This is a genomic window from Tritonibacter horizontis, from assembly GCF_001518015.1.
Taxonomy (GTDB): Bacteria; Pseudomonadota; Alphaproteobacteria; order Rhodobacterales; family Rhodobacteraceae; genus Epibacterium; species Epibacterium horizontis.
This window is the reverse complement of record NZ_LPUY01000091.1, coordinates 1-49,855: the sequence shown is the minus strand read 5'-3', so window position 1 is coordinate 49,855 and position 49,855 is coordinate 1. Positions and strand designations below refer to the sequence as shown.

Below are 49,855 nucleotides of genomic sequence, written 5' to 3'. Positions count from 1 at the left end.
GGCGGGGCGAGCCCCGCGGCAAACATCACAAAGCCGAAGACGCAACCGTCGGGGGCGACTGTATCGAGTGCATGGCCTGCGTGAACGTCTGCCCCATGGGGATCGACATTCGCAACGGCCAGCAGATGGAGTGCATCACCTGCGCGCTGTGTATTGATGCCTGTGATGACGTAATGGCCAAAATCGGAAAGCCGCGCGGGTTGATCGACTACCTGGCCCTTTCGGATGAAACCGCCGAACGGGCCGGGGCGTCGCCACGGCCGGTCTGGAAACATGTTCTGCGGCCCCGGACAGTGCTGTACGCGCTCATGTGGGGGGGCGTTGGGCTTGCTTTGGTCTTTGCCCTGTTCATCCGCGCGGACATCAGCATGACGGTCGCCCCGGTGCGCAATCCAACCTATGTCACGATGTCGGATGGCGCCATCCGCAACACCTATGATGTGCGGCTGCTCAACAAACATGGCCAAGCGCGGGCGTTCGAGCTGTCTATCGTCGGGGATCCCGCACTGACGATGTCGCGGGAGGGGGCCAGCGATGCCACGATCATCGTGCCGGCCGATACAACGGTTCGACAGCGGATCTATGTCGTCGCCCCGGCACCGAGCGACCCCGCCGCGCGTGCGCGCAGCTCGCTGCGGTTCTGGGTCGAGGACCGTGAGTCCGGCGAACGCGCCTATCGCGATAGCACTTTCAACGGACGGGGAGACTGATCCATGACCAGCAAGACAAACGCGACCTCCCGTCGCTTTACCGGGTGGCACATGCTGGCCATTTGCGTGGCATCCTTCGGGGTGATCATTGCGGTCAACGTGACCATGGCAGTGAAGGCGGTGCGCAGTTTTCCCGGGCTGGAGGTGCAAAATTCATATGTGGCCAGCCAGGAGTTCGACATGCGCCGTGCCGCACAAGAGGCGCTGGGCTGGTCGGTCTATGCCACCGCGCGCGGCGACAGCGTGCGGCTGGAGATATCCGACCGGCAAGGCAATCCGGTCGAGGTGGCATCGCTGACTGCGACCCTTGGACGCGCGACCCAGGTCAGGGACGACCAGACACCCGCCTTCGTCTATGATGGGGCGGCCTATGTGGCCAAGGCGGCGCTGGCACCGGGGAATTGGAACATCCGCATGATCGCGCGGGCGGCAGATGGGACCGAGTTTCAGCAGCGTGTCATCCTGCATGTGAAAGGGTAGGGCATGGTTTGCGACAGTAGAACGGCAATGCGGCCTCTGATCGGTGCGCAAGGGGCGCGACGGCAATGAGCGATGCGGCGCATCCTCGGCTCGCCGTGTGTCCCGGTTGCATTCCGGGGGTAGCGGACCCTGTCAACCCGGCCCCGACGGTGGCACGTCTGGCGCTGTCTTTGCCGACCATCCACTGCCAGGCGTGTATTTCGACGCTGGAGCGGGCGCTTGGTGCGATGCCGGGCGTGCGGTCCGCGCGGGTCAACCTCACGCTGAAACGCGCCTTGGTCGAGGCGGAGCCGGACCTGTGCGCGGCGGATCTGATCTCCATGTGCGAGGGGCTGGGTTTCGAGGCGCATGAACTGGATCTGACCGCCCTGACCTCGACCCAGTCTGACCGCGCCGGGCGCGCGCTTCTGGTTCGGTTGGCCGTGGCTGGTTTCGCCTCGATGAATGTGATGCTGCTGTCGATCTCGGTCTGGTCCGGTGCGTCCGATGCGACTCGGGACATGTTCCACTGGATCTCCGCTGCGATCACATTCCCGGCCATTGTATTTTCCGCACAGCCGTTTTTTCACAACGCCTGGAACGCCCTCAGGGCCCGGCGACTGAACATGGATGTGCCGATCGTGCTGGCGCTTGTCCTGGCTCTGGCGACCTCGTTCTGGGAAACCTCTCTGTCTGGCGAACATGCCTATTTCGATGCGGCCCTGACCCTGACGTTCTTCCTGCTGGCGGGGCGCTATCTGGACCACCGCACCCGCGCGGCCGCCCGTTCTGCCGCAGAGGAGCTTTCGGCCTTGGAAGTTCCCCGCGCCTGGCGGCTGGACGCCACCGGTCAGGCGACCGAGGTCGCCGTCGCCGATTTACAGGTGGGCGATCTGATCCGGGTCCGACCGGGGGGGCGCATGCCTGTGGATGGCGTTATTGTTGACGGGCGTTCCGAGTGCGACCGGTCCTTGCTGACGGGAGAGACCCTGCCCGTGTTGGCGGAGCCCGGCGCAGAGGTCTCAGCGGGCGAAGTCAACCTGACTGGGCCGCTGACCCTGCGCGCCACGGCGGTCGGTCAGGATACCTCGCTGCATCGGTTGGCGGATCTTGTGGCGATCGCGGAATCCGGCCGCTCGCGCTACAGTTCGCTGGCGGATAACGCGGCCAGGCTCTATGCGCCCGGCGTGCATATCCTGTCGGCCTTGGCTTTTGCAGGGTGGTATCTCTATTCTTTCGATTTGCGGATGGCGCTCAATATCGCGGCAGCGGTTCTGATCATCACCTGCCCATGTGCGCTCGGGCTTGCGGTTCCGGCGGTGACAACAGCGGCCTCTGGACGCCTGTTCCGCGCAGGGCTTCTGGTGAAACATGCCACTGCTCTGGAACGGCTGGCCGAGGTGGACACCGTTGTGTTCGACAAGACGGGGACCCTGACCGCAGGCACGCCAGAGGTGGTGAACCTGTCGGAACTTTCGCCGCGCCAGCGTGCGGTTGCTCTGGCGCTGGCCGCGGGCTCGGCCCATCCTCTGGCGCAATCCCTGACCAAGGCGATTTTAGCGGCGGGAGAGCGTCCAGCGCCGGTAGCGGACCTGACCGAAATCCCCGGCGATGGCATCGAAGCCAGTTCCGAGGGCCGCAGGGTCCGATTGGGCCGCGCGTCCTGGATCGGCCTCGACCTGAACACTGGTGCTGCTCAAACCGCGACCTGGCTCGACATCGGTGAGGGTGACCCGTTTGCGATCTTTTTTGCCGATGCACCGCGTCCCGGCGCCGCGCGGCTGGTCGGTCAGCTGCAGGAGGCCGGAAAGCGGGTCGTGCTGATCTCGGGCGATACCACCGCGCCGGTCGCCGATCTCGCGGCCCGACTTGGCATTTCAGAATGGCACGCCGAGGTCCTGCCCGCGCAAAAGGCGGCCCATGTCGCGGCGTTGACGCAATCCGGCCATCGGGTGTTGATGGTTGGCGACGGGTTGAATGATACGGCCGCGCTTGCGGGCGCGCATGTGTCGATCTCGCCCGCTTCGGCGCTGGATGCCGCGCGGGTCGCCTCCGACATTGTTCTGTTGGGACAGGATCTTGTGCCAATCGCCGAGGCCTGCCGACTTGCAACAACGGCCACCCGTCGCATTCGGCAGAACTTTCGCATCGCGACGGTCTACAACATCATTGCTGTGCCGCTGGCGATTGCAGGCCTGGCGACACCCTTGATCGCGGCCCTCGCGATGTCCACATCCTCGGTCAGCGTCTCCTTGAATGCGTTACGGTTGCGCTGACCAATGAAAAGGACCGACGGATGATTGTTCTCGCGTATCTCATCCCGATATCCCTGCTGCTCGGTGGGATTGGGCTCTTCGCCTTTATCTATACGGTGCGCACGGATCAATACGATGACCCCGAAGGCGACGCCCGCCGCATTCTGAGTGACGAGTGGGATGATCAGCCCAAGCCCTGACAGGTCCTGACCCACCCTGACGGATCACCGCCCGGCCCGCAGGCCTGGCGGTGCCCTTAGGACTCCGGGCCGAGCGTCTGGCAGGTCACATTGCGCGAGGTCAGTCGGCTACAGGCGCGTTCGGCGCCTTCGCGCGTCATGCCGAGGAAATGGGCATCAAAACCGCGCGGGCTTTGCACCACCTTGCGCAGGCTGCCATCCAGGGTTTCCATCTCTGACAGCGCGGTGCGCAGCAATACTTTTTCGGCCTGGAAGCGCGTGGTGTAGCGGCCTACGTTGACCCCCCAGTAGCGTCCACCAGAGGTCGAAAGACGTGTGACGACCACCGGTTCCTCTGCGGCAGAGGCGATCTGGCTGTTGAAGGCCGCCGGGCGCGCTTGCGGGCGCGGACCGGTGTAACGGCGCTGGGTCGGAGCCGACACGGCCTTGGCCACGGCGGTGCGGATTTCCGCCTTCAGCGTGTCATTGCCTGCGACAACTGCAAGGGGGGTGGAGGCGGCGGCACCCTGCGCTTCCGGCTGCACTTCGGCAGGCCGTGCGGAGACTTCGGTAATCTCCAGAATGGCACTGTTGATGCCCGATTGCAGCGCTTCGGTGTCGAGCGCGGCGATTTGCACCGTCTCTTCGGTTGGATCGCCAGTCGCGACGCTTGCCGGGCTGGCTCCTTCGGGAAGGGTCGCCGCGGCCACCAGAAGGGCGGGATCGGTTTCGGCAACCGGCCGGATGCGGGGACGCGGGGTGTCGGTCACGACGCCGCTGACCCGGATGGTCTTGCCGGCGATTCCATGAGTTTCATCGGCGGCCAGTTGCAACCCGCCATTGCCAAGATAGGGCGGCAGGCCGGGTTTTTGCAGCTTGGCGTAGGCCGGGGCCTTGCGGAACCCGAGATCCAGCAGCTCTGCGATCTTGGCGTTGCGGGCAGGCGTGGAGGTGCCCCCAAAAACGGTTGCAATGATCCGTTCGTCACCGCGCTTGGCCGAGGAGACAAGGTTGAAGCCCGCCGCGCGGGTATATCCCGTCTTGATGCCGTCCGCGCCCTTGTAGGCGGCCAGAAGACGACGGTTGGTGTTGTAGACGACCTTCAGACCCGCGTCGGTCGAGGTGCGTTTGAAAAGGTTATAATACTCTGGGTAGTCATACAGGATATGACGGCCCAACACCGTCATGTCGCGGGCGGTGGACAGATGCCCGTCCGCCGTCAGCCCATGGGCGTTCTTGAAGGTCGTGCGGGTCATCCCGAGGGCTTTGGCCGTGCGGGTCATCCGATTGGCAAAGGCGGCTTCGGACCCTGAAATCGCTTCGCCGATGGCCGTTGCCGCGTCATTGGCGGATTTTACAGCAGCGGCGCGAATCAGGTACCGCAGGGCGATGGTCTGGCCCGTTTGCAGGCCGAGTTCCGACGGCGGCTCAGCGGCGGCATTGCGGGACACCGTGATCTTGTCATCCAGGCTGATCTCGCCGTTTCGCACCGCCTCGAACGCGATGTAGAGCGTCATCATCTTGGTCAAGGAGGCCGGATGCAGTCTGGCGTCGGCATTGTCCTCGTGCAGCACTTGTCCGGTGCGCGCATCCATGACCAGCGCCGCGTAAGGCGCCGCCTTGACCTGCGCGGATTGCGTCGCCGCCAGCCCCGCCGTCAGCGTCAGAACCTGCCCGACGCGCAGACAGGATCGCACCATCCTGCGAAGAGAAACTTGTATTTTGCCACGACCAGACCCCGCCACAAAAAAGGAGGAGGGACGACCGTCATCGACCTGAGAAATCACTGCCATGTTTGCCTCGTGTCGCCGGTTTTCCGACTGACGTTTATCTGCTTCGGTCAGCGTACCACAGCCGGTTTGCCGAATAAACCAGTTGTGAGGGAACAACCGGCGGGCAAACCAGCACCAGCGCTGTGCAGTTTCGACATCTAGTGGGTCGCGCCATCCGGGCCGCTAAATAGAGCGAGGATGCTGCGTCAGGATCGGGAAAATTTCTGCAGGTGGCGCTGCGATGGATTTGTGCAGAGACGCTATTTTACGAGGCGGTTGCGGCCTCCGGGTCACAGCAGTGAAGAAATGGTTAACATAAGATCGCGTCTCGGCGAGTCTCAGCCGATCCGCGCCACCAGCTCCGCGAGCCCGCCAAGGTCGGCGATCTCGTGGTAGCGATCGCTGTGCACCGGTGGCTCTGCATGTTCGACTTCCCAGATCTGTCCCTGCGGCACATAGACCCCGTGGCCGCCCGCTTCGACGATGGGCACAACATCAGAACGCATGGAATTGCCGGCCATCAGGGCATGGGCGGGCCCGGTGCCGTGCCGTGCAAAGATCTCTGTATAGATTTGCGGTGTTTTCTCGGAAACGACCTCCACGGCATCAAACAATTCGCCAAGGCCGGATTGCGCCAGTTTGCGTTCCTGATCCAGCAAGTCCCCCTTGGTGATCAGCACCACCTTGTAGTCTTTTGCGACGGATTCGACCGCGGTCCTGGCATGCGGCAACAGTTCGATTGGAAAGGACAGCATCATCTGCCCCGCCTCCAGCAGGTCCTTGATGACGCGGGCGGGGACGCGCCCCTCGGTCACTTCGATCGCGGTTTCGATCATCGAAAGGGTAAACCCTTTGACCCCATACCCATAGGTGCCGAGGTTCCGCTTTTCCGCGTCCAGCAGCTTGCGCTCCAGCGCCTCCGGCCCCATGTCTGAGGGTGTATGATCCATCAGCAGCTCGGCGAACCGGTCCTGGGTCACGCGAAAGAAACGTTCATTGTGCCAAAGCGTATCGTCGGCATCAAAACCGATGGTATTCAAATTGCGCGACATATTCATGCTGTCAGTCTCTTTTCCTAAAGGCACATTCCCCTATATAAGCCGGTGACATACGCAGATGCACGACTGGATACCTGGACCGCCCATGCTAAAGCACCCCGTGATGATGACGGACAACCCGGAAGACGAGAGCGACCTTGGTCTGCTGACCAAAACCCGCCCGCGTACGCAACGGCCGCCGCGATACAAGGTGTTGTTGCTGAATGACGATTACACGCCGATGGAATTCGTGGTGATCGTGCTGGAGCGTTTCTTTGGCCTGAACCACGCGCAAGCCTTTGAAATCATGCTGACTGTGCACAAAAAAGGCCTCGCTGTCGTCGGGGTCTTCAGTCATGAGGTGGCCGAAACCAAGGTGGCTCAGGTCATGGATTATGCCCGCCGCCACCAGCATCCGTTGCAATGCACCATGGAAAAAGAAGAGTGACCGCACGGGCGGCTCTGTTCTGTTGAAAGGCCCTGAATAAATGTCACAACGCCTGAGCCTCGCGGTTCAATCGGGCGATTTCGCCGTACCTGAAGAGGGGCGAATCGCTGTATTTCATCCGCGCGACGGCCATGATCTATCCGCTTTGCCAACTGCGCAGGTCGTGGTTATCCAACCCCAGAAGCCGGAATATGACAGCTGGACGGCGCGCGGCTATCTGTGTCGCGCCGACACCCCAGCCGATGATCGGTTCGCGGCCGCCGTGGTCTTTGTGCCGCGGGCCAAGGCGCTGGCCCGTCATCTGCTGGCAGAGGCGGTGGTCATCACTGACGGGCCGGTGCTGATCGACGGCGCAAAGACGGACGGAATCGATTCGATCTTCAAGGAGCTGAAAAAACGCAGCGCACCGTCGCCCGCGATTTCAAAGGCCCATGGCAAGCTGTTCAGCATCGACGCGGATCTGGACCTGTCCGATTGGCGCGCCACGCCGCAAGAGATCGCGCCCGGTTGGGTGACAGGTCCCGGTGTGTTTTCGGCGGATGGGATCGACCCTGCTTCGCAGCTTCTGGCAGAGCGTCTGCCGCTGAAACTGGGCAAGACGGTCGCGGATCTCGGGGCCGGTTGGGGCTATCTGTCGCGCCAGATCCTCAGCCGTGAGGCGGTAACCACGCTGCATCTGGTCGAGGCAGACCAAGGCGCGCTGACCTGCGCCCGCCAGAATGTCACCGACCCCCGCGCCACCTTTCATTGGGACGATGCCCGCAGTTGGGGCGCAAAGGGCAGCCTGGATACGGTGGTGATGAACCCGCCGTTTCATACGGGCCGCACAGCGGAGCCTGCACTGGGGCAGGCGTTTATCGCCAATGCCGCGCGCCTGTTGAAACCGGCCGGGCAGCTCTGGTTGGTGGCCAACCGGCATCTGCCCTATGAGACTGCGCTGACCGACTCCTTCGCACAGGTCGAAGAAACCGCCCGAGACAACCGGTTCAAGGTGCTGCATGCGGCGCGCCCACGTCGCGGCCGCTAGGCGCGCGTTTGCAAAACACTGTTCAATTTCTGTCGGCTTCCCGCTATTGTCGCGCGGACCCGTGGCGCGATCCCTGCCGCGGTCCGACCTGGGGGACAGGCCGACCGTTCTGATGCATGCAAGGATCTTCATATGAGTTTTTCGATCTCCGGAAAGACCGCGATTGTGACCGGCGCGTCCAATGGCATCGGCCTCGCCATCGGCCGCCAATTCGCCAAGGAAGGCGCGAAGGTCATGTTCGTTGACCAGGACGAATCCGCCCTGTTACAGGAACTTGGAAATGTCGCCGAGGATAGCAATATCCGTCATTTTGCAGGTGACCTGCGCGAGCGGCTGACCATAGCGAACCTGCTTTCCGCGACCATTGATGCCTTTGACCGTGTTGACATTCTGGTCAACGGCGCCCGCAAGGTGGTGTCCAGCGATCCCATCGATCCTGATGACGAAAGCGTGGAATTTCTCCTGCGTCAGAACCTGATGTCCACCCTGCGCCTGTCGCAGCATGTGGCCAAACGGATGATCCGGCAGGGCGAAGAGCGGGGCGATCAGAGTGCGAATGGGGCGATCATCAACCTGTCGTCGATTGCCGCCCGCCGCACCCACCCGGATCTGATGGCCTATTCCGTCGCCTCTGCGGCGCTGGACCAGATGACCCGTTCGCTGGCAGTGTCGCTGGCCCCCCATCGCATCCGGGTCAATTCCATTGCCTTTGGCTCGGTCATGAGCGCCTCGATGCAGGCGACGCTCAAGGACAACCGTTCGCTGCGGCAAAACATCGAAGAACACACGCCGCTGAACCGGATCGCGCCACCGACAGAGCTGACTGAAACCGCGCAATACCTGGCATCGGATGCCTCTGGGTTCATGACCGGGCAGGTGCTGACGCTGGACGGTGGCCGCACCCTGCTTGATCCGGTCACCGCCCCGGTGCATTGAGCCGCAAACGCCAGACGACAGGAGATCTCGATGAGCGAGCAGAGCACTGACATGCGGGACGAAAAAGCGCGCGCGGCGGCATGGTTCCGGGAGCTGCGCGACCAGATTGTTGCGGCTTTCGAGGGGCTGGAAGACAGCCATGCCGAGGGCCCCTTTGCCGAACTGGAGCCAGGTCGTTTTGAGCTGAGCGAGACGTCGCGCCACGCCGAGGATGGCTCCGATGCCGGTGGTGGCTTGATGAGCGTGATGCGCGGCGGGCGCGTTTTCGAGAAGGTTGGCGTCAATATTTCCGAGGTCTATGGCACCCTGGGCGCGCGGGCCCAGACGGCTATGGCAGCGCGCAAGGGGCTGCCCGGGATGAAGGAGGATCCGCGTTTCTGGGCCTCCGGCATCTCGCTCGTGGCCCATATGCGCAACCCTCACGTGCCTGCGGTACATATGAACACACGGATGTTCTGGACCCCGCACGGCTGGTGGTTTGGCGGCGGATCGGACCTCAACCCCTGCATTGAATATGCCGAGGACACCGCGCATTTTCACACGATCCAGCAGGCCCATCTCGACCGGCACGACACGGCGCTGTACCCGCGGCTGAAGGCTTGGGCGGATGACTATTTCTTTATCCCGCACCGGGGGCGTGCACGGGGCGTTGGCGGCATCTTTCTCGACGATCACAACAGCGGCGACTGGGCGGCGGATTTTGCCCTGATTCAGGACATTGGCCGCGCTTTTTTGCCGGCCTTCGTGCCCTTGGTCGAGAAGCGTCGCGGGCAATCCTGTGATGCAGAGGACAAGGATGCGCAGCTGATCCATCGCGGTCTTTATGCAGAATACAACCTGGTCTACGACCGGGGCACCAAATTCGGTCTGGAAACCGGCCATGATGCCAATGCCGTGCTGATGAGCCTGCCGCCAATGGCGAAATGGGTCTGACATCCGGCTCGGTGTGAATCCGCGCAGCGGGGGGCCTCGATGCGGTTTCACGCCATTCTGCGTTGAAGGGCTGACCTGTCTTCTGCTTATTGGGGGCGGGCAGGTTTTCAAGGTAGATCAGTAATGACAAAACGATGGTTTTTTGGGTTCGGGATGCTGGCGCTGCTGGCCTCCTGTGGCAGTTCGACGCGCGCGCCGGTGCCCCCGCCACCGCTCGCAGCCCCGGTGCAGCGCCAGGTCGATCCCGCCTTTGCTGCCGCCTATGCGGTCCTGGCCACCTATCCGCGGTTCGGTGACAACGACCCACACGACTGGGCCGGGCGCGATCCCTGGAGCTATCCGATCCACGGCATTGATGTCGCGCGCTATCAAGGCAGGATCGACTGGAATACCGTCCGCGACTCGGGGGTGTCTTTCGCCTGGATCAAAGCGACAGAAGGCGGAGACTTCCTGGATCCGGAGTTCACCTCGAACTGGCGCGAGGCCGGCCGTGCAGGGTTGCGACGCGGGGCCTATCATTTCTACTATTTCTGCCGCTCGCCAGAGGAGCAGGCCCGGTGGTACATCCGCAATGTGCCCAAGCTGGCCACGTCCTTGCCGCCGGTGCTGGACATTGAATGGAACCACGCCTCGCCCAGTTGCAGGCGCCGTCCGTCCGGGGCGGAGGCCCGGCATGAGGCGGAGCGGTTCATTGAGAAAATCACCGCCCACTATGGTCGCCGCCCGGTGGTCTACACCACGGTGGATTTCTATCGCGACACCGGGATCGGCCAGATCAAGGGGGTGGATTTCTGGTTGCGCTCGGTCGCGGGCCATCCGGAGGCGGTCTATCCCGGGGCGCATTGGGCCTTTTGGCAGTATACCGGCACCGGATCGGTGCCGGGGATCACGGGCAATGTGGACCTCAATGTCTTTGGTGGCAGTGCAGAAAACTGGCTGCAGTGGCTGGGCTACCGGAAATACCTGCCGGAAGAGCCGCAGGTGGCAGCGGCGAGCCCCAACCCCGCGCCAGACTAACGCCGGGGGCGGGGAGCGCGGGCGCGGCTGTCACAGTGTGAAGAAGCCTTGCCCTGCCCGCGCGCGCAACGCCTGTCCCATGTGGTGACCAAGCGCCGCCCCGTCTTCGATGGCACAGCTCTGGGCGTCGGTCAGCGCCTCGGACCCATCGGGCCGCAACACTTCGCCGCGTAACTGCAAGGTGCCTCCGGAAAGCTCGGCCAGGGCGGCGATGGGGGTCTCGCAAGAGCCATCGAGCGCGGCAAGAAAGGCACGCTCAGCCGCCAGGCGCAGGCTGGTTTCGGCGTGATGGATGGCTTCCAGCATTGCGGCAGCGGCGGTGTCGTGGCGGCGGCGTTCGATGCCGATGGCACCCTGGGCGACGGCGGGCAGCATGTCTTCGGGCGCGATCGGGGTGGCGGGCACCGCCTCGGCCATGTTGAGGCGGCGCAGTCCGGCCATTGCAAGAAACGTGGCGCTGGCCACCCCGTCCTGGAGTTTTTGCAGTCGCGTCTGAACGTTGCCGCGAAACTCAACCACCTGCAGGTCTGGGCGTCGGTGCAGCAATTGCGCGCGGCGGCGCAGCGAGGAGGTGCCGACCACGGTGCCTTCGGGCAAGTCGGCAATGGCGCCAATGGCGGGCGAAACAAAGGCGTCCCGCACGTCCTCACGCGGCAGATAGCAGTCCAGGGTCAGCCCCTCTGGCTGTTCGGTCGGCATGTCCTTCATCGAATGGACCGCGATGTCGATGGCGCCAGAGGTCAGCGCTTCTTCGATTTCCTTGGTGAACAGCCCCTTGTTGCCGATCTCCTTAAGCGGGCGATCCGCGTCGATCATGGCGCGGTTGTCCCCGGTGGTCTTGATCACCACAATGTCAAAGGCCGTCGGCTCCAGCGCAAAGGCACGGGCCAGGCGGTCGCGGGTCTCATAGGCCTGGGCCAGTGCCAGCGGTGAGCCGCGGGTGCCGATTTTCAGGGGTGAAGCGGGAGTGGGCAGGGTCAGGGTCATGGCAGACAGAAGTAATCGCGACAAAATGCCATGGCAAGCGTCAGGGTGTCCCAAAGGGGCAAGCCTTGACAATTTGCCGCTGACGCTAGACCTCAGGGGCAGCAGAAGAAAGGGGCTGAGCATGGGCCAACAGAAGAAGATCCTGCGCGCACTCGCGGGGGAAACGCAGGATGTGCCGCCGATCTGGATGATGCGCCAGGCGGGACGCTATCTGCCGGAGTATCGCGCGACGCGGGCGCAGGCCGGAGATTTCCTCAGCCTGTGTTACAATCCGGAGCTGGCCGCCGAGGTGACCCTGCAGCCGATCCGCCGCTATGGGTTCGACGCTGCGATCCTGTTTGCCGATATCCTGTTGGTGCCCCAGGCGCTGGGGGCGGATCTGTGGTTCGTCACCGGCGAGGGGCCGCGCCTGTCCACCATCACCTCCGAGGCGGATTTTGCCAAGCTGGGACCTGCCAGCGACGTGCATGAGACGCTGAACCCGATTTATGAAACCGTGCGCATCCTGTCGCGGGAGTTGCCGCAGGAGACGACGCTGATCGGCTTTGCCGGGGCGCCCTGGACTGTGGCGACCTATATGATTGCGGGACGCGGCACGCCGGACCAGGGTCCGGCTCATGCGCTGATGCAGGAGAACACGGCCCTGTTCGAGGCGCTGCTGGCGCGCATCACCGAAGCGACGATCACCTATCTCTCTGCCCAGATCGAGGCGGGGGCCGAGGTGGTGAAGATTTTTGACAGCTGGGCGGGCTCGCTGAAGGGCGCCGCTTTTGAAGCCTATGCGCTGGAGCCCGCGCGCGCGATCACCGCCGCGCTCAAGGCGCGCCATCCCGGGGTGCCGATCATCGGTTTTCCGCGCGAGGCCGGCGAGAAATACATCGGGTTCCATAAGGCCACGGGCGTGGACTGTGTGGCGCTGGACAATTCGGTCGATCCGGACTGGGCGGCGGCCCATGTGCAGGTCGATGGCTGTGTGCAGGGCAATCTGGCCTCGCGGCATATGGTGACAGGCGGCGAGGATCTGGTGCGCGATACCCGCCGCATCGTCAATGCATTCTCCAAGGGCCCGCATATCTTCAACCTTGGCCACGGCATCACACCGGATGCGAACCCCGATAACGTGCAGCTGATGATCGACACGGTGCGCGAAGGCGCAGGACATTAGCGGCACGGGGAATTCAGCGGAGCCCGGGCCGCTGGCCCGGGCTCAGGTTCGTTTGCCTGAGGGGCAAGGCCCCTCAGGGGCGCACCGCTGTCAGCTCATCGCCTGAGGTTGGTCAGGTAACCGAGGCAGCGTGCCGCACCGCAAGATCCTGCAGGATTTCGTCACGGTGTTGGTCCCGCATCGGAATTGGGCCGGGGCGTTTGCCGATGGCGTCAAAACGCGGCGCGGGCGCCGGTTGCAGGTCTCCGTCGATGTCGACCCAGGTTTCGCGGCTGTTCATCGGGTGCAAGGCAGCCTCGGTGGGGGAGAGCACGGGCGCGACACAGGCATCGGAACCGTCAAACAACGCCGCCCAGTGATCGCGGGTCTGGGTGCAAAACTGACCTGCCAGGCGGGCCGTCAGCTCGGGCCAGAGTGTCTTGTCGAATTGCCGGGCGAAATCGGGATCCTCAGACAGACCCATCTTGTCCAGAAACTGCAGGTAGAACTTCGGCTCCAGACATTGAACGGAGACATGGCCGCCGCCCTTGCAGGCATAGCTGCGGCTCCAATGCGGGCCATCCAGCAGATTGCGGCCGCGCTGGTCGCCAAACCCTCCGGCCTGTCGTATGGCCATCAAAAGCGCCATCATATGCGCCGAGCCATCATAGATCGCTGCATCGACCACGGTGCCCACACCGGTCCGTGCGGCGCGCAGGAGCCCGGCCAGCATCCCGGCGACAAGGTAGAGCGCGCCGCCCCCGATATCGCCAACCAATGTCGGCGGCGTCAGGGGCACATCCTGTGGTGCAGAGGCCGACCAGAGGGCGCCTGAGAGCGAAATGTAATTCAGATCGTGCCCGGCCACCTGCGCCAATGGGCTTTTCTGTCCCCAGCCCGTCATCCGTCCATAGACCAGACCTGGGTTGAGCGCGCACATATCCTCCGGCCCGAGGGTCAGCCGCTCCATCACACCGGGGCGGAACCCCTCTATCAGCCCATCGGCTGAGGCAATCAACGCGCGGGCGGTGCGCTGGTCCTCCGGGGTCTTCAGGTCCAGCGCGATGGATTTCTTGCCCCGGTCAAGGAGCGAGCGATCCGGCATGCCGGGGGTCCCTGCGCCGCCCTTGCGATGGATGCAGATCACCTCGGCCCCGAGATCCGCCAGCATCATGGCAGCAAAGGGCGCAGGCCCAAGCGCCTCGACCTCGATGATGCGAATTCCTTCCAGCATGACGCGGGCCTCCTGTTGCGCGCAAGTCCTCCGGGCCCCACCATGCCCCGATCTTTGGGTCTTCGGCAATCGCAGCGATCTGTCCGTCGCAGCGGTCTGGCCCGTTGGCAGCGCCGATGGGAACCGCTAGACCTATGGGGCACTGCAACACTGGACAGGGAGAGACGCCATGCAGATGAGTGACCAAAAAGAGATCGCCGCCGATCCTGCAACTGTTTACGCAGCGCTGCTGAACCCGGATGTCCTGAAGACCTGTGTTCCAGGCGCGCAAGAGGTCTCCGGTTCGCCCAGCGAGGGGTTCGAGGCGAAGGTGACGCAGAAGGTCGGCCCGGTCAAAGCGACCTTTACCGGCAAGGTGACCCTTTCGGATCTGATCGAGAATGAAAAACTGACGATTTCCGGCGAGGGCAAGGGCGGGGCGGCAGGATTTGCCAAGGGCGGCGCGGTTGTGACCCTGGCACCGAGCGAGACCGGGACCTTGTTGTCCTATGATGTCGATGCCAAGGTCGGCGGCAAGCTGGCCCAGCTTGGCAGTCGTATCATCGATGGCTTCGCCAAAAAAATGGCGGATCAGTTCTTTACCAACCTGCAGACAACGCTGGCACCCGCCGCCGCCGCCGACCCCGAAGCGGAGACCGCCGGGCCTGCTGATGCAGGCGAGAAAAAGGGCTGGCTGAAAAAGATCACTGGCGGATCCTGAACCGAAGACAGTGATGCGGGGACGCCGGGGCGTGAATTCAAGGCTGCGCAGGTGCACATTCGCTTGCGCGGCCATGGGGGTGGTCCGGCTCTCACGGGATTGTTACCTCGTTTCAGGTTCGTGAACCGTCCGGTTCACTGATGCCAAGATCAACAAAGATCAGAACCGGAGGCCTCATGAGCACCATTCTGTCCATCACGGATCTGCGAAAATCCTACGCCGGCGGGTTCGAAGCGCTGAAAGGCGTGAGCCTCGATATCGAGGAAGGCGAAATCCTGGCGCTGCTCGGGCCCAACGGGGCCGGCAAAACGACCTTGATCTCGACGGTCTGTGGGATCACGACCGCCACCTCGGGATCCGTCAAAGTCGCAGGTCATTGCATCCAGCAGGAGTTTCGCGCGGCGCGCGAGATGATCGGTCTGGTGCCGCAAGAGATTAACCTGGAACCGTTTGAGACGGTCTGGAACACTGTACGGTTTTCCCGTGGCCTGTTCGGCAAACCCAGGAACGATGCGCTGTTGCAGGACATCCTGACGAAGCTTTCGCTCTGGGACAAGCGTAACAGCCAGGTCAAGGAACTCTCCGGCGGCATGAAGCGCCGGGTGCTGATTGCCAAGGCATTGAGCCATGAACCTCGGGTTCTGTTCCTCGATGAACCAAGCGCGGGTGTCGATGTCGAGCTGCGCAAGGACATGTGGGACGTGGTGCGCGAATTGCGTCAAAGCGGCGTCACCATCATTCTGACCACCCATTACATCGAAGAAGCCGAAGCGATGGCCGACCGGGTCGGGGTGATCGCCAAGGGGGAAATCCTGCTGGTGGAAGAGAAATCCGATCTGATGGCCCGGATGGGCAAGAAGGAGCTGGAGGTCATGTTGACGGAGCCGATCTCTGATGTGCCTGCATCCCTGGCGGCGCATGGGCTGCGCATTGGTCCGCAGGGGCGGTCGCTGATCTATACCTACGACGTCAAGGCGGAGCGCACCGGCATCACCACGCTGTTGAACGATGTGGCGGCGGCTGGGCTGGTCCTGTCGGATGTCTCGACGCGGCAATCGAGCCTTGAAGATATCTTTGTCGACCTGGTGAAGGGAGAACCATCATGAACTGGACAGCAGTTGCCGCGATCTATCGCTTCGAGATGGCCCGGTTTTTCCGCACTTTGGCGCAAAGCTTCATCTCGCCGGTGTTGTCGACCTCGCTTTATTTCGTGGTCTTTGGCGCTGCCATCGGCAGCCGGATCGAACAGGTCGAAGGGGTGTCCTATGGGGCGTTTATCGTGCCGGGCCTGATCATGCTGAGCGTCATCACGCAGGGCATTTCGAATGCGTCCTTCGGGATCTACTTTCCGAAATTCATCGGGACGATCTACGAGCTGTTGTCCGCGCCGGTCAACTTTCTTGAAATCGTGCTGGGCTATGTCGGCGCGGCGGCGACCAAGGCCCTGTTTATCGGGGTGGTGATCCTGATCACGGCGCATCTCTTTGTGGATCTGACGATCCAGCATCCCTTTGCGATGATCCTGTTCCTGGTGCTGACCTGTGTCAGCTTTGCTTTGCTGGGGTTCATCATCGGGATCTGGGCGAAGAATTTCGAACAATTGCAACTGGTGCCGCTGCTGATCGTGACGCCGCTGATCTTTCTTGGGGGATCGTTCTATTCGATCTCCATGCTGCCGCCTGTGTGGCAAACCATCACGCTGTTCAATCCTGTCGTCTACCTGATTTCGGGGTTCCGCTGGTCCTTTTTCGGGGTGGCGGATGTGCCGATCGGGCTGAGCCTGCTGGCGATTGCCGCCTTCACCGGCCTGTGTCTTGTGGCAATCGGCTGGATCTTCAAAACCGGCTGGCGGCTGCGGGCGTGACAGGAACCGGGTGGGGCTCCCGCCCAGCCTGAGACGGGCCTGACGGCCCGTCCCGGTCCGGTTGGGCATGGCGCCGCGCCCCCTGATGGGGACGCGGCGCGGTTGCGTCCAGCCTTGCTGTTTGCTGCTGGTCGCTGGCCAGGGGCAGGGCTGCCACCCCGGTCGCGCGCCGTGATCCCCGTCGGAATACGTTGCATATATACCCGCGCAGGGGACTGAAACGGGGCCGGGCGATAATTCCTCCGGAGCTGCATCTTGTTTCCAGAGGGTGGGCATTCTACATCGGCGCCATGAGTTTGCGCATCCCTTTCCTGAAACGTCCGCCCACTGTGGCGGTGGTTCGCCTCGCCGGTGCTATCGGCATGTCTGGCCGCGGCAGCCTGAACGACGCCTCGCTCGCTCCGGTGCTGGAGCGGGCCTTTAAGAAGGGAAAACCCTCTGCGGTTGCGCTGGAGATCAACTCTCCCGGTGGCAGCCCGGTGCAAAGCGCCCTGATCGGCGCCCGCATTCGTCGTCTGGCCGAGGAACACAACGTCCCGGTTCTGGCCTTTGTCGAGGATGTGGCAGCCTCGGGCGGCTATTGGCTGGCCTCTGCCGCGGATGAAATTTTTGCCGACGCCAGCTCGGTTGTCGGCTCGATCGGGGTGGTTTCGGCGGGCTTTGGCGCGCATGTGTTCCTCGCCCGTCAGGGGGTGGAACGTCGCGTCCATACCGCAGGCGAGAGCAAGAGCATGCTCGACCCTTTCCGCCCGGAAAAGGAAGAGGACGTGGCGCGGCTCAAGGTCCTGCTGAACGACATCCACGCCAATTTCATCGATCATGTCACCGACCGGCGCGGTGCGAAACTTGCCGATGATGCCAGCCTGTTCACCGGCGAAGTCTGGCTGGCCCGGCGGGCCGAAGCGCTGGGGCTGATCGACGGGATCGGCCACCTGAAACCGGTGCTGGAGGCGCGCTTTGGCAGGAAACTGCGCCTGCGCCGCTATGACGCCAAGAAACCGTTCCTCAGCCGGATCGGCCTGTCAGTAGCCGAGGACGCGCTGGCGGCGGTGGAGGAGCGTGCCCAGTTTGCACGTTTTGGCCTCTGACGTGATTTTCAAGATCGTTGCCCTGTTTCTGGCTGGCATGGCCGTCCTTGCGATGTTCGGACGCCTGCGGTTTCCGGGACAAAAGAAGTTGAATTCGGCGCGTTGCTCATCCTGTGGTCGGTTCAGGATCGGCAAGGGGCCTTGTACATGTGGACGAGGAGGTCCCAAATCATGATGCCCTGGCTGTTTTCGGCTCTAGGCCTGGTGATCCTGCTGCTCGCGGGTGATGCGCTGGTGCGCGGGGCGGTGAACCTGTCGCTTCGGGTCGGGATCCCGGCGCTGATCGTCAGCCTGACCATCGTCGCCTTCGGGACCTCTGCACCGGAACTTCTGATCGCGGTGCAAGCGGTGCATGAGAATGCCGACGGGATCGCCCTTGGCAATGTGGTGGGATCGAACACCGCCAATATCCTTCTGGTCCTGGGTATTCCCGCGATCCTGCGCACCCTGCACACCAGCGAATGCGACACGCGCAAGAACTATGTCTTTATGATCGGCGCGTCGGTGCTGTTCATCGCGCTGGCCTTCGTCGGCACCTTCACCTGGGTGTCCGGGGCGGTGATGCTGGCGGTCCTCTTCGCTATTCTCTTCGTCGCCTTTCGCGAAACACGCGCCCATCGCGCCGCCGGAGAAGCGAACGAGCTGGAAGAGATCGAAGAGGCGGACCCGGATATGCCCTGGTGGCGCATCGGGCTTTATCTGGTTCTGGGTCTGATCGGCCTGCCGCTGGGGGCCGAGCTGCTGGTGGACAACGCCACCATCATCGCCCGGTTGTATGGGTTGAGCGAAACCGTGATCGGCCTGACGCTGGTGGCGGTCGGAACCTCGCTGCCGGAACTGGCGACCACCCTGATGGCGGCGCTGCGTCGTCAGGCGGATGTGGCGCTGGGCAACGTGATCGGCTCCAACATGTTCAACCTGCTGGCCATCATCGGGCTTGCCACTTTCATCGGGCCGATTTCGGTCGATCCAGAGTTCCTGCGCTTTGACCTCTGGGTGATGCTGGCCTCGTCTCTGTTGATCATTCCGTTCGTGTTCTTTCGTCAGGACATCAATCGTGTCTGGGGGATCCTGCTGACGGCGGTTTATGTGGCTTACGTCTGGGTGCTGCTCTAAACCTGACAGACAGGGATCATCACCGGCAGGAGGCAGCAGATGCGGGCATTGGTAACCGGGGCAGGCAAACGCCTTGGACGCGCTATGGCGCTGGCTCTGGCCGAGGATGGCTATGATGTTGCCGTCCACTATGCCCATTCGCAAGACGCTGCCACCGATACGGCGCGGCTGATTACGGCGATGGGGCGGCAAGCGGTCGTTCTGCAGGCGGATCTGTTGCAGGATACGCAAACCAGCGCCCTGTTGCCCCGCGCGGCGCAGGCTCTGGGGGGGGCGATCACCTGTCTGGTCAACAATGCTTCCATCTTTGAACCGGACGAGCTGGCCACCGCAAGCCGTGACAGTTGGGACCGCCATATGCAAAGCAACCTGCGCGCGCCCTTCCTGTTGCTGCAAGCGCTCGCCGGGCAGGACTGGCCCCAACCGGGCGGTGAGGACAGCGATCCGCCGTGCCGCGCCGTTGCGATCAACATGATCGATCAGAGGGTGCGTAAACTGACGCCGCAATTCATGAGCTATACGCTGGCGAAATCGGCGCTGTGGACCCTGACGCAAACGGCGGCGCAGGCGCTGGCCCCTCAGATCCGGGTGAATGCCATTGGTCCCGGCCCGACGTTGCAAGGCCCGCGTCAGTCGGCCCAGGACTTTGCCAGCCAGCGGGCCGCAACGCTGCTGCAGGGCGGGGCGGAGGTGCAGGACATCACATCAGCCCTGCGCTATCTGGTCTCGGCGCCCTCGGTCACTGGCCAGTTGATCTGCGTCGATGGCGGGCAACACCTGTGCTGGCAGACGCCAGATACGCAAACACCGGAATAAGCGATCCGCGGACAGACAGATCTGTCGCCAATATGCAATTGCAGAAAACCAGCCAAGACTTATGCACCCGTCACAGGTCGTTTACCTAGACGTTACAAAAACACCAATGCTTTCAAGTGTTTGAACGGGGTGTGGATAAATAATAAATAAAATCAATGCCTTGCGTATTTGCTTAAAAATTAGTCAATTCAGCGAAGTCGCCACATTTAAAGGGAAAAACCCAACAAGCCCAAACTTATCATAAGGTTTATCCACAGGATCCGTGGATTCATCTCGGCTTGAATTCCGCTACTGAAGATTGCAGCACGGCGCGCAGAATCATATGTCAGTGCTTATGACCCAACCCAATGCAGAATCGCCCGACAGCGCGTCGCGCCCGGCAGCGCCGCCAACAGGCTACAGTGTCGTTCAGGCCTATCTGAAAACCCTGGAGACGGCCCCGGGCGTCTACCGGATGCTGGATGCCGAGAGCCGCGTTCTCTACGTCGGCAAGGCGCGCAATCTGCGGGCACGGGTGTCGAACTACGCGCGCCCCGGCCACAGCCCCCGCATTGAAAAAATGATCTCGCTCACGGCGTCGATGATGTTCCTGACCACCCGGACAGAAACAGAGGCCTTGCTGCTGGAACAGAACCTCATCAAGCAGCTGAAGCCCAAGTACAACGTGCTGCTGCGCGATGACAAAAGCTTTCCCAATATTCTGGTCGGCAAATCCCACGACTATCCCCAGATCAAAAAGCATCGCGGCGCCCGCAAGGAAAAGGGCAGCTATTTCGGCCCCTTTGCCAGTGCCGGGGCGGTCAACCGGACGCTCAACCAGCTTCAAAAGGCGTTTTTGCTGCGCAACTGCTCTGATGCGATGTTCGAGAGCCGCACCCGTCCCTGTCTGCAGTATCAGATCAAACGCTGCTCCGGTCCCTGCGTTGGCCTGGTCTCGCGCGAGGAGTACGCCGACAGCGTGCGCGACGCCGAACGGTTCCTGTCGGGCCGCTCGACCAGGATCCAGGAAGAGCTGGGCCAACAGATGATGGCCGCCTCGGAAGCGATGGAGTTTGAACGCGCCGCCGCCCTGCGCGACCGGATCAAGGCGCTGACACAGGTGCAGTCCGCCCAGGGCATCAACCCGCGCGGCGTCGCCGAGGCGGATGTCATCGGCCTGTTTCAGGACGCCGGTCAGGCCTGTGTGCAGGTCTTTTTCATCCGCGCCAACCAGAACTGGGGCAATCAGGATTTCTATCCTCGGGTCTCTGCGGATATGTCCCCGGCCGAGGTCATGGAGGCCTTCGTCGGCCAGTTCTACGACAACAAGGATGTGCCGCGTCAGCTGATCCTGTCGGATGACATGGAAAACGCCGATCTGATGGCCGCCGCGCTCAGCGACAAGGCCAATCGCAAGGTCGACTTGATCGTGCCCCAGCGCGGCGAAAAGGCTGAACTGGTCGCCAGTGCGGTCCGCAACGCCCGTGAAAGCCTCGCCCGCCGCATGGCCGAAAGCGCGACACAGGCCAAACTGCTGCGTGGGCTGGCGGAGGCCTTTGGTCTGGATGGTCCACCCGGCCGGATCGAGGTCTATGACAACTCGCATATCCAGGGCACCAATGCGGTGGGCGCGATGATCGTCGCCGGCCCCGAGGGTTTCATGAAAAACGCCTATCGCAAGTTCAACATCAAGGGCGAAGACCTGGTGCCGGGCGATGACTTCGGCATGATGAAAGAAGTGCTGAACCGCCGCTTCTCCCGTCTTTTGAAAGAGGACCCGGACCGCGACAAAGGCATGTGGCCGGATCTGCTGCTGATCGACGGCGGCGCCGGGCAGGTCTCCGCCGTGGCAGAGATCATGGCCGAACACGGCGTGCAGGATGTGCCCATGGTCGGGGTCGCCAAAGGCGTCGACCGCGATCACGGCAAAGAGGAATTCTACCGCCCGGGCGAAAACGCCTTTGCCCTGCAGCGCAATGATCCGGTGCTCTATTTCGTTCAGCGGATGCGCGACGAGGCACACCGCTTCGCCATCGGCACCCATCGGGCCAAGCGGGCAAAATCCATGGCGGCCAACCCGCTCGACGATATCCCCGGCGTCGGGGCCCGCCGCAAAAAGGCGCTCCTGACCCATTTTGGCAGCGCCAAGGCCGTGAGCCGCGCCAACCTGTCCGACCTGACCGCGGTCGAAGGCGTGTCCGATGCGCTGGCTGAAACGATCTACAACTTCTTTCAGGACCGCTGATCTGCGCGGCCCTTCGCCGGTGGCGCCCCGGGGACGCCGCACATTGCAGGGCGGAACTGGATTGGGACTTCCCGCCGCTTGCGACAGGTAGTAGGAATGCGGCTATGATCTGGAATTTACCGAATATCCTCACCGTATTGAGGCTGCTGGCCGCGCCCGCGCTGGCCGTCATGTTTCTCTTTTTCTCCCGCCCGCATGCGGATTGGTTTGCACTGGTCCTCTTTGTCAGCGCGGCGCTGACCGATTGGGTCGATGGCTATCTGGCCCGCAGCTGGAAGCAGGAGACCAAGATCGGCGCCATGCTAGACCCCATCGCGGACAAGGCGATGGTGGTGATCGCCCTGATGATTCTGGTGGGCTATGCCACCTCGCATTGGACGGCCTGGCTGGTTCTGCCCGCCACGGTCATCCTCTTCCGCGAGGTCTTTGTTTCCGGCCTGCGCGAATACCTCGGCGACACCGCCGGCACGCTCAAGGTCACCAAACTCGCAAAATGGAAAACCACGGCCCAGATGATCGCCATCGCGACACTTTTCTCGCAAGGCATCTTTGAACATCATCTGGGCATGGGGGGCTTCGGCATGGATCCGGCGATGGTGCAGGGGATCCTGTCTGGCACCGTCGAGGACACGCAGGGCTTGCGTTTCTACTTCGAGGGCATGGTCTGGTCGGGCCGCATCGGTCTGTGGCTCCTGTGGATCGCGGCCGCACTGACGCTGATCACCGGCGTCGACTATCTGAAAAAGGCCTTGCCGCACCTGAAGGAGACACGCTGATGGATGTTTTGTACTTCGCCTGGGTCCGCGAACGCATCGGTGTGCCAAAGGAACGGGTGGAAACGGACGCCGTAACGGTGGCCGAACTGGTCGCGGAACTGAGCGCCCGCGAAGACCGCTATGCTGCGGCCTTCGCCGATCTCTCCGCCTTGCGGGTGGCCCTGGATCAGGAGCTGGCAGAATTTGACGCGCCCCTTGCTGGCGTGCGCGAAGTGGCCTTTTTCCCACCGATGACCGGTGGCTGATCCGATGCGTATCGTGGTTCAGGACGCGCCTTTCGACTTGGCAGCAGAAACCGAACGCTTTGCGCAGGGCGCGGCGGGCGCAGGCGCCATCGTGACCTTCACCGGCGTGGTGCGCGAGGCCGACACCGGCACCATGACCGCCATGGATATAGAACATTACCCGGGCATGACCGAAAAGGCCCTGACCTCCATCGCCGCCGAGGCACTGTCGCGCTGGGACCTGACCGATGCGCTGGTGATCCACCGCTTTGGCCGTCTGCACACCGGCGAGCAGATCATGATGGTCGCCACCGCCGCCCGCCATCGCGTCGCCGCCTTCGAAGCGGCCGAATATCTGATGGACTACCTGAAGTCCCGCGCCCCTTTCTGGAAAAAGGAAATCCTCGCCGAGGGGGACGCGGCCTGGGTCGCAGCAAAAGACGATGACGAGGCCGCCCTCACACGCTGGTGATCGCCTTCATCTTTTCGAAAATACCTCGGGGGAGAGGCGCGACAGCGCCGAGGGGGCAGCGCCCCCATGCAGCCGAGGGAGGCAGCGCCCCGGTCTCTCCGGCCACCAGCCGCCAGTGAAATGGCTAGCCGGCGCCATGCAGTTGGATGCGCAGCTCTTCGGCTTCATGGCGTGCCTCGCGCAGCCCGTCCATGGCGGCGCGCAGCTCTGCTTCGGTCTGGTTCAGCTGATTGGTCAGCTCGGCCTCGCGCTGTTGCAGATAGGTGATCGCCTGATCGCGGGTTTCTTCTGCCTCATGCAACTCCTGGCTCATGCGGTCCAGATCGGCCACGTCGCTCTGGCGCACGCGGGTAAAGCGGTGCAGCAGCCAATTGGCAAACCACCCCAGCGCAAAGGCGACAAAGAGGATGATGGCTGTGGTCAGGATGAACTCTGTTCTGCTCATTGCCCGTCTGTCTCCTCTGGGGTCTCGGTCGTCTCGTCGTCAAAATCATCATGCAGCGGGGCAGCGTCGCCGTCGCTCTCGTCAGCGCTTTCGCCCGTGCTCTGGTCAATGTCCGCGTCACCCGCGTCAGAGGGTGTCTCCGCAGGTGCCGCGCCTTCGGCTTCATCGTCCCCGGCCATGTCGGCCTCGGATACGATCAGGCGGAACTCAATCCGCCGGTTGGCTTCGCGGCCTTCTTCGGTCTCGTTGCTGGCGATGGGATTGGTCTCACCATAGCCTCGCGCGATGAAGCTGCCGGTCAGCAGACGTCGCGCCCGCAGCGCATTCAGCACCGACTGCGCCCGCGCCTGACTCAGGTTCTGGTTCATCTCTTCCCGGCCCTGGCTATCTGTATGGCCCTGAACTTCCAACGGGATTTCACCGCATTGGCCGAGCAGCTTGGCGATCTTGTCAATCACACGCGCACTGTCCGCCGCCACAGTGGCAGAGCCGGGTTCAAAGGCGATCTTGTCGGCGCGCTGGATGGCGGCCAGTTCAGCCTCGCAGAGGGCGGGCGCCATCAGCTGGTCTTCGGGCTCGGGCGGGGCCTCGTAAACAAGGTCCAACTCGTATTCTTCGGCCTCACCCAGCTTGTCCGACAGCATCCGCGCGACCTCGGCGCTGGCGTTTTCGATATGGCTCATGCCGCGCACCGTCACCAGATCCGGCGTCACCGTCACCGCGCCGCGTTCCAGCTGCGCCAGCGCATCCAGCGCCGCCAGCACGCGGATCGGCCAGACACCGGGCAGGTCCGGCACGTTGCGGGTCGCCAGATAGACCGCATCAGAGCCAAACCGGGCCCGGGCGTAGCTGTCGACGGTCCGGCGCTGCGCGTCATCGCTCAACCGGCCCCGCAACTGCACCTGCCCCTCGGGGCTGAGGGTGGCGGAGAATTCCGGCGCGCTGTCAGAGGCCTGCGTTTCCGGCTCCGGCAAAACGGCATGCAGAACAAAAACCTGCGGCAGCGCATTTTCCAGCTCGCCCACCACCCGGTCGAACAGTGTCGGATTTGTTCCTTCGTCGGCAACCAGGGTGACATCGCCGTTGGAATAGGTGATCGACCCCTGTCCCAGCTCTGCCAGCGCCGACAGGCCGACTTCGACGGCGCGCGACCAATTCGCCGAGGGCACGCCCAAGCCGATGGTGCAATCGCCTTTGACGCGCAGCCCGGCCGCCTGCGCCGCCTGAAGGATCCGATCGCGGCTTTCGGTACTTTCTGCGGAACAGGCATCAAACCGGCCGCCATCGGGGGTGAGCACGTAGCGCAGCGTAAAGGGCGAGATCACCGGACGCGGCGCGGCAATGTCCAGCGCCACGTGAACGGTCGGCGGCGCCATCCGGTTCAGCTCGGCCTCAAGTTTGGTCTTGGCCTGGGGGCTGTCGGCAATGGCGGTGATGCGCACCTGGCCTGCCTCGACCGAGATCTTGGTGCGCGGCAACAACGCCAGCGCCTTTAGCGCATAAGCCATCGAATCGGCCCAATCCGGCGGCAACGGGTAGTCGGCAGTCTCAACAAAATCGGCGATGGGTGGGCGGCCCTTGATCTTGCCCAGCGTGTTCAGCAGTTCCGCGTGATCGCTGGCTGTGGGGATCAGGCCGATAATCGAGATACCGGCGTCGTTGCGCAGGATTTCTGTCGAAAACCGTGGCGGCGCAATCCCCTCGGACGGGGTCACCTCCATCTGGTCAATGATCCGCGAGGCATCCACCACCGCGCCGATACTGGAAATCGCGGCAAACCGGCGGGCCTCGGTCGGGGCCTCGCCTGACAGCTCCACCCGCAGCCCGTCGGCAACCACCTCGGCCCAGGAAAATCCGCCCTGATCCAAGGTGCGGCGCACCACGATCTCGGTATTGTCTTCCACCGCTGTCGCTGCAAATCCCGCTACCACCAGACTTAGGCCAGCCGCCCCGGCAAAGGTGAGCGAAGGGATCAGAAGCGAGGAGAGACGCATGAGGCAGGGCATTCCGGTCGTTTGATAGGCGTCTGTCTTACAAGGCTCGCGCCTTTGGATCAATCCAGTGCAGGACCGCAGCTATGCAAACTGTGCCAGCGCGAGGAAAATGAGCGGAATCAAGCCGGTGTCGCGGTTGAGCCGAAACAGCGCCAGCAGCCTGTCGTTGTTTTCAGCGTCAAAGGACCGCAGCTGCCAGGTCATGTGCCAGCCCATCGCCCAGGGGGCGCAGAGCGCCAGCGCCAGCGCCAGGATCGACCCGGCGGGCTGCACCGCCATGATGATCGCGAGCGCCATCAGGCAGACGGTGGCAACGATGAAACGTCGCAGCCAGGTCGGGGAATTGTCGCCGAACAGGCGGGCGGTGGATTTCACCCCGATCAGCGCATCGTCCTCGGTGTCCTGATGGGCATAGATGGTGTCATAAAACAGCGTCCAGGCCATCCCGGCCAGATAAAGCAGCACCGCCGGCCACTCCAGCCGACCACTATGGGCCACCCAGGCCAGCATCGCGCCCCAGTTGAACGCCAGCCCGAGGAAGATCTGTGGCCACCAGGTGAACCGCTTGGCAAAGGGATAGATCGCCACCGGAAACAGCGACAGAATGCCCATCGCAATTGCCGCCTGGTTGAAGCTCAGCAGGATTGCAAAGGCCAAAAGCGATTGCAGCGCCATCCAGGCCACCGCGCCCTTGACCGTGACCTGACCCGAGGGGATCGGCCGCGACCGGGTGCGTTCGACGCTGCCATCAATATGGCGGTCGGTGATGTCGTTCCAGGTGCAGCCCGCCCCCCGCATCAGCCAGGCGCCAAGCCCGCAACCGACAAAGATCCACAGATCCTCCCAGCGCGGGTTCTGCCCGGCCAGCATCGCCAGTGCCAGCCCCCACCAGCAGGGCAGCAGCAACAGCCACGTTCCGATCGGGCGATCGGCGCGGCTGAGGCGCAGATAGGGGCGGCTCCAGGCCGGGGCATGGATATCGACCCAATTGTCTTTCACCGCATCTGCGACTTGCCCATCTGGTGTTGGCGCCTGGCCTTGCATATGTAGGACCTCATGAGTGCTAAAGTCAGACTGTATGTAGATCACCCCTTGGGGGCAGGGCAATCGGTTCCTCTGGACCGGGACCAGGCGCATTACCTCTTTGGGGTGATGCGGCTGGCTGTGGGCGCGGCGGTGGCGCTGTTCAATGGCCGGGACGGCGAATGGCAGGCCGAGGTGGCGGAGGCCGGCAAACGCGGCGGTGTGCTGGCCTGTGTGGCGCAGTCAAAGCCGCTGCAATTGCCGCCTGACCTGTGGCTGCTGTTTGCCCCGATCAAGAAGGCGCGGACGGATTTCATTGTTGAAAAGGCCGCCGAAATGGGGGCCGCGCGCATCCTGCCGGTGGCGACGGATTTCACCAATTCCGAACGGATCCGGCAGGACCGGCTTCAGGCCCACGCGGTGGAGGCCGCAGAACAATGCGGCGGCACCTATGTGCCCGAGGTGACAGAGCTGCAGAAGCTCGCGGCGCTGCTGGATCACTGGCCTGCCGACCGTCAGCTGATGTTCTGCGACGAGGCCGAGGTGGGGCAGCGCCTGTTTCTGGACAGCGCTGACAGCGGCGCGGCGGCAGGCCCCTGGGCGATTCTCATCGGGCCGGAAGGGGGCTTTTCGCCGGCCGAACGCAAACGTCTGCACGCGATGCCGCACACCCATGTGGTCAGCCTCGGCCCGCGCATCCTGCGGGCGGACACTGCCGCTGTGGCTGCGATGACGCTCTGGCAACACACACTAGGGGACTGGTAATGGTCTGGCGCGCAGCAACCGAAGCGGATGTGGCGCGCGCGCTGCCATTTCTGGATGCCCATATCCAAAGTTCGATGTTCCTGTTGGAAAATCTGAGCCAGCACGGGCTTGGTTCCGATCATCCGAATGGGCTGACCCTCTGGGTGCCCGAGTCGGGAGACGGGATTTTCGGGATAACCAACTCTGGCACTGTCTTGATGCAGAGGCCGGCGGCGACCTCGCGGGATTGGCTGGCGGCAGGGCAACTGCTGGCTGGCCGCGATGTGAATGGCGTGCTCGGCGATGCGCTGCAGGTGCGGGCCTTTATCGGGGCCAATGGGCTGGGGGATCATCCCTGTCAACTCGACAGCGATGATCCGGGGTTTGTGCTGGATCTTGCCGATCTGAAGGTAGAGATGCGCGCCGAAGAGGCACTGATTTCAGTCCGTGATGCGCCGCGCGCGCTGATGGACACATGGCGCACCGCCTACGAAATCGAAGCGGTGCAGGCGTCGCCAGAAAAGGCCCGCATCAAAGGACCGAAGGACATCGACCAGTTCATTGCCCGCGATAGTCATCGTGTGCTGCTGGTGGACGGTGTGCCGGTGGCGATGTGCGGCTACAACACGACATTCGAGAACACGGTGCAGGTCGGCGGGGTCTATACGCCGCCCGCCTTGCGCGGCCGGGGCTACGCGCGCCGCGTCGTCGGTCGGCATATGGCCGAATGTCGCGCGCGCGGCGTATCGCAGGCGGTGCTTTTCGCGGCGAGCGCGGCGGCGGCAAAGGCCTATGTCGCGGTTGGCTTTCGGCCGGCCGGGACTTTCGCGCTGGTTCTGTTTTCACAGCCTGCGCATATCCGCACCGAGACTGTGGAGGGATGCACATGACCTTTATCCGGCCGGAAGCGCAGGCGGCGCTCTGGCGCTGGCGCGAGATCCTTGGCGCGCTGGTGCTGTTGGCGCTGGGGCTGCGATGGGGGCTGACCGGGGTCGGCTTTATGGAAGTCACCGGCTGGGCCTGCGTTGCGCTTGCGTTGATCCTCGGCGTGGTCGGCGGCCAGCGCATGCGGTTCCGCCTCGGATCGGATGGACCGGGCGTGGTGCAGGTCACCGAGGGGCAAATCAGCTATTTCGGCCCGTTGACGGGCGGCGCGGTGGCCTGTTCTGAAATCGAAAGCCTGCGGCTCGACCATACGGCGCGTCCGTCCCATTGGGTGCTGGAACAGCCCGGTCAGCCCCCCCTTGCGATCCCGGTCACCGCCACCGGGGCGGAGGCCCTGTTTGATGTCTTTGCCAGTCTGCCGGGTCTGAAAACGGAACGCATGCTGAGTGAACTGCATCACAAAGGCCCGCACCAGGTCGTGATATGGCAGCGGTCACCTGAGCCGCAGACGGTCCACCGCTTGCATTGACAACACCGGTGTTTCGCCGCACCAGTTGAAATCCGGGCCCCGGCCCACTGAATGAAACGCCACGCCAGCCCATGTGCGGCGACCACCAAAGGGGGCCTGTCCCATGTCCATTCCTCAGTCCGGCGGCGGACCGATCGAAAGCCATGCGCAGCTGGCTGAATACATGGAATCTGGCTGCAAACCCAGCGATGACTGGCGGATCGGCACCGAGCATGAGAAGTTCGGCTTCTGCAAGGACAGCCTGAAGCCGCTGCCCTTTGAGGGAAAACGCTCGATCCTTGCGGTGCTGGAAGGTCTGCGCGACCGGCACGGCTGGGACCCGGTCACCGAGGGCGACAAGCTGATCGGACTGACCAAGGGGATGGCCAACGTCAGCCTGGAACCGGGCGGCGCGCTGGAGCTTTCCGGCGCCCCGCTGGAGACCATCCACGAGACTTGCGACGAGGTGAACACCCACCTGCGCGAGGTGAAGGACATCGCCGACGAGATCGGCGTGGGCTTCATCGGTCTGGGCGCGGCGCCGATCTGGCAGCATGAAGAAATGCCGCTGATGCCAAAGGGGCGCTACAAGCTGATGAACGACTACATGGAGCAGGTGGGCACCATGGGGCGGTCGATGATGCGGCGCACCTGCACCGTGCAGGTGAACCTCGATTTCGCCTCCGAGGCGGATATGGTGCAGAAACTGCGCGTGGCGCTGGCGTTGCAGCCGGTGGCGACGGCGCTTTTTGCCAATTCGCCTTTCTTCGAGGGCAAGCCCAACGGCATGAAGTCCTGGCGCAGCCATATCTGGCGGAACCTGGATGATGCGCGCACCGGCATGCTGCCCTTTGTGTTCGAGGACGGCATGGGGTTTGAGCGTTACGCGGATTATGCGCTCGATGTGCCGATGTATTTCGTCTACCGCGATGGCAAGTACATCAATGCGCTGGGGCAATCCTTCCGCGATTTTCTGAAAGGCGAGCTGCCCGCGCTGCCGGGCGAGACGCCGACCCTGAGCGACTGGGCCGATCACCTGACCACCGCCTTTCCCGAGGCGCGGATCAAGAAATACATGGAAATGCGCGGCGCCGATGGCGGCCCCTGGCGGCGTCTGTGCGCGTTGCCGGCCTTCTGGGTCGGTCTGATGTATGATCCGTCCAGCCTTGATGCGGCCTGGGATCTGGTCAAGGGCTGGGATGCCGAGACCCGCGAAGGGCTGCGCATCGGGGCCGGTCGTGAGGGGCTGCAGGCCGAAGTGGGCGGCATCAAGATGCACGATCTGGCGCGGCAGGTGCTGGCGATCTCCGAGGCGGGTCTGGTGGCGCGGGCGCGTCAGGGGGCCGGTGGGCTGATCCCGGACGAGACCCATTTCCTCAACGCGCTGAAAGAGAGCATCGAGACGGGCAAGACACCGGCGGACGAGCTGCTGGACCGCTACAACGGCGACTGGAACGGCGATTTGGCGCGGATCTACGCCGAATACAGCTACTGATCCTTGCCAGTGGACCTGTTGCAAAGGGGGCGCCGCTTCGGGGCCCCTTTTTTCTGCGCGCGGGCTCTTGGCGGCGCGTCCGGGCGGGGCGATCCCGGCGGCCGGGCAGGGGAGGTGGCGCACCCCAGCGGGTCGCGCCGACAGGGGGGGCAGCCCGAAGGTCATTGGGTAAAACCATCCCGAGCAAGAGTAAGCGCCTCAATCGGGACCGGGCAAGTGCGACTTGCGATCAGGGCAAGCTTGAAAGATATGCCGGGTTTCCCTTTTGGGGGCAATTTGGTTTTTGGCGCGGCTGTGCGACAAAACCGGCGGCAAGGCGTCCTGCCGCCGGTCGTGGTGTTGTCCGTGAGAAGGGCGCCTTACTTCAGCAGGTCTGCCGGGGCCGTGCTGGCGATCTCTTCCCAGTTGGTGTCTGCCTTTTCGATGAAGCCGGGAATATCGGCGACCCAACGCTCCTGGATGTCGGCGGACAGGTTCAGGTAGAGCACGTCATCGACGATCTTCCACTGGTGCGGGTCGCCGTCGAACTTGAACCCCATCGCCGCACCAAAGGCGCAATAGCCGCCGTAAGCGGGCACATAGGCCTCCGGGGTCTTCTCGAACAAGGCCTTGTTCTCTTCGGTGGCGAACCAATAGGTCGCCTCGTCAAAGGCAGTGGTCAGGCGATAGTCGCCCTTGGTCGCCGTACCTTCGGTGAAATAGGCAACCGGGTCGTAGCCCTGCATCGCAAGCCCGGTGGAGGAGGCGTTGATGTCGACCCCGGCGGACAGCGCCGCGGTGGCAAGGCCCAGGCTGAGGGCGATCCCGCCAAGCAGGGATTGGGGAAAGGAGGATGTCTGTGTCATTGTGTTTTGCTTTCGATCAGGCGGGCGCTAATTGCCCTCAGGGTGAAATATGTCCGTGGCCGGGAAATGAAGTCCGGCCGACACCGCACCGATCTGGGGCAGGCCCGGATCACATGCAAAACAACTCCTTTTGTGTGTGCAGCGGCGCAGATCCACTCTGCGCACCTGGTCAGATACAATCGCGTGAGATCAACGTGAGAGAAGACACCCCGCCGGATCCGGGATCCGGGCGAGGGGCTCAACGGTGTCACATTCAATGGACCTCTACGACTTGCCGATCTTCGGCTCGGTGCCGGCGCGCAGGCGGGCGATATTGTCCTTGTGGCGCCACAGGATGACCAGCGTCAGCGCCAGGGTCAGCCCCGCGACAGGGCCGTGACCCAGCACCAGCGCCCATAGGGTGGAGCTGAGCGCCGCAACCAGCGCCCCCATGGACGAAACCCGGCTGACATAGGCGGCCGCGAGCCACGTCAGGCAGCAGGCAATGCCCACCGGCCAGGCCAGCGCCAGCATCAACCCGAGGAAGGTGGCAACCCCCTTGCCGCCCTTAAACCGGAGCCAGACCGGAAAACAATGGCCGATAAAGGCCAGCAGCCCCGCCACTTGCGCGGCATCCTCGCCGGCCAGAAAACGCGCCAGCAGCACCGCCGCCGCGCCCTTGCCGCCATCCAGAAAGAGCGTCGTTGCCGCGGCGGCCTTGCTTCCCGTGCGCAGCACATTGGTGGTGCCGATATTGCCGGACCCGATCTCGCGCAGGTTGCCGAAGCCAAAAACCCGCGTGACCAGGAGGCCAAAGGGGATCGACCCAAGAAGATATCCAAGCACGGCCCAGAGGAGGAGCATCGGTAACGCGGTTTCAATCAGGGGCAAAACTCAGGCCTTTCTCTGCGCGAAGACGGGGCGTCCCGCCACATAGGTCGCCAACACCCGGCCTTGCATGCGCTGGGTGTCAAAGGGGGTGTTCTTTGATTTCGACTGCAGCGCGAACCGGTCCAGCACAAAGGGCACATCCGGGTCAAACAGCACCAGATCGGCCGGGGCGCCCTCTGCCAGCCGGCCCGAGGCCAGGCCGAGCCGTTTTGCCGGGTTCAGCGACAGGGCGCGGAACAGGGTCGGCAGGTCCAGAAGCTCCGCATGATACAGGCGCATCGCCGCAGGCAGCAAGGTCTCCAGGGCGACGGCCCCGGCGGCGGCTTCCTCGAACGGCAGGCGTTTGCTCTCTTCGTCCTGCGGTGTGTGCATCGACGAGATCACATCAATGACGCCGTCGCGCAGGGCCTCCACCACGGCCAGCCGATCCTCCTCGGAGCGCAGCGGTGGCTTCACCTTGAAGAAGGTGCGGTAATCGGCCACGTCCAGCTCGTTCAGCGTCAGATGGTGGATCGAGGTCCCGGCGGTGATGTCCAGCCCATTGGCCTTGGCCCGTTCCAGCGCGGGCAGAGCGCGGGCGGTGGTGATCTGGTCGGCGTGATATTTGGCACCGGTCATCTCCAGCAGGGCGATGTCGCGGTCCAGCCCCATCCGCTCTGCCATGGGCGACACCGAGGGCAGGCCCCGAAGTGCGGCAAACTTGCCAGAGGTCGCGGCGGCCCCGGCCGACAGGCCCGGATCCTGCGGATGGGCCATGACCAGCGCGCCGCAGCTTTTGGCATAGGTCAGGGCGCGGGAAAACACCTTGGTGTCCGTCACCACATGGTCGCAGTCGGTAAAGGCAACCGCCCCGGCGTCCATCAGGAACCGGATTTCGGTCATTTCCCGGCCCGCGCGGCCCTTGGTCAGGGCCGCCATCGGCAGCACGTTGACGGGGGCGTCCGCCTGCGCCCGGCGGGTGACGAATTCCAGCGTTTCAGGGCTGTCGATACAGGGGGTCGTGTCGGGGCGGGTGACGATGGTGGTGACCCCACCGGCCGCCGCCGCAAGGCCGGCGGATTTGTAGCTTTCCTTGTGGCGCTCGCCCGGCTCGCAGACCTTGACGCCGATATCAACGATCCCCGGTGCCAGGCATTTGCCGTTGCAGTCCACCAGCGTGACATCCGCCGCCGCCAGGCCATGGGCGGCCAGGATCGCCGTGGTGTCCTGTTGCCCGGCGAGACGCGCGAGGATCCTCCCCTGGGCGATCAGCAGGCTGCCAGGGGCGTCGGTTCCCAGCTCCGGGTCGATCAGGCGGGCATTGTGCAGAAGCGTCGTCATCAGGCCGGGTCCTTCGTCATGTCGGTGGGGCGGGCGGGGCGGCGCCGGGCACTCATGTGGCCAGCGCCCAGATCAGAAGACAGAGCGCGGCCATCACCACCGCAAAAATCGTCGCGCCGATGCGCCGGGCGCGGCTGCGGGCGGCTCGCGGGGCATGGCGCAGCCTGGGCTCTGCGCTGTCACTGTGCAGCGGCGTCGGCGCGCTCCAGTTGGTCCGTGTCTCGCCAAGTCGCGCCACCAGCGACAGCGGCGCGGCCGGGGTCAGCCGCACGGCCTGCTCCTCCAGGCGGGCCGCAAAGGCGCGCCCGCGCAGGACCAGAACCCAGCCGGCCACATTGTCGAGCGCCAGACCGTGCTGCGACAGGTCCGCCTCAGAAACCGCAAGCCCGTCACGCAGATACCCCAGCAGCCCCAACCCTTCGAGGTCCTCGACCGGGAAAATCTCGGCCTGCGCCAGATCAAGGCTGTCCACGCCCAGCACCTGCGCCAATGCGCCCTCTTCGTCACGCAGGAATTTCGCCTGTTCGGGCGGCATGTCGAGGGCAAAGATCAGGACCTGATCCCGGCCACCTTTGGGCAGTTCGATCACGTTGGACATCGCTCAGCGGGCCTCCGCCTGTCGTGCGCGCCGCAGGTTGCGGGCCAGAAGATCCATCGCCGCCATGCGCACCGCAACGCCCATTTCCACCTGTTCCTGGATCACCGAGCGTTTGATGTCGTCGGCGATGGTGCCGTCGATCTCGACGCCGCGATTCATCGGGCCGGGATGCATCACGATGGCGTCGGGCTTGGCCAGCGCCAGCTTGTCCGCATCCAGCCCGTAGCGGTAGAAATATTCGCGTTCGGACGGGATGAACCCGCCATCCATCCGCTCCTTTTGCAGGCGCAGCATCATCACGACATCGACGTCTTTCAGCCCCTCGCGCATGTCATCGTAGATCTCGGCACCAAACTCGGCGAATTGCTGTGGCACCAGCGTTGGCGGGCCAATCAGGCGGATGCGGTTTTCCATCTTTCCCAGCAGGATCAGGTTTGACCGCGCCACGCGGGAGTGGGCGATATCGCCGCAGATCGCAATATTGAGCCGGTGCAGACGCCCCTTGGCGCGCCGGATGGTCAGCGCATCCAGCAGCGCCTGGGTCGGGTGTTCGTGCCGCCCGTCGCCGGCGTTCAGCACCGCGCAGTGCACCTTTTGCGCCAAAAGATCGACCGCGCCGGAATGCGGGTGGCGCACCACCAGCAGATCCGGGTGCATGGCGTTCAGCGTCATCGCGGTGTCGATCAGGGTTTCGCCCTTTTTGATCGAGGAGGCCTGCATCGCCATGTTCATGACATCCGCGCCCAGACGTTTGCCCGCCAGTTCAAAACTGGCCTGGGTGCGGGTGGAGTTTTCAAAGAACATATTGACCTGGGTGAGCCCGGCCAGCGCGTCGGAGTGTTTCTCCGTCTGCCGGTTCAGCGCCACATAGGTCTCGGCCAGATCCAGAATCGCCGTGATTTCATGGGGGTGCAGCGGCTCGATCCCGAGGAGGTGGCGCTGGTCGAAAGAGGGGGGCTGCATGGGCGAACTCCGCGCTGTTTCGGCCCTTATAGGAGGGCGGCGCATTTGGGGCAAGCGGCGGGGCATGTCGCGCCGATCTGCGGCGCTCGGGCGGGTCAGGATCTGGATATGTATCGCAGGTTCATGCTGCGAAGGGGCATTTTCCTTTGTGTCGCAAGGGGCTACTGTAGGCACCATGGAATCGGAGCTGGATTATTGGAGCGCGAAGGCGCTGTTGGAGTGGCAGGTGGAGCTTGGCGCGACCGAGGCCATGCTGGACGCGCCTGTCGACCGCTATGCGCTGGAAGATCACAAGCCAAAGCCCGCCCGTGGTGCGGCCGCCGCGCCGACGCCGGTCAAACCCAGGGAGGTCGATCCCGTCGCCGAGGCTCGCAAGGCCGCCGCGGCGGCCACCGCCCTGCCGGGGTTGCGCGCCGCGCTTGAGGGGTTTGCCCATTGCGAGCTGAAACGCGGCGCCCGCAATCTGGTGTTCAGCGACGGTCAGGCCGGGGCGCGGGTGATGATCATCGGTGACGCGCCGGGGCGGGACGAGGATCTACAGGGCAAACCGATCGTGGGTGCCGCGGGTCAGCTGCTCGACCGGATGCTGGCCGCCATCGACCTGGGGCGGGACAAGAACGTCTATATCACCAATGTGCTGCCCTGGCGGCCACCGCAGAACCGTGACCCGCTGCCGGCAGAGATCGCGATGCTGGTGCCGTTTCTGGAACGGCATGTGGCGCTGGCGCAGCCGGATGTGCTGGTTCTGATGGGCGATCTCTCCTGTCAGGCGGCGCTGGGAAAACGCGGTATCACGCGGTTGCGCGGCCAATGGGCCGAGGCCTGGGGCAAACCGGTGTTGCCGATGCTGCATCCCGACTATCTGCTGCGACAGGGACGGGCCAAGCGGCAGGCCTGGGCCGATCTGCTGGACCTCAGGGCGCGGCTGAACGGCTTGAACTAGAGAAAGGCTTTGGCGATGAAAATCCTCGCATTCTCCGATCTGCATCTGGTTGCTCCGCTGGCGGCGGATCTGGTGGCCGCCAGTGTTAAGGCCGATCTGGTCATTGGCGCCGGGGACTTTTGCAACATGCGGCAGGGCTTGCCCCGCGCGATGGAGATGCTGGCGGGGATCGCGGCGCCCATGGTGGTGGTGCCCGGCAACGCCGAGAGCATCGAGGAGCTGCGCGGCTGTGCCTTGCCGTCGATGACGGTGCTGCACGGGCAGGCGGCCCTGGTCGAAGGGCTGCGGATTTTCGGGCTGGGGGGCGGCATCCCGGAAACTCCCTTTGGCGACTGGTCCTTTGACCTGTCGGACGAGGCCGCCGCGCGCGTGCTGGCGCAGGCGGAAGAGGTCGACATCCTGGTGACCCATTCGCCGCCCACCGGCGCCGGCGACACCACGTCGGCCGGGCTCTCCATCGGGTCGGACAGCATCCGCGCGGTGATCGAACGGGTGCAGCCACGGCTTGCCCTTTTTGGTCATGTGCATGATTGCTGGGGCTACCGGGGCGAGATCGGCAAAACGCATTGCGCCAACCTCGGCCCGACGCCGAACTGGTTCGAGGTGGCCCTGTGATCGCAATCTCTACCCTTGTGGCCTTTGTGCCGGCGGCGCTTGCGCTCAATATCACCCCCGGAGCGGATATGATGTTCTGCCTGGGGCAGGGATTGAAATCCGGCCCCCGTTCGGCGATCGCCGCCAGTCTTGGCGTGGCCTTTGGCGGCATGGCGCATGTGGCGCTGGCCGGTCTGGGGGTGGCAGCTGCGGTCGCGGCCCTGCCCGGCCTGTTCGATGTGATCCGCTGGGTCGGGGTCGGTTATCTCCTGTATCTGGCCTGGGGAGCGATCCGCGATCCGGGCGCGGCGGATGCGCCGGGGGCGGTGGTGCCCGCCGCACGGGCCTTTCGCGCCGGGCTGATGGTCAGCCTGACCAACCCCAAGGTGATCTTGTTCGTGCTGGCCTTCGTGCCGCAATTCCTGCGCCCCGAGGCGGGGTCGGTGCTGGGCCAGTTTCTGGTCTTCGGGGCGATCATCGGCCTTGGCGGCGTGCTGGTGAACGGCGGCATCGGCGTCTTTGCCGGGCGGGCGCGGGCGGTTTTTGCCGGCGGCCATCGCGCCGGTCGCTGGATGCGCCGCCTGACGGCTGGAATTTTTGCTGGCCTCGCCCTGCGGCTGGCGCTTTTGGAAAGGGCCTGACCCCATGTCACGCATTGATGACAGCAAGGATTTCATCCCGGTCCGGATTGCCATCCTCACCGTGTCCGACAGTCGCAGCCTGGCCGAGGATCGCTCCGGGCAGGTGCTGGTGGATCGGCTGACGGCTGCAGGGCATGTCCTTGCCGACCGCAGGATCCTGCCCGACGAACGGGACCAGATCGCCGCCCAATTGCGCCTCTGGGTGCAGGATCCCGAGGTCGATGTGGTGATCTCGACCGGCGGCACCGGCCTGACCGGGCGCGATGTCACGGTCGAGGCGCATCGTGACGTCTATGAAAAGGAAATCGACGCCTTCGGGACTGTGTTCACCTGGGTATCGATGCAGAAAATCGGCACGTCAGCGGTGCAATCGCGGGCCACGGGCGGCGTCGCGGGCGGGACCTATCTCTTTGCACTGCCTGGCAGCCCCGGCGCCTGCAAGGACGCCTGGGACGAGATCCTGCTCAAACAGCTTGATTTTCGCCACAGGCCCTGCAATTTCGTCGAAATAATGCCCAGACTTGACGAACATTTGCGACGGAAGTGATCCACGGCTGCAAATAACCGCGTAACATGTCCGAGATGTGCTAATTTCCGACCGGAGCCGGGCCTGCCGAAAGGGATGAAAATGCGTTTTCTGCGACACAGCGTAATGGGGCTGTTTCTGCTGGCGGTTACAGCGGCGCTTGGGCTCTATGCGGCGTTTTTGATCAGCGCTGCCGTGCAACAAAGCCTCTCGCAGGAGCGCCGCGCGCCCCCTGCGCGGGAACGGGTCTTTGCAGTCAATGTCGTCACCGCCGAATTGAACGCCGAACGGCCCGAACTGGTCGGGTTTGGCCGCATCGAAAGCCGCCGCACGCTGGAGCTGCGGGCGGCGGTGTCGGGGCGCGTGATCTCTCTTGCCCCCAGTTTCCAGGACGGCGGCGCGGTTGCGGCCGGCGATGTGCTGGTTGAAATCGACAAGGCCGACGCCGAGGCCACGGTGCAGCGGGCCGAGGCGGACATGATGGACGCCCGCGCCGAAAGCCGGGATGCCGAACGGGCGCTGGAGCTGGCCGGGGACGAGCTGGCAACCGCGCAGTCGCAGGCGGAGTTGCAGGAGCGGGCGTATCAGCGACAGGTCGATCTGAAGGCCCGTGGGGTCGGCACCGAGGCGCTGGTCGAAGCCGCCGAGCTGACCGCCACCCAGGCCCGCCAGTCGGTGCTGACCCGGCGGCAGGCCGTCAGCCAGGCCGAGGCGCGGGTAGATCAGGCGCGGACCCTGGTGTCGCGCGCCCAGATCGCGCTCGACGAGGCGCAGCGCGATCTGGACGACACCACGATCACCGCGCCCTTTACCGGCACGCTGCAATCGGTGTCGCTGGTCGAGGGCCGTCTGGTGTCGGCCAATGAAATCCTCGCGCAGCTGGTGGACCCGGACCAGCTGGAGGTCGCCTTTCGTGTGTCGACCACGCAATATGCCCGGCTTCTGGACGATGCCGGCCGCCTGATCCCGGCAGATGTCACCGTAACGCTGGATGCGGCCGGCGCGGGCATCAGCGCCGAGGGCACCCTGGCGCGGGCCAGCGGCGCAGTGGGGGACGGGCAATCGGGCCGCCTGATCTATGCCGCCATGCAGGCCTCTGCCGGGTTCAAGCCGGGCGATTTTGTCACGGTCACGGTGCGGGAACCGGCCATCCCCGATCTGGTGCGCTTGCCTTCCTCCGCGATGGATTCGCGCCAGACCGTTCTGGTCCTGGGCGCAGAAAACCGGCTGCGGGAGTTGACGGTGGAACTGGTGCGCCGCCAGGGCGATGACATTCTGGTGCGCGGCGATGGGCTGGACGGTCAGCAGGTGGTTGTCGGGCGCACGCCGCTGCTGGGCGAAGGGATCAAGGTCCGGCCGCTGACGCAGGGGGCTGAAAATGCCACGGCCGCCCCGGACCCGGCCCCCGACCTGATCGAACTGACATCGGAACACCGCGCCCGTCTGGTCGCCTTTGTCGAGGACAACGGCCGCATGCCGAGCGAGGTCAAGACCCGCGTGTTGAGCCAGCTGACCCAGCCCAAGGTGCCGGCGGCACTGGTCACGCGCATCGAGAGCAACATGGGCGGCTGAGACACTTCCGTCCCGGCCCCCATCCTTGTCCCCAGCCGCGCCAGCGCGGCCCCGGTTGCCGCGTTGGCGCCGGCTGAAGCCAACAGGTGAACGTGCATGGCGTCTTCTTCACAGTCCAGCGCAAGCGGTGGCATCCTGAGCTATTTCACCCGTCACCGGACGGCGGCGAATTTGCTGCTGATGTTGCTGTTGATCCTCGGTGCGGCGGCGATTCCCAACATGCGGGCGCAGTTCTTTCCCGATGTGATCGTTGAATCCGTTGATGTCACCGTGGTCTGGGACGGGGCCGGCCCGGAGGACGTGGACAGTGCCATCGTACAGGCGCTGGAACCGGCGCTGCTGGCGGTGGAAGGGGTGGAAACCACCTCCGCCTCCTCGCGCGAAGGCCGCGCGGTGATCGACATCGACTTTGAACCCGGCTGGGACATGGCCCGGGCGGCGGATGATGTCCAAAGCGCGGTCGATGCGGTCAGCACCCTGCCCGAAGAGGCCGAGGACCCGGAGGTCGAACGCGCCGTCTGGCGGGACCGGGTCACCGATGTGGTCATCACCGGACCCGTCGGGGCGCAGCAATTGGGCCTGCTGGCGGACGAGCTGATCCTGCGGCTGTTTGAGGTCGGTGTCACCCGCACCACCATTCGCGGCGTCGCCGCCCCGCGCACCATCGTCGAGGTCCCGTCGAGCCAGCTCATCGCCCATGACATCACCATGGCCGAGATCGCCTCTGTCATCGCCGCCGAGGTCGAGATCAACCCGGCGGGCGAGGTCGAGGGCGCCAATGCGCGGGTGCGCACCGGCACCCAGAAACGCAGCGCCGACGAGCTGGAGGCGGTGGTTCTGCGCTCCGAAGCAGACGGCTCGGCCCTCACCATCGGCGATGTCGCCCGCATCCGGGTCGAAGGCGTCGACCGCCAGCGCAGCTATTTCGTCGGCCCCAACCCGGCGATGTCGATCCGGGTCGACCGCTCTGACAAGGGCGATGCGATCAAGATCCAGCGCCAGGTGCAGGAGGTCGTGACCCAGATGAACCCCTCGCTGCCGCAGGGGGTGGAGATTTCCCTGATCCGCACCCGCGCGGAGGCGATCACCGGGCGGCTTGATATCCTGGTGGACAACGGTCTGATGGGTCTGGGTCTGGTGGTGATCCTGCTGTTCCTGTTCCTCAACGCGCGCATTGCCTTTTGGGTGGCCGCCGGGATTCCGGCGGCGATGTTCGCGGCCATTGCGCTGATGTATATCGGCGGGCTGACCATCAACATGATTTCGCTCTTTGGCCTGATCATCACCCTTGGGATCGTGGTGGATGATGCCATCGTGGTGGGGGAACATGCCGATTTCCGGGTCCGCAGGCTGGGGGAAACCCCGGTGGTGGCCGCCGAAAACGCTGCCCGCCGGATGGCGATGCCGGTATTTGCCGCCACGCTGACCACGATCATCGCTTTCTTCGGCCTCACCTCCATCGGGGGGCGTTTTGGCAGTCTGATCGGCGACATCCCCTATACGGTGATCGCCGTTCTCGCCGCGAGCCTGATGGAATGCTTTTTGATCCTGCCGAACCACATGGCCCATGCGCTGGCCCACAGCAGCGAGCAACACTGGTATGATGCCCCCAACCGGGTGGTGAACCGGGGCTTTCGCTGGTGCCGTGAAGCCCTGTTCCGCCCGCTGATGGCCGGTGTGGTCCGGGCCCGCTACGTGGTGGTCGCGGGGGCCTTTGTGCTGCTGGCCAGCCAGATGGCCCTGTTCATCGCCGGCGATGTCACCTGGCGGTTCTTCAATGCGCCGGAACAGGCCTCTGTGTCCGGCAATTTCGCCATGGTCGAAGGCGCCACCCGCGCCGACACCCTGCAACAGATGCGGGAATTCCAGCGCGCCGTCGAAGAGCTGGGCGCCGAATACGAGGAACGCCACGGTCGCAACCCGGTCGATTTCGTCATGGCCGAGATCGGTGGCAACACCGGGCGCGGACTGGCGGGCACGGAAACCAAGGACAGCGACCTGTTGGGCGGCATCGCGATCGAACTGATCGACGCCGATCTGCGGCCCTATTCCAGCTTTGCCTTTGTTGGCGAGTTGCAGGACCGGGTGGTGCAATTGCCGCTGACCGAAGTCGTCTCTTTCCGTGGCTGGCGCTCCGGCCCCGGTGGCGATGCGCTCGACGTGCAGTTTTATGGCGCCGATGTCGCCACCCTCAAGGCCGCCGCCGAAGACCTGAAGACAGCCGTGTCCCGCTACCCTGAGGTCTCGGCGGTGGAGGACAACCTCGCCTATGACAAGGAAGAGCTGGTGCTCGACCTGACGCCGCAGGGGCAGGCGCTGAACTTCACCATCGAAAGCCTTGGCCAGGCCCTGCGCCGCCGTCTGAACGGGATCGAAGCGGCAACCTACCCGGACGGGCCGCGCTCTGCCACCATCCGGGTCGAGCTGCCAAAGGGAGAGCTGACGGCGGATTTTCTGGAACGCACCCAGATGCGCGCGCCCTCTGGCATCTATGTGCCGCTGGCCGATATCGTCACCGTGACCCAACGCACCGGGTTTTCCACCGTCCGGCGCGAAAACGGCGTGCGGCTGATCTCTGTCACCGGGGACCTTTCCGAGGATGACCCGGTGCAGGCCGAGGCGATCATGGAGGCGCTGGAAACCGAGATCCTGCCTAAAATCGCCGAGGAGCGGCAGGGCGAATACCGGCTCTCCGGCCTCAGCGAGCAGGAGGACGAGTTCCTCACCGATGCGATGAACGGTCTGGTGCTCTGTCTGGCGGGGATCTACCTGGTGCTGTGCTGGATCTTCTCCAGCTGGACGCGGCCGCTTGTGGTGATGGCGATCATCCCCTTTGGGCTGGTCGGCACGATCTGGGGTCACCACCTGTGGGACCTGCCGATGAGCATGTTCACCGTGGTCGGCCTGCTGGGGATGACCGGGATCATCATCAACGATTCCATCGTTCTGGTGTCGACCATCGATGAATATGCCGCAGAGCGTGGCCTGATCCCGTCGATCATCGACGGCGCCTCGGACCGGTTGCGGCCGGTGATGCTGACGACCTTGACCACGGTGCTGGGTCTGGCGCCGCTGATGTATGAAAGCTCTCAACAGGCGCAGTTTCTGAAGCCAACGGTGATCACGCTGGTCTATGGCCTCGGGTTCGGCATGTTCCTGGTGCTTCTCGTGGTGCCGGCGCTGGTGGCCATTCAGGCGGATGTGGCGCGACCGATGCAGTCGATCAGGCGCAGCCTAGCCCGCGGCCATCGTCGCGTCGGGGCCCGCCGGTTGCGCGCCCTGATGGCGATGGGCGGCCTGGCGCAGCTGGCCTGGCTGGCGCTGACACTGGGCCAGACCATGGCGACCGGGCGGCTCAACCCGTTGCTGGCGCAGGTGTTTCCAATCGCAAACGGGGCGGAGCCGTTGCGCGCGGCGCTGTTGCTCTGTCTTGGCGGGATGGCGGTGCTGGCCCTGGTGACCTATGTGATCGGGGCGCTCGGCGGGGTTCGGGGATCTTCGCGGCAGGCCGCCTGAGCCAGCAGCGCCAGTTCGGCGACCCGGTCCAGCAGATCCAGCCCAAGCGTTTCGATCCGCGCGACCGGCACCCAGCGGGCCTCCAGCGCGTCATCATCCGCGACAGGTTGGCCAGACACATAGTGGCACAGCGTGGCGACCAGAAAATACTGCCCCGCGACCGTCCCGTCGGCGGCACGCGGGATCACATCCAGGGTCATCAGCTGCCGCCCGGCCTCGGCCCGTACGCCGGTCTCTTCGAACAGCTCGCGCGCGGCGGCTTCGGCGGCGGTTTCGCCCAGCTCCACATGGCCGCCGGGAAACCCCCAGGTGCCCGCGTTGGGCGCATTCTTGCGCTTGACCAGGATCACGCAGTCCTCGTCGTCTATCGACGCACAGACCACTCCGAGCGCCCCCAGCACAGGGCGGGGTGGCGGTGATACAAGGGGGGCGGCTTGGGTCATTTTTGCAAGGCTCTCGGTTGTTCGTTCGGGGCGGAGAGGTCACCACGTGTCACCACGTCGCAGGACACAGGTCACAAGTCGCAGGGCCGGGCCTGGATCACAGCACCGGACGGGGCGCGCAATCGGCGGCAAATGCCCGAAAAACGCCAGCCTCAGCCTGCTGTGCAGCCCCGGATATCCACCGCATGGGATGTGCCGAACACCGTAAACCGCAGGTTGGAGCGGTCAACCGCCAGCGGCGCATTTGTTGCCGGCAGCAACTCGGCTTCGGCGACCAGCACACCTGCGTCGCGCCAGGCCTGGGTTTCGGTGGCCACCAGCTCCGGGCTGCCCCCCTCGATCACCGCGACCTCTTCGCCGCCGGCCGGGGGCATGGTGATCCGCGCGGTGATCTTCATGCCATAGGGGCTGGGCGACAGATGGCAGGTGACGCCGCGCACCCGACCTTCGCTGGCGGTCCAGGGCCGGGCCGCCAGCGCCGCCGTGATCGCCGGATGACGGCCAGCTGACAGATCGGCACGGTGGTCAAATGTCAGCTCTGACGGGATGCAGACATCCTTGCACAGACCCAGCTCCATCCGCCCCTTCAGCCGGATCGGCTGCCCGGGATCGCGCGGGGTGATCTCGACCGGCAACACCAGTTCGTGATGATAACCTATTGTGCGCAGCCCCGAGGTCAGGAAAATCTCCGGCGTCGGCCAGGTCAGCCGCAGATCCGCGACATTGCGCGACCCCTGCCAGTCGAACCGGGGCGGGATGCCGGCATCCCCCGGCGCACGCCAGTAGGTTTTCCAGCCCTCCTCCAGCCGCAGATGCAGCGCCCCGAGGTATCGCCCCTCCGCCGTCGGCCCGCCATCCAGCACCTCAAGCGTGGCAACGCTGTCCCAGCCTCGTGTGGTCTGGGCACCGGCCTCTTGTGGCAGGGCAATGATCCGGCCCGCCAGCGCACAGGCGACGACACCGCAAAGAAAGAACAACTGGCGTTTCATGCCCCGAGCTATTGCCGCAAGCGCCGACAAAGCCAAGTCACATCCCGGCGAGGCCTCTAAAATGTAACTCAAACGTGACAGTGCCAGGCCCCGCCGACAGGCCCGTCCCGGGGTTGCAACCCCGGCGCGGGACCGGCATGCTGGCCCCATAGGCTGCGCGCCGCAACAGAGGCAGGCACATGGAACTGACAGGAAAATTGCTGATTGCAATGCCGGGCATTGGGGATCCGAGGTTCGGAAACGCGGTGATCTTTCTGTGTTCGCATGATGCCGATGGGGCCATGGGACTGATCATCAACAAGATGGCTCCGGGGATCCTGTTAAAGACACTCTTTGATCAGCTGGAAATCGAGGCCAAACGCGGCCCGAGTCGGTCCCGGATCTACTTCGGCGGTCCGGTGGAAACCCAACGCGGCTTTGTGCTGCATTCGGACGAATATATCTCGACCGTCAACTCGCTGCCGGTAAAGCCCGGCTTCTCGATGACGGCGACACTGGATGTGCTCGAGGAAATCGCCGAAGGGCGCGGCCCGGAGCACTATATGGTGATGCTGGGCTACGCCGGCTGGGGCCCCGGCCAGCTGGAGGCGGAAATCGCCGAAAATGGCTGGCTCACGGCAGAGGCCGACCCGGATATGATCTTCACCAGCCCGGCGGACGAAAAATGGGAAGCGGCGCTGGCCAGCATCGGCGTGGCCCCGCTGACCCTGTCCATGGATGCCGGTCGGGCCTGAACCCCGACCCTGAATCCCGACCCCGAAATCCCGCCAGCGACCACAGCATGGCCGCACGACACAGCGGGGGGCTCCCGCCCGTCTCGGCCGCATTGAAATGCGACCTCCCCCGTTGGGCGCGGCGCCGCTGACGCGGCGCTCCCGGTCGCCCCCTTCATCTTTTTAAAAATACCTCGGAGCGCGAGGCAGCGCCTCGCATCTTGTCCTGGCCACAGCGTCAGGCGGGTTCTAACGGGGCGCCGCTGCCCGCCGCAGACGGTCGTTGATTGCCACACCAAGACCGACCTCCGGCACCGGTGCGACTGCAATCGGCGCGTCCCGGGCATCCAGACGATGCAGATGGCCAAACAGATTGGCCGCCGCCTCCGCCAGATCGCCGGTTTCAGACAGGTTCAGATCAAACGCCCCCGGCCCGAAACCAAGCGACAGCTCGCCCGCCTCAAACCGCGTCGCGTTGAGCCGCACGGAGGCGTTTGGCGCGTAGTGAGACAGCAGTTGCCCCGGCGCGCTCAACGGATCCGCTGCATCGCGTTCGGCCACGGGCTGGCCCAGGACAGCCTCGATCTCTTCCACCGCCAGCCCACCCGGGCGTAGCAGGACCGGGGCGGGTCCCTGTAGTCCGAGAATGGTGGATTCGACCCCCACCGCGCAGGGACCGTCATCAAGGATCGCGGCGATCCGACCGTGCAGCCCGGCGCGGACATGGGCGGCGGTGGTGGGGCTGATCCGACCCGACGGATTGGCCGAAGGCGCTGCCACGGGACCACCCACCGCCGCCAGCAGATCCCGGGCGCAGGGCTTGGCCGGCACCCGCAGCGCCAGTGTGGCCAGACCGGCTGTCACCAGCGGCGACACCCCATGGCCCGCGCCCAGCGGCAGCACCAGTGTCAGCGGGCCGGGCCAGAAGGCTTCGGCCATCGCCTCGGCGCAGTCGTTCCAGACCACCAGCGCCCGCGCGGCCGCCACATCGCCGACATGGGCGATCAGCGGGTTGAACGACGGCCGCCCCTTGCTGGCATAAATCGCGGCCACTGCCGCGCCATTGCGGGCATCCGCGCCAAGCCCATAGACCGTCTCGGTCGGAAAGGCGACCAGGTGACCGGCCCGCAACAGCTCTGCCGCGCGGGCGATATCCTCCGGGCGGTTGCCCAGGGCTTCGGTCACGATGGGGCTGTCGGTCATGGCGGGGCCTGAAAACTGCTGCAATCTGTCGTGGGCCGTACCGTCACTTGCCCCGATGACGCCGCGTTTTGATTGCGCCAGCGCCGGAGCTGTTTACGTAAACGGCCAAGGCACAGTAAATAGCGGCTAGCGGTGCGGATGCCAAGCGGCTCCGCGTCTATGGTTCGCAGCGGCCCGCCAAGGGCCGTCAGGAAGATAAAGAGGTCCACCCCCGATGAGCTATCGCGCCCCCGTTTCCGACTATCAGTTCCTGCTGCACCAGATCCTCGGCTTTGACCGGATCACCGCGACCGAGACCTTTGCCGAGGCCGACGCGGATGTGGTCAGCGCGATCCTGACCGAAGCGGCCAAGATGTGCGACACGGTGATGGCGCCGCTGCAACGGGCAGGCGACCTGCACCCGGCCCGGCTGGAAAACGGCGTGCTCAGAACCTCGCCCGGCTTTGGCGCGGGGTACAAGGCGATCGCTGAGGGCGGCTGGATCGGCATGAGCGCGGACCCGGAGCATGGCGGCATGGGCCTGCCGATGTCGCTGACCACTGCGGTCAACGAAATGATGTCCGGCGCCTGCCTGTCGCTGCAGCTGGCGCCCCTGATGAGCCAGGGCCAGATCGAGGCGCTGGAGCATCACGCCTCTGACGAGATGAAGGCGCTCTACCTGCCGAACCTGATTTCGGGCGCCTGGAGCGGCACCATGAACCTGACCGAACCGCAGGCCGGCTCTGACGTGGGGGCGCTGTCGTCCAAGGCCACGGCCAATGGCGACGGCACCTATGCGATCTCGGGGCAGAAGATCTATATCTCCTGGGGCGACAACGACTTTGCCGAGAACGTCTGCCATCTGGTGCTGGCGCGGCTGCCCGATGGGGTGGCGGGCACCAAGGGGATTTCGCTGTTTCTGGTGCCAAAATACATCCCCGACGAAACCGGAAAACCGGGCAAGGCCAATGACCTCAAGGTGGTCAGCCTGGAGCACAAGATGGGGCTGCACGGCTCGCCCACCTGCGTGATGCAATATGACGGCGCGACGGGCTGGCTCGTCGGGCAGGAACACGGCGGCATGGCGGCGATGTTCACCATGATGAACAACGCCCGGCTCGGCGTGGGCGGACAGGGCATCGGGGCCGCCGAGGGGGCCTATCAGCACGCGCTGGCCTATGCGCTGGAGCGCAAACAGGGCAAGACCCCGGTTGAGGGCGGCACCGGCACCATCGTGGATCACGCCGATGTGCGCCGGATGCTGATGGAGATGAAGGCGGATGTCTTTGCCGCCCGCGCCATCATGCTGGCCTGTGCCGGCGCCATCGACATGGGCACTGCGACGGGCGAGAAGGACTGGAAGACCCGCGCCGCCTTCCTCACCCCCATCGCCAAGGCCTTTGGCACCGAAACCGGCATCCGCGTGGCCGAACAGGGCGTGCAGGTGCATGGCGGCATGGGCTTTATCGAGGAAACCGGGGCGGCGCAGTACTATCGCGACGTGCGGGTGACGGCGATCTACGAGGGCACCAACGGCATTCAGGCGATGGACCTGGTGGCGCGCAAGATGATGGACGGGGGCGAGATGGCCAACCGCCTGATCGACGAGATCGAAGAGCAGGCCGAACGCGCCCGCCCGACGCATCCGAACATGGCCGAAGCGGTCTGGCAGGCCTGCGAAACCCTGCGCGAGGCGACCGAATGGCTGGTGGAGGCCGATCTGCAGGACCGTTTTGCCGGGGCGGTGCCCTATCTGATGGCCTTTGCCCGTGTGCTTGGCGGCCACTACCACCTGGCAGCCGCGCTGGCGGACAAGGGCGGGCCGCGCGAGAAGCTGGCGCGGTTCTATATCAAACGGATGCTGCCCGAGCACGCCGCCTATCTGATCCACGCGCAGGAGGGCGCGGCCGGGGCCTTTGCCCTCAGCGCCGACGAACTGGCGGGCTGACCCATGGCCTCTGTCCCCGAAGTTCCCGAAGTTGGCCCCCGGACCCCCTGGACCGACCCCCCCGCCGCAGGGGAGGCGATCGAGGTGGCAGAGGGCGTGCTGTGGATGCGTCTGCCGCTGCCGATGAAGCTGGATCACGTCAATGTCTACGCGCTGGACGAGGGAGACAGCTGGACGGTGGTCGACACCGGCATGTCGTCGAAGAAAACCCGCCGCATCTGGGAACAGCTGATGGCGGGGCCGCTGGCGGGCAAACCGGTGGGGCGGGTCGTGGTCACCCATCATCACCCGGACCACATCGGCAATGCCGGCTGGTTCCAGTCCGAACAGGGCGCCGAACTGGTCACCACCCGCACCGCCTGGCTGTTTGCCCGGATGCTGACGCTGGATGTGCAGGAGGAATGGCCCGAGGAAACGCTGGCCTATTACCGCAGCGCGGGCATGGATCCGGAGATCTACGCCGCGCGCCGCGCCGAGCGGCCGTTCAATTTTTCCGATACGGTCTATCCGATGCCGCTGGGCTTCACCCGCGTGCAGCAGGGCGATGTGTTTCGGATGGGCGGGCGCGACTGGGATGTGCACATGGGCAATGGCCATGCGCCGGAACACGCGACCTTCTGGAGCCGCGACGACCATCTGGTGCTGACGGGGGATCAGGTGCTGGCCTCGATCAGCCCCAATATCGGCGTCTACGCCACCGAACCGGAGGCCGATCCGCTGGCGGAATGGCTGGAGGCCTGCGAACGCCTGTCGGTGCTGGCCCGGCCCGAGCATCTTGCGCTTGGCGGCCACAAACTGCCCTTTACCCGGCTGCCGCGGCGGATGCGGCAGCTGATCGACAATCACCACGGCGCGCTGGAGCGGCTGATGGAGTTCCTCGACACGCCCCGCACCGCCGCCGACTGTTTCCCGACCCTGTTCAAACGCAACATCGGGCCTGCAGAATACGGTCTGGCGCTGGTGGAGGCGGTGGCCCATGTCAATCACCTCTTCCGCACGGGCAAAGTCTCGCGCGTGCGGCGCGACGACGGAGCCTGGGTTTACCAGCGGCTGTGATCCTGCCACCCTGGGGGTGACAGCAGCGACCTGAGGATTTCCCGACATGGACAACAAGATTGCAACCAGCGCCGAAGCCGCCGAAGCGGCGGTGCTGCGCTGCTACCACGAGGTGCATACGGACCCCAAGACCCTGCAGGCCCTGCGCGACGTGCCCGCGCCGATGCGTCAGGTGCCAGAGCAGAAAAGCGCCGCTCACTGGGCCTATGAGCGGTTGATCCTCTACATTCAGAACTTTGAAAAGACGCTGGATGGCGAACATGAGGTGGCCATGGGCTTTGCCGGTGGCGAGGCCGGGGTGCTGCGGATCGAGGGGCTGGGCTATTTTGACCCGGATATCGTGACCTTCTACGGCAGCGATTCGGGCGGCGCAAAGACACAGCTGGTGCAGCATGTCAGTCAGCTCAATGTGATTCTGCGCGCCACGCCGAAACCCAAACCGCAAGAACCCGCCAAGCGGATCGGCTTCCGGCTGGTCGCGGAACTGGACGATCCAGCCTGACAGTCCCAGCCCTGAGGGGCGCGGATCCGCCGCAGGCGAGCGACGCGCCAGAAAGGCCCCGAGCGCGTAGGAGGCCCCAGAGAGGTTGCGCTGCGCGTTGCGCAACGCCGGGGGGCGGGGGC

The 49,855-nt window shown here is 64.4% G+C and carries 49 protein-coding genes; 34 read left to right on the top strand and 15 right to left on the bottom strand.

Going from position 1 to position 49,855, the window contains the following annotated elements; all coding sequences use genetic code 11:
* From TRIHO_RS17460 to ccoS, 4 genes are all read left to right on the top strand, one after another.
* Positions 1-710, top strand: a 710-nt coding sequence (locus TRIHO_RS17460; protein ID WP_332307236.1) for a FixG Ig-like domain-containing protein, incomplete at its 5' end; no start/stop codon positions are given.
* Between the two features lie 3 nt (positions 711-713).
* Positions 714-1,190, top strand: a complete 477-nt coding sequence (locus TRIHO_RS17455) for a FixH family protein (protein WP_068246650.1) — start codon at positions 714-716, stop codon at positions 1,188-1,190.
* Between the two features lie 65 nt (positions 1,191-1,255).
* Entirely contained in the window at positions 1,256-3,445 is a 2,190-nt protein-coding gene (locus TRIHO_RS17450) for a heavy metal translocating P-type ATPase (protein WP_068246647.1), read from the top strand.
* A gap of 20 nt (positions 3,446-3,465) precedes the next feature.
* The gene (gene ccoS, locus TRIHO_RS17445; protein WP_068246645.1) at positions 3,466-3,624 is read left to right on the top strand and encodes a cbb3-type cytochrome oxidase assembly protein CcoS; all 159 of its coding nucleotides are present in this window, start codon (positions 3,466-3,468) and stop codon (positions 3,622-3,624) included.
* Between the two features lie 56 nt (positions 3,625-3,680).
* On the opposite strand, the gene TRIHO_RS17440 is transcribed toward ccoS, so the two are convergent.
* Together TRIHO_RS17440 and TRIHO_RS17435 are read right to left on the bottom strand one after the other, a co-directional pair.
* Positions 3,681-5,396, bottom strand: coding sequence for a serine hydrolase (locus tag TRIHO_RS17440; RefSeq protein WP_068246642.1), 1,716 nt, complete (start codon positions 5,394-5,396; stop codon positions 3,681-3,683).
* 317 nt (positions 5,397-5,713) lie between these two features.
* Entirely contained in the window at positions 5,714-6,427 is a 714-nt protein-coding gene (locus tag TRIHO_RS17435) for an HAD family hydrolase (RefSeq protein ID WP_068246656.1), read from the bottom strand.
* A 91-nt stretch (positions 6,428-6,518) separates the two neighbouring features.
* Between TRIHO_RS17435 and clpS the strand changes: the two genes are divergently transcribed.
* The 5 genes from clpS (at position 6,519) to TRIHO_RS17410 (ending at position 10,773) form a co-directional block, all read left to right on the top strand.
* A complete protein-coding gene (gene clpS / locus TRIHO_RS17430; protein ID WP_068246639.1) occupies positions 6,519-6,860 on the top strand; it encodes an ATP-dependent Clp protease adapter ClpS in 342 nt (113 codons plus the stop codon).
* Positions 6,861-6,900: 40 nt separating this feature from the next.
* Complete coding sequence (locus TRIHO_RS17425; protein WP_068246636.1) at positions 6,901-7,887, top strand: class I SAM-dependent methyltransferase; 987 nt, start codon at positions 6,901-6,903, stop codon at positions 7,885-7,887.
* A 132-nt stretch (positions 7,888-8,019) separates the two neighbouring features.
* Entirely contained in the window at positions 8,020-8,823 is an 804-nt protein-coding gene (locus TRIHO_RS17420) for an SDR family NAD(P)-dependent oxidoreductase (RefSeq protein WP_068246634.1), read from the top strand.
* A gap of 30 nt (positions 8,824-8,853) precedes the next feature.
* Positions 8,854-9,756: an oxygen-dependent coproporphyrinogen oxidase gene (gene hemF / locus TRIHO_RS17415; RefSeq protein WP_068246631.1), complete on the top strand. Its 903-nt coding sequence runs from the start codon at positions 8,854-8,856 to the stop codon at positions 9,754-9,756.
* 123 nt (positions 9,757-9,879) lie between these two features.
* The gene (locus TRIHO_RS17410) at positions 9,880-10,773 is read left to right on the top strand and encodes a glycoside hydrolase family 25 protein (protein ID WP_068246629.1); all 894 of its coding nucleotides are present in this window, start codon (positions 9,880-9,882) and stop codon (positions 10,771-10,773) included.
* Between the two features lie 30 nt (positions 10,774-10,803).
* On the opposite strand, the gene hemC is transcribed toward TRIHO_RS17410, so the two are convergent.
* On the bottom strand, positions 10,804-11,760 hold the full coding sequence (gene hemC, locus TRIHO_RS17405; RefSeq protein ID WP_068246627.1) for a hydroxymethylbilane synthase: 957 nt from the start codon (positions 11,758-11,760) through the stop codon (positions 10,804-10,806).
* Between the two features lie 121 nt (positions 11,761-11,881).
* On the opposite strand from hemC, the gene hemE reads away from it, so the two are divergent.
* Positions 11,882-12,925, top strand: a complete 1,044-nt coding sequence (hemE, locus tag TRIHO_RS17400) for a uroporphyrinogen decarboxylase (protein WP_068246624.1) — start codon at positions 11,882-11,884, stop codon at positions 12,923-12,925.
* Positions 12,926-13,037: 112 nt separating this feature from the next.
* Here hemE and TRIHO_RS17395 read toward each other — a convergent pair whose 3' ends face one another.
* On the bottom strand, positions 13,038-14,138 hold the full coding sequence (locus tag TRIHO_RS17395) for a CaiB/BaiF CoA transferase family protein (protein WP_068246622.1): 1,101 nt from the start codon (positions 14,136-14,138) through the stop codon (positions 13,038-13,040).
* Positions 14,139-14,307: 169 nt separating this feature from the next.
* On the opposite strand from TRIHO_RS17395, the gene TRIHO_RS17390 reads away from it, so the two are divergent.
* From TRIHO_RS17390 to TRIHO_RS17345, 10 genes are all read left to right on the top strand, one after another.
* Positions 14,308-14,838 carry a CoxG family protein gene (locus TRIHO_RS17390; protein WP_068246620.1) on the top strand — a complete coding sequence of 177 codons (531 nt, stop codon included), beginning with the start codon at positions 14,308-14,310 and terminating at the stop codon, positions 14,836-14,838.
* 176 nt (positions 14,839-15,014) lie between these two features.
* Positions 15,015-15,944 (top strand): ABC transporter ATP-binding protein, encoded by a 930-nt coding sequence (locus tag TRIHO_RS17385; RefSeq protein ID WP_068246617.1) that lies wholly within the window; start codon positions 15,015-15,017, stop codon positions 15,942-15,944.
* Positions 15,941-16,702 carry an ABC transporter permease gene (locus tag TRIHO_RS17380; RefSeq protein WP_068246614.1) on the top strand — a complete coding sequence of 254 codons (762 nt, stop codon included), beginning with the start codon at positions 15,941-15,943 and terminating at the stop codon, positions 16,700-16,702. The genes TRIHO_RS17385 and TRIHO_RS17380 overlap by 4 nt, the downstream gene beginning before the upstream one ends.
* Before the next feature lie 290 nt (positions 16,703-16,992).
* Positions 16,993-17,790: a S49 family peptidase gene (locus TRIHO_RS17375; RefSeq protein ID WP_068246611.1), complete on the top strand. Its 798-nt coding sequence runs from the start codon at positions 16,993-16,995 to the stop codon at positions 17,788-17,790.
* Between the two features lie 171 nt (positions 17,791-17,961).
* The gene (locus TRIHO_RS17370) at positions 17,962-18,906 is read left to right on the top strand and encodes a calcium/sodium antiporter (RefSeq protein WP_068246608.1); all 945 of its coding nucleotides are present in this window, start codon (positions 17,962-17,964) and stop codon (positions 18,904-18,906) included.
* A 39-nt stretch (positions 18,907-18,945) separates the two neighbouring features.
* Positions 18,946-19,722 (top strand): SDR family oxidoreductase, encoded by a 777-nt coding sequence (locus tag TRIHO_RS17365; RefSeq protein WP_068246605.1) that lies wholly within the window; start codon positions 18,946-18,948, stop codon positions 19,720-19,722.
* 334 nt (positions 19,723-20,056) lie between these two features.
* Positions 20,057-21,946 carry an excinuclease ABC subunit UvrC gene (gene uvrC, locus TRIHO_RS17360; protein WP_068246603.1) on the top strand — a complete coding sequence of 630 codons (1,890 nt, stop codon included), beginning with the start codon at positions 20,057-20,059 and terminating at the stop codon, positions 21,944-21,946.
* Positions 21,947-22,050: 104 nt separating this feature from the next.
* Positions 22,051-22,722 (top strand): CDP-diacylglycerol--glycerol-3-phosphate 3-phosphatidyltransferase, encoded by a 672-nt coding sequence (pgsA, locus tag TRIHO_RS17355; RefSeq protein ID WP_068246600.1) that lies wholly within the window; start codon positions 22,051-22,053, stop codon positions 22,720-22,722.
* Positions 22,722-22,967: a molybdopterin converting factor subunit 1 gene (moaD, locus tag TRIHO_RS17350; RefSeq protein WP_068246597.1), complete on the top strand. Its 246-nt coding sequence runs from the start codon at positions 22,722-22,724 to the stop codon at positions 22,965-22,967. The genes pgsA and moaD overlap by 1 nt, the downstream gene beginning before the upstream one ends.
* Before the next feature lie 4 nt (positions 22,968-22,971).
* Positions 22,972-23,418, top strand: coding sequence for a molybdenum cofactor biosynthesis protein MoaE (locus TRIHO_RS17345; protein WP_068246595.1), 447 nt, complete (start codon positions 22,972-22,974; stop codon positions 23,416-23,418).
* A gap of 124 nt (positions 23,419-23,542) precedes the next feature.
* On the opposite strand, the gene TRIHO_RS17340 is transcribed toward TRIHO_RS17345, so the two are convergent.
* From TRIHO_RS17340 to ubiA, 3 genes are all read right to left on the bottom strand, one after another.
* The gene (locus tag TRIHO_RS17340; protein WP_068246592.1) at positions 23,543-23,863 is read right to left on the bottom strand and encodes a hypothetical protein; all 321 of its coding nucleotides are present in this window, start codon (positions 23,861-23,863) and stop codon (positions 23,543-23,545) included.
* On the bottom strand, positions 23,860-25,857 hold the full coding sequence (locus TRIHO_RS17335; RefSeq protein WP_082705183.1) for an OmpA family protein: 1,998 nt from the start codon (positions 25,855-25,857) through the stop codon (positions 23,860-23,862). Before TRIHO_RS17335 ends, TRIHO_RS17340 begins: the two co-directional genes overlap by 4 nt.
* Before the next feature lie 81 nt (positions 25,858-25,938).
* On the bottom strand, positions 25,939-26,901 hold the full coding sequence (gene ubiA, locus TRIHO_RS17330) for a 4-hydroxybenzoate octaprenyltransferase (RefSeq protein ID WP_068246589.1): 963 nt from the start codon (positions 26,899-26,901) through the stop codon (positions 25,939-25,941).
* Between the two features lie 12 nt (positions 26,902-26,913).
* On the opposite strand from ubiA, the gene TRIHO_RS17325 reads away from it, so the two are divergent.
* The 4 genes from TRIHO_RS17325 to TRIHO_RS17310 all read left to right on the top strand — a co-directional run bounded on the left by TRIHO_RS17325 (position 26,914) and on the right by TRIHO_RS17310 (position 30,512).
* Positions 26,914-27,645 (top strand): 16S rRNA (uracil(1498)-N(3))-methyltransferase, encoded by a 732-nt coding sequence (locus tag TRIHO_RS17325; protein ID WP_068246586.1) that lies wholly within the window; start codon positions 26,914-26,916, stop codon positions 27,643-27,645.
* On the top strand, positions 27,645-28,514 hold the full coding sequence (locus TRIHO_RS17320) for a GNAT family N-acetyltransferase (protein WP_068246582.1): 870 nt from the start codon (positions 27,645-27,647) through the stop codon (positions 28,512-28,514). Before TRIHO_RS17325 ends, TRIHO_RS17320 begins: the two co-directional genes overlap by 1 nt.
* Positions 28,511-29,038, top strand: coding sequence for a hypothetical protein (locus TRIHO_RS17315; RefSeq protein WP_068246579.1), 528 nt, complete (start codon positions 28,511-28,513; stop codon positions 29,036-29,038). The genes TRIHO_RS17320 and TRIHO_RS17315 overlap by 4 nt, the downstream gene beginning before the upstream one ends.
* Before the next feature lie 103 nt (positions 29,039-29,141).
* The gene (locus tag TRIHO_RS17310; protein WP_068246576.1) at positions 29,142-30,512 is read left to right on the top strand and encodes a glutamate--cysteine ligase; all 1,371 of its coding nucleotides are present in this window, start codon (positions 29,142-29,144) and stop codon (positions 30,510-30,512) included.
* Positions 30,513-30,871: 359 nt separating this feature from the next.
* Here TRIHO_RS17310 and TRIHO_RS17305 read toward each other — a convergent pair whose 3' ends face one another.
* The 5 genes from TRIHO_RS17305 to TRIHO_RS17285 form a co-directional block, all read right to left on the bottom strand.
* Positions 30,872-31,357, bottom strand: coding sequence for a YHS domain-containing (seleno)protein (locus tag TRIHO_RS17305; protein ID WP_068246573.1), 486 nt, complete (start codon positions 31,355-31,357; stop codon positions 30,872-30,874).
* Positions 31,358-31,621: 264 nt separating this feature from the next.
* The gene (plsY, locus tag TRIHO_RS17300; protein WP_068246571.1) at positions 31,622-32,227 is read right to left on the bottom strand and encodes a glycerol-3-phosphate 1-O-acyltransferase PlsY; all 606 of its coding nucleotides are present in this window, start codon (positions 32,225-32,227) and stop codon (positions 31,622-31,624) included.
* 3 nt (positions 32,228-32,230) lie between these two features.
* Positions 32,231-33,547, bottom strand: coding sequence for a dihydroorotase (gene pyrC, locus TRIHO_RS17295; RefSeq protein WP_068246570.1), 1,317 nt, complete (start codon positions 33,545-33,547; stop codon positions 32,231-32,233).
* A gap of 52 nt (positions 33,548-33,599) precedes the next feature.
* Entirely contained in the window at positions 33,600-34,145 is a 546-nt protein-coding gene (locus tag TRIHO_RS17290; RefSeq protein WP_068246569.1) for a hypothetical protein, read from the bottom strand.
* Between the two features lie 3 nt (positions 34,146-34,148).
* Entirely contained in the window at positions 34,149-35,108 is a 960-nt protein-coding gene (locus tag TRIHO_RS17285) for an aspartate carbamoyltransferase catalytic subunit (RefSeq protein WP_068246566.1), read from the bottom strand.
* Between the two features lie 175 nt (positions 35,109-35,283).
* On the opposite strand from TRIHO_RS17285, the gene TRIHO_RS17280 reads away from it, so the two are divergent.
* The 6 genes from TRIHO_RS17280 (at position 35,284) to TRIHO_RS17255 (ending at position 42,900) form a co-directional block, all read left to right on the top strand.
* Entirely contained in the window at positions 35,284-36,051 is a 768-nt protein-coding gene (locus TRIHO_RS17280; protein WP_068246564.1) for a uracil-DNA glycosylase, read from the top strand.
* 15 nt (positions 36,052-36,066) lie between these two features.
* Positions 36,067-36,666 (top strand): metallophosphoesterase family protein, encoded by a 600-nt coding sequence (locus TRIHO_RS17275; protein ID WP_068246561.1) that lies wholly within the window; start codon positions 36,067-36,069, stop codon positions 36,664-36,666.
* Positions 36,663-37,286, top strand: a complete 624-nt coding sequence (locus TRIHO_RS17270; RefSeq protein ID WP_068246558.1) for a LysE family translocator — start codon at positions 36,663-36,665, stop codon at positions 37,284-37,286. Before TRIHO_RS17275 ends, TRIHO_RS17270 begins: the two co-directional genes overlap by 4 nt.
* 4 nt (positions 37,287-37,290) lie before the next feature.
* Positions 37,291-37,833 (top strand): molybdenum cofactor biosynthesis protein B, encoded by a 543-nt coding sequence (gene moaB, locus TRIHO_RS17265; protein ID WP_068246552.1) that lies wholly within the window; start codon positions 37,291-37,293, stop codon positions 37,831-37,833.
* Positions 37,834-37,914: 81 nt separating this feature from the next.
* On the top strand, positions 37,915-39,384 hold the full coding sequence (locus TRIHO_RS17260) for an efflux RND transporter periplasmic adaptor subunit (RefSeq protein ID WP_068246548.1): 1,470 nt from the start codon (positions 37,915-37,917) through the stop codon (positions 39,382-39,384).
* A 96-nt stretch (positions 39,385-39,480) separates the two neighbouring features.
* Positions 39,481-42,900 carry an efflux RND transporter permease subunit gene (locus TRIHO_RS17255; protein ID WP_068246546.1) on the top strand — a complete coding sequence of 1,140 codons (3,420 nt, stop codon included), beginning with the start codon at positions 39,481-39,483 and terminating at the stop codon, positions 42,898-42,900.
* Here TRIHO_RS17255 and TRIHO_RS17250 read toward each other — a convergent pair.
* Positions 42,846-43,343, bottom strand: coding sequence for an NUDIX hydrolase (locus TRIHO_RS17250; RefSeq protein WP_068246544.1), 498 nt, complete (start codon positions 43,341-43,343; stop codon positions 42,846-42,848). The two genes, TRIHO_RS17255 and TRIHO_RS17250, sit on opposite strands and share 55 nt — an antisense overlap.
* A gap of 152 nt (positions 43,344-43,495) precedes the next feature.
* Complete coding sequence (locus TRIHO_RS17245) at positions 43,496-44,332, bottom strand: protein-disulfide reductase DsbD domain-containing protein (protein ID WP_082705181.1); 837 nt, start codon at positions 44,330-44,332, stop codon at positions 43,496-43,498.
* Between the two features lie 179 nt (positions 44,333-44,511).
* Here TRIHO_RS17245 and TRIHO_RS17240 point away from each other — a divergent pair, with 179 nt between their 5' ends.
* Positions 44,512-45,066: a YqgE/AlgH family protein gene (locus TRIHO_RS17240; RefSeq protein ID WP_068246540.1), complete on the top strand. Its 555-nt coding sequence runs from the start codon at positions 44,512-44,514 to the stop codon at positions 45,064-45,066.
* Positions 45,067-45,294: 228 nt separating this feature from the next.
* Here TRIHO_RS17240 and TRIHO_RS17235 read toward each other — a convergent pair whose 3' ends face one another.
* Complete coding sequence (locus tag TRIHO_RS17235) at positions 45,295-46,248, bottom strand: L-threonylcarbamoyladenylate synthase (protein WP_068246538.1); 954 nt, start codon at positions 46,246-46,248, stop codon at positions 45,295-45,297.
* Positions 46,249-46,462: 214 nt separating this feature from the next.
* On the opposite strand from TRIHO_RS17235, the gene TRIHO_RS17230 reads away from it, so the two are divergent.
* From TRIHO_RS17230 to TRIHO_RS17220, 3 genes are read left to right on the top strand one after another with little or no spacing between them, the layout of a single operon-like run.
* Positions 46,463-48,175, top strand: coding sequence for an acyl-CoA dehydrogenase (locus tag TRIHO_RS17230; RefSeq protein WP_068246536.1), 1,713 nt, complete (start codon positions 46,463-46,465; stop codon positions 48,173-48,175).
* A gap of 3 nt (positions 48,176-48,178) precedes the next feature.
* Positions 48,179-49,231: an MBL fold metallo-hydrolase gene (locus TRIHO_RS17225; RefSeq protein WP_068246533.1), complete on the top strand. Its 1,053-nt coding sequence runs from the start codon at positions 48,179-48,181 to the stop codon at positions 49,229-49,231.
* Positions 49,232-49,277: 46 nt separating this feature from the next.
* Positions 49,278-49,733 carry a DUF6173 family protein gene (locus tag TRIHO_RS17220; RefSeq protein WP_068246530.1) on the top strand — a complete coding sequence of 152 codons (456 nt, stop codon included), beginning with the start codon at positions 49,278-49,280 and terminating at the stop codon, positions 49,731-49,733.
* Positions 49,734-49,855: the final 122 nt, after the last annotated feature.

Excerpts from the sequence above, each read along its gene's own strand:
- TRIHO_RS17455 (WP_068246650.1), top strand. The coding sequence starts at position 714 with ATGACCAGCAAGACAAACGCGACCTCCCGTCGCTTTACCGGGTGGCAC.
- TRIHO_RS17450 (WP_068246647.1), top strand. The coding sequence starts at position 1,256 with ATGAGCGATGCGGCGCATCCTCGGCTCGCCGTGTGTCCCGGTTGCATT.
- ccoS (WP_068246645.1), top strand. The coding sequence starts at position 3,466 with ATGATTGTTCTCGCGTATCTCATCCCGATATCCCTGCTGCTCGGTGGG.
- TRIHO_RS17440 (WP_068246642.1), bottom strand. The coding sequence starts at position 5,396 with ATGGCAGTGATTTCTCAGGTCGATGACGGTCGTCCCTCCTCCTTTTTT.
- TRIHO_RS17435 (WP_068246656.1), bottom strand. The coding sequence starts at position 6,427 with ATGTCGCGCAATTTGAATACCATCGGTTTTGATGCCGACGATACGCTT.
- clpS (WP_068246639.1), top strand. The coding sequence starts at position 6,519 with ATGCTAAAGCACCCCGTGATGATGACGGACAACCCGGAAGACGAGAGC.
- TRIHO_RS17425 (WP_068246636.1), top strand. The coding sequence starts at position 6,901 with ATGTCACAACGCCTGAGCCTCGCGGTTCAATCGGGCGATTTCGCCGTA.
- TRIHO_RS17420 (WP_068246634.1), top strand. The coding sequence starts at position 8,020 with ATGAGTTTTTCGATCTCCGGAAAGACCGCGATTGTGACCGGCGCGTCC.
- hemF (WP_068246631.1), top strand. The coding sequence starts at position 8,854 with ATGAGCGAGCAGAGCACTGACATGCGGGACGAAAAAGCGCGCGCGGCG.
- TRIHO_RS17410 (WP_068246629.1), top strand. The coding sequence starts at position 9,880 with ATGACAAAACGATGGTTTTTTGGGTTCGGGATGCTGGCGCTGCTGGCC.
- hemC (WP_068246627.1), bottom strand. The coding sequence starts at position 11,760 with ATGACCCTGACCCTGCCCACTCCCGCTTCACCCCTGAAAATCGGCACC.
- hemE (WP_068246624.1), top strand. The coding sequence starts at position 11,882 with ATGGGCCAACAGAAGAAGATCCTGCGCGCACTCGCGGGGGAAACGCAG.
- TRIHO_RS17395 (WP_068246622.1), bottom strand. The coding sequence starts at position 14,138 with ATGCTGGAAGGAATTCGCATCATCGAGGTCGAGGCGCTTGGGCCTGCG.
- TRIHO_RS17390 (WP_068246620.1), top strand. The coding sequence starts at position 14,308 with ATGCAGATGAGTGACCAAAAAGAGATCGCCGCCGATCCTGCAACTGTT.
- TRIHO_RS17385 (WP_068246617.1), top strand. The coding sequence starts at position 15,015 with ATGAGCACCATTCTGTCCATCACGGATCTGCGAAAATCCTACGCCGGC.
- TRIHO_RS17380 (WP_068246614.1), top strand. The coding sequence starts at position 15,941 with ATGAACTGGACAGCAGTTGCCGCGATCTATCGCTTCGAGATGGCCCGG.
- TRIHO_RS17375 (WP_068246611.1), top strand. The coding sequence starts at position 16,993 with ATGAGTTTGCGCATCCCTTTCCTGAAACGTCCGCCCACTGTGGCGGTG.
- TRIHO_RS17370 (WP_068246608.1), top strand. The coding sequence starts at position 17,962 with ATGATGCCCTGGCTGTTTTCGGCTCTAGGCCTGGTGATCCTGCTGCTC.
- TRIHO_RS17365 (WP_068246605.1), top strand. The coding sequence starts at position 18,946 with ATGCGGGCATTGGTAACCGGGGCAGGCAAACGCCTTGGACGCGCTATG.
- uvrC (WP_068246603.1), top strand. The coding sequence starts at position 20,057 with ATGACCCAACCCAATGCAGAATCGCCCGACAGCGCGTCGCGCCCGGCA.
- pgsA (WP_068246600.1), top strand. The coding sequence starts at position 22,051 with ATGATCTGGAATTTACCGAATATCCTCACCGTATTGAGGCTGCTGGCC.
- moaD (WP_068246597.1), top strand. The coding sequence starts at position 22,722 with ATGGATGTTTTGTACTTCGCCTGGGTCCGCGAACGCATCGGTGTGCCA.
- TRIHO_RS17345 (WP_068246595.1), top strand. The coding sequence starts at position 22,972 with ATGCGTATCGTGGTTCAGGACGCGCCTTTCGACTTGGCAGCAGAAACC.
- TRIHO_RS17340 (WP_068246592.1), bottom strand. The coding sequence starts at position 23,863 with ATGAGCAGAACAGAGTTCATCCTGACCACAGCCATCATCCTCTTTGTC.
- TRIHO_RS17335 (WP_082705183.1), bottom strand. The coding sequence starts at position 25,857 with ATGCGTCTCTCCTCGCTTCTGATCCCTTCGCTCACCTTTGCCGGGGCG.
- ubiA (WP_068246589.1), bottom strand. The coding sequence starts at position 26,901 with ATGCAAGGCCAGGCGCCAACACCAGATGGGCAAGTCGCAGATGCGGTG.
- TRIHO_RS17325 (WP_068246586.1), top strand. The coding sequence starts at position 26,914 with ATGAGTGCTAAAGTCAGACTGTATGTAGATCACCCCTTGGGGGCAGGG.
- TRIHO_RS17320 (WP_068246582.1), top strand. The coding sequence starts at position 27,645 with ATGGTCTGGCGCGCAGCAACCGAAGCGGATGTGGCGCGCGCGCTGCCA.
- TRIHO_RS17315 (WP_068246579.1), top strand. The coding sequence starts at position 28,511 with ATGACCTTTATCCGGCCGGAAGCGCAGGCGGCGCTCTGGCGCTGGCGC.
- TRIHO_RS17310 (WP_068246576.1), top strand. The coding sequence starts at position 29,142 with ATGTCCATTCCTCAGTCCGGCGGCGGACCGATCGAAAGCCATGCGCAG.
- TRIHO_RS17305 (WP_068246573.1), bottom strand. The coding sequence starts at position 31,357 with ATGACACAGACATCCTCCTTTCCCCAATCCCTGCTTGGCGGGATCGCC.
- pyrC (WP_068246570.1), bottom strand. The coding sequence starts at position 33,547 with ATGACGACGCTTCTGCACAATGCCCGCCTGATCGACCCGGAGCTGGGA.
- TRIHO_RS17290 (WP_068246569.1), bottom strand. The coding sequence starts at position 34,145 with ATGTCCAACGTGATCGAACTGCCCAAAGGTGGCCGGGATCAGGTCCTG.
- TRIHO_RS17285 (WP_068246566.1), bottom strand. The coding sequence starts at position 35,108 with ATGCAGCCCCCCTCTTTCGACCAGCGCCACCTCCTCGGGATCGAGCCG.
- TRIHO_RS17280 (WP_068246564.1), top strand. The coding sequence starts at position 35,284 with ATGGAATCGGAGCTGGATTATTGGAGCGCGAAGGCGCTGTTGGAGTGG.
- TRIHO_RS17275 (WP_068246561.1), top strand. The coding sequence starts at position 36,067 with ATGAAAATCCTCGCATTCTCCGATCTGCATCTGGTTGCTCCGCTGGCG.
- moaB (WP_068246552.1), top strand. The coding sequence starts at position 37,291 with ATGTCACGCATTGATGACAGCAAGGATTTCATCCCGGTCCGGATTGCC.
- TRIHO_RS17260 (WP_068246548.1), top strand. The coding sequence starts at position 37,915 with ATGCGTTTTCTGCGACACAGCGTAATGGGGCTGTTTCTGCTGGCGGTT.
- TRIHO_RS17255 (WP_068246546.1), top strand. The coding sequence starts at position 39,481 with ATGGCGTCTTCTTCACAGTCCAGCGCAAGCGGTGGCATCCTGAGCTAT.
- TRIHO_RS17250 (WP_068246544.1), bottom strand. The coding sequence starts at position 43,343 with ATGACCCAAGCCGCCCCCCTTGTATCACCGCCACCCCGCCCTGTGCTG.
- TRIHO_RS17245 (WP_082705181.1), bottom strand. The coding sequence starts at position 44,332 with ATGAAACGCCAGTTGTTCTTTCTTTGCGGTGTCGTCGCCTGTGCGCTG.
- TRIHO_RS17240 (WP_068246540.1), top strand. The coding sequence starts at position 44,512 with ATGGAACTGACAGGAAAATTGCTGATTGCAATGCCGGGCATTGGGGAT.
- TRIHO_RS17235 (WP_068246538.1), bottom strand. The coding sequence starts at position 46,248 with ATGACCGACAGCCCCATCGTGACCGAAGCCCTGGGCAACCGCCCGGAG.
- TRIHO_RS17230 (WP_068246536.1), top strand. The coding sequence starts at position 46,463 with ATGAGCTATCGCGCCCCCGTTTCCGACTATCAGTTCCTGCTGCACCAG.
- TRIHO_RS17225 (WP_068246533.1), top strand. The coding sequence starts at position 48,179 with ATGGCCTCTGTCCCCGAAGTTCCCGAAGTTGGCCCCCGGACCCCCTGG.
- TRIHO_RS17220 (WP_068246530.1), top strand. The coding sequence starts at position 49,278 with ATGGACAACAAGATTGCAACCAGCGCCGAAGCCGCCGAAGCGGCGGTG.